The 43,570-nt window shown below is 71.4% G+C and carries 42 protein-coding genes and 1 pseudogene; 24 read left to right on the top strand and 19 right to left on the bottom strand.

Annotated elements, in window-relative coordinates; all coding sequences use genetic code 11:
• Nucleotides 1–244: 244 nt before the first annotated feature.
• The 6 genes and pseudogenes from D0D15_RS22065 (at nt 245) to D0D15_RS22090 (ending at nt 8,282) form a co-directional block, all read left to right on the top strand.
• Entirely contained in the window at nt 245–1,087 is an 843-nt protein-coding gene (locus tag D0D15_RS22065; protein ID WP_094005592.1) for an HAD family hydrolase, read from the top strand.
• Between the two features lie 522 nt (nt 1,088–1,609).
• The gene (locus tag D0D15_RS22070) at nt 1,610–3,376 is read left to right on the top strand and encodes a glycoside hydrolase family 3 protein (protein ID WP_094005591.1); all 1,767 of its coding nucleotides are present in this window, start codon (nt 1,610–1,612) and stop codon (nt 3,374–3,376) included.
• Complete coding sequence (locus tag D0D15_RS22075) at nt 3,373–4,641, top strand: exo-beta-N-acetylmuramidase NamZ family protein (RefSeq protein WP_094005670.1); 1,269 nt, start codon at nt 3,373–3,375, stop codon at nt 4,639–4,641. Before D0D15_RS22070 ends, D0D15_RS22075 begins: the two co-directional genes overlap by 4 nt.
• Before the next feature lie 7 nt (nt 4,642–4,648).
• Nucleotides 4,649–5,935, top strand: a pseudogene (locus D0D15_RS22080) (serine hydrolase domain-containing protein); the annotation flags it as partial.
• A 407-nt stretch (nt 5,936–6,342) separates the two neighbouring features.
• Complete coding sequence (locus tag D0D15_RS22085) at nt 6,343–7,335, top strand: MurR/RpiR family transcriptional regulator (protein ID WP_162830638.1); 993 nt, start codon at nt 6,343–6,345, stop codon at nt 7,333–7,335.
• A gap of 23 nt (nt 7,336–7,358) precedes the next feature.
• The gene (locus D0D15_RS22090; RefSeq protein ID WP_115944698.1) at nt 7,359–8,282 is read left to right on the top strand and encodes an N-acetylmuramic acid 6-phosphate etherase; all 924 of its coding nucleotides are present in this window, start codon (nt 7,359–7,361) and stop codon (nt 8,280–8,282) included.
• Between the two features lie 493 nt (nt 8,283–8,775).
• Here the strand turns inward: D0D15_RS22090 and D0D15_RS22095 are convergent, their stop codons facing one another.
• Both D0D15_RS22095 and D0D15_RS22100 read right to left on the bottom strand, forming a co-directional pair.
• Nucleotides 8,776–9,501 (bottom strand): oxidoreductase, encoded by a 726-nt coding sequence (locus D0D15_RS22095; protein ID WP_094005588.1) that lies wholly within the window; start codon nt 9,499–9,501, stop codon nt 8,776–8,778.
• 97 nt (nt 9,502–9,598) lie between these two features.
• On the bottom strand, nt 9,599–10,093 hold the full coding sequence (locus tag D0D15_RS22100) for a phosphoribosyltransferase (RefSeq protein WP_094005587.1): 495 nt from the start codon (nt 10,091–10,093) through the stop codon (nt 9,599–9,601).
• A gap of 112 nt (nt 10,094–10,205) precedes the next feature.
• Here D0D15_RS22100 and D0D15_RS22105 point away from each other — a divergent pair, with 112 nt between their 5' ends.
• Both D0D15_RS22105 and acs read left to right on the top strand, forming a co-directional pair.
• Nucleotides 10,206–10,784: a GNAT family N-acetyltransferase gene (locus D0D15_RS22105; protein ID WP_094005586.1), complete on the top strand. Its 579-nt coding sequence runs from the start codon at nt 10,206–10,208 to the stop codon at nt 10,782–10,784.
• 110 nt (nt 10,785–10,894) lie between these two features.
• Nucleotides 10,895–12,862, top strand: a complete 1,968-nt coding sequence (gene acs / locus D0D15_RS22110; protein ID WP_094005585.1) for an acetate--CoA ligase — start codon at nt 10,895–10,897, stop codon at nt 12,860–12,862.
• A gap of 71 nt (nt 12,863–12,933) precedes the next feature.
• Here acs and D0D15_RS22115 read toward each other — a convergent pair whose 3' ends face one another.
• A complete protein-coding gene (locus D0D15_RS22115; protein WP_233157273.1) occupies nt 12,934–13,713 on the bottom strand; it encodes a choice-of-anchor P family protein in 780 nt (259 codons plus the stop codon).
• 99 nt (nt 13,714–13,812) lie between these two features.
• Nucleotides 13,813–14,643, bottom strand: coding sequence for a L,D-transpeptidase (locus D0D15_RS22120; RefSeq protein ID WP_094005583.1), 831 nt, complete (start codon nt 14,641–14,643; stop codon nt 13,813–13,815).
• Between the two features lie 446 nt (nt 14,644–15,089).
• On the opposite strand from D0D15_RS22120, the gene D0D15_RS22125 reads away from it, so the two are divergent.
• Together D0D15_RS22125 and D0D15_RS22130 are read left to right on the top strand one after the other, a co-directional pair.
• Entirely contained in the window at nt 15,090–15,524 is a 435-nt protein-coding gene (locus tag D0D15_RS22125) for a DUF6319 family protein (RefSeq protein ID WP_115944699.1), read from the top strand.
• Between the two features lie 142 nt (nt 15,525–15,666).
• Complete coding sequence (locus D0D15_RS22130; protein WP_094005581.1) at nt 15,667–16,317, top strand: GntR family transcriptional regulator; 651 nt, start codon at nt 15,667–15,669, stop codon at nt 16,315–16,317.
• On the opposite strand, the gene D0D15_RS22135 is transcribed toward D0D15_RS22130, so the two are convergent.
• Nucleotides 16,299–17,600 (bottom strand): MFS transporter, encoded by a 1,302-nt coding sequence (locus tag D0D15_RS22135; RefSeq protein WP_115944700.1) that lies wholly within the window; start codon nt 17,598–17,600, stop codon nt 16,299–16,301. The genes D0D15_RS22130 and D0D15_RS22135 overlap by 19 nt on opposite strands.
• Nucleotides 17,601–17,714: 114 nt before the next feature.
• Here D0D15_RS22135 and D0D15_RS22140 point away from each other — a divergent pair, with 114 nt between their 5' ends.
• Nucleotides 17,715–18,386 carry a DUF2848 domain-containing protein gene (locus D0D15_RS22140; protein ID WP_094005579.1) on the top strand — a complete coding sequence of 224 codons (672 nt, stop codon included), beginning with the start codon at nt 17,715–17,717 and terminating at the stop codon, nt 18,384–18,386.
• Nucleotides 18,387–19,387: 1,001 nt separating this feature from the next.
• Here D0D15_RS22140 and D0D15_RS22145 read toward each other — a convergent pair.
• Nucleotides 19,388–20,533, bottom strand: coding sequence for an RNA polymerase sigma factor (locus D0D15_RS22145; RefSeq protein ID WP_115944701.1), 1,146 nt, complete (start codon nt 20,531–20,533; stop codon nt 19,388–19,390).
• 8 nt (nt 20,534–20,541) lie between these two features.
• Entirely contained in the window at nt 20,542–20,949 is a 408-nt protein-coding gene (locus D0D15_RS22150) for a YciI family protein (RefSeq protein ID WP_094005577.1), read from the bottom strand.
• Between the two features lie 125 nt (nt 20,950–21,074).
• Here D0D15_RS22150 and D0D15_RS22155 point away from each other — a divergent pair, with 125 nt between their 5' ends.
• Both D0D15_RS22155 and D0D15_RS22160 read left to right on the top strand, forming a co-directional pair.
• Entirely contained in the window at nt 21,075–21,425 is a 351-nt protein-coding gene (locus tag D0D15_RS22155; RefSeq protein ID WP_094005576.1) for a nuclear transport factor 2 family protein, read from the top strand.
• Between the two features lie 51 nt (nt 21,426–21,476).
• Nucleotides 21,477–22,205: a VIT1/CCC1 transporter family protein gene (locus D0D15_RS22160; protein WP_094005575.1), complete on the top strand. Its 729-nt coding sequence runs from the start codon at nt 21,477–21,479 to the stop codon at nt 22,203–22,205.
• Here D0D15_RS22160 and D0D15_RS22165 read toward each other — a convergent pair.
• A complete protein-coding gene (locus D0D15_RS22165; protein WP_094005574.1) occupies nt 22,202–23,659 on the bottom strand; it encodes a peptide MFS transporter in 1,458 nt (485 codons plus the stop codon). The genes D0D15_RS22160 and D0D15_RS22165 overlap by 4 nt on opposite strands.
• Before the next feature lie 87 nt (nt 23,660–23,746).
• On the opposite strand from D0D15_RS22165, the gene nhaA reads away from it, so the two are divergent.
• Genes nhaA through D0D15_RS22180 form a run of 3 tightly spaced genes read left to right on the top strand, consistent with a single transcriptional unit; the run spans nt 23,747 to nt 26,477 of the window.
• Nucleotides 23,747–25,000: a Na+/H+ antiporter NhaA gene (gene nhaA / locus D0D15_RS22170; RefSeq protein WP_369806798.1), complete on the top strand. Its 1,254-nt coding sequence runs from the start codon at nt 23,747–23,749 to the stop codon at nt 24,998–25,000.
• A gap of 38 nt (nt 25,001–25,038) precedes the next feature.
• Nucleotides 25,039–25,521, top strand: coding sequence for a phage holin family protein (locus tag D0D15_RS22175; RefSeq protein WP_094005572.1), 483 nt, complete (start codon nt 25,039–25,041; stop codon nt 25,519–25,521).
• A gap of 17 nt (nt 25,522–25,538) precedes the next feature.
• A complete protein-coding gene (locus D0D15_RS22180; RefSeq protein WP_094005571.1) occupies nt 25,539–26,477 on the top strand; it encodes an alpha/beta fold hydrolase in 939 nt (312 codons plus the stop codon).
• Nucleotides 26,478–26,636: 159 nt separating this feature from the next.
• On the opposite strand, the gene D0D15_RS22185 is transcribed toward D0D15_RS22180, so the two are convergent.
• From D0D15_RS22185 to nth, 4 genes are read right to left on the bottom strand one after another with little or no spacing between them, the layout of a single operon-like run.
• Nucleotides 26,637–27,833 carry a MarP family serine protease gene (locus D0D15_RS22185; RefSeq protein ID WP_094005570.1) on the bottom strand — a complete coding sequence of 399 codons (1,197 nt, stop codon included), beginning with the start codon at nt 27,831–27,833 and terminating at the stop codon, nt 26,637–26,639.
• Nucleotides 27,834–27,842: 9 nt separating this feature from the next.
• Nucleotides 27,843–28,526: an NUDIX hydrolase gene (locus D0D15_RS22190; RefSeq protein WP_094005569.1), complete on the bottom strand. Its 684-nt coding sequence runs from the start codon at nt 28,524–28,526 to the stop codon at nt 27,843–27,845.
• Nucleotides 28,523–29,113 carry a TlpA family protein disulfide reductase gene (locus D0D15_RS22195; RefSeq protein ID WP_094005568.1) on the bottom strand — a complete coding sequence of 197 codons (591 nt, stop codon included), beginning with the start codon at nt 29,111–29,113 and terminating at the stop codon, nt 28,523–28,525. Before D0D15_RS22195 ends, D0D15_RS22190 begins: the two co-directional genes overlap by 4 nt.
• Nucleotides 29,110–29,793, bottom strand: coding sequence for an endonuclease III (nth, locus tag D0D15_RS22200; protein WP_094005567.1), 684 nt, complete (start codon nt 29,791–29,793; stop codon nt 29,110–29,112). Before nth ends, D0D15_RS22195 begins: the two co-directional genes overlap by 4 nt.
• Before the next feature lie 152 nt (nt 29,794–29,945).
• Between nth and D0D15_RS22205 the strand changes: the two genes are divergently transcribed.
• From D0D15_RS22205 to D0D15_RS37175, 4 genes are all read left to right on the top strand, one after another.
• Nucleotides 29,946–30,194, top strand: a complete 249-nt coding sequence (locus tag D0D15_RS22205; protein WP_094005566.1) for a hypothetical protein — start codon at nt 29,946–29,948, stop codon at nt 30,192–30,194.
• Between the two features lie 298 nt (nt 30,195–30,492).
• Nucleotides 30,493–31,167, top strand: coding sequence for a Crp/Fnr family transcriptional regulator (locus D0D15_RS22215; RefSeq protein ID WP_017985500.1), 675 nt, complete (start codon nt 30,493–30,495; stop codon nt 31,165–31,167).
• A 328-nt stretch (nt 31,168–31,495) separates the two neighbouring features.
• Nucleotides 31,496–32,713: an MFS transporter gene (locus D0D15_RS22220; protein ID WP_094005565.1), complete on the top strand. Its 1,218-nt coding sequence runs from the start codon at nt 31,496–31,498 to the stop codon at nt 32,711–32,713.
• 174 nt (nt 32,714–32,887) lie between these two features.
• Entirely contained in the window at nt 32,888–33,040 is a 153-nt protein-coding gene (locus D0D15_RS37175; RefSeq protein WP_233157271.1) for a LysR substrate-binding domain-containing protein, read from the top strand.
• Between the two features lie 216 nt (nt 33,041–33,256).
• Here D0D15_RS37175 and D0D15_RS22230 read toward each other — a convergent pair whose 3' ends face one another.
• The 6 genes from D0D15_RS22230 to sp36 are packed head-to-tail and all read right to left on the bottom strand — an operon-like array spanning nt 33,257 to nt 37,279.
• The gene (locus tag D0D15_RS22230; RefSeq protein ID WP_094005564.1) at nt 33,257–34,027 is read right to left on the bottom strand and encodes an MBL fold metallo-hydrolase; all 771 of its coding nucleotides are present in this window, start codon (nt 34,025–34,027) and stop codon (nt 33,257–33,259) included.
• Nucleotides 34,024–34,788 carry an NUDIX hydrolase gene (locus D0D15_RS22235; RefSeq protein WP_094005563.1) on the bottom strand — a complete coding sequence of 255 codons (765 nt, stop codon included), beginning with the start codon at nt 34,786–34,788 and terminating at the stop codon, nt 34,024–34,026. Before D0D15_RS22235 ends, D0D15_RS22230 begins: the two co-directional genes overlap by 4 nt.
• A 54-nt stretch (nt 34,789–34,842) precedes the next feature.
• Complete coding sequence (locus D0D15_RS22240; protein ID WP_094005562.1) at nt 34,843–36,012, bottom strand: hypothetical protein; 1,170 nt, start codon at nt 36,010–36,012, stop codon at nt 34,843–34,845.
• 33 nt (nt 36,013–36,045) lie between these two features.
• Nucleotides 36,046–36,666 (bottom strand): hypothetical protein, encoded by a 621-nt coding sequence (locus D0D15_RS22245; RefSeq protein WP_094005561.1) that lies wholly within the window; start codon nt 36,664–36,666, stop codon nt 36,046–36,048.
• Nucleotides 36,666–37,121 (bottom strand): RidA family protein, encoded by a 456-nt coding sequence (locus D0D15_RS22250; RefSeq protein ID WP_094005560.1) that lies wholly within the window; start codon nt 37,119–37,121, stop codon nt 36,666–36,668. The genes D0D15_RS22245 and D0D15_RS22250 overlap by 1 nt, the downstream gene beginning before the upstream one ends.
• The gene (gene sp36 / locus D0D15_RS22255; protein WP_017985509.1) at nt 37,118–37,279 is read right to left on the bottom strand and encodes a Sp36 family protein; all 162 of its coding nucleotides are present in this window, start codon (nt 37,277–37,279) and stop codon (nt 37,118–37,120) included. The genes D0D15_RS22250 and sp36 overlap by 4 nt, the downstream gene beginning before the upstream one ends.
• 71 nt (nt 37,280–37,350) lie before the next feature.
• On the opposite strand from sp36, the gene bagA reads away from it, so the two are divergent.
• Nucleotides 37,351–38,355 carry an ATPase BagA gene (gene bagA, locus D0D15_RS22260; protein ID WP_094005559.1) on the top strand — a complete coding sequence of 335 codons (1,005 nt, stop codon included), beginning with the start codon at nt 37,351–37,353 and terminating at the stop codon, nt 38,353–38,355.
• Nucleotides 38,355–39,470, top strand: a complete 1,116-nt coding sequence (gene bagB / locus D0D15_RS22265; protein ID WP_094005558.1) for an ATPase BagB — start codon at nt 38,355–38,357, stop codon at nt 39,468–39,470. The genes bagA and bagB overlap by 1 nt, the downstream gene beginning before the upstream one ends.
• Here the strand turns inward: bagB and D0D15_RS22270 are convergent.
• Nucleotides 39,467–39,757, bottom strand: a complete 291-nt coding sequence (locus D0D15_RS22270) for a WhiB family transcriptional regulator (RefSeq protein WP_094005557.1) — start codon at nt 39,755–39,757, stop codon at nt 39,467–39,469. The genes bagB and D0D15_RS22270 overlap by 4 nt on opposite strands.
• A gap of 212 nt (nt 39,758–39,969) precedes the next feature.
• On the opposite strand from D0D15_RS22270, the gene D0D15_RS22275 reads away from it, so the two are divergent.
• Both D0D15_RS22275 and D0D15_RS22280 read left to right on the top strand, forming a co-directional pair.
• Nucleotides 39,970–42,132, top strand: coding sequence for a transglycosylase domain-containing protein (locus D0D15_RS22275; protein WP_094005556.1), 2,163 nt, complete (start codon nt 39,970–39,972; stop codon nt 42,130–42,132).
• Nucleotides 42,133–42,697: 565 nt separating this feature from the next.
• Nucleotides 42,698–43,570: metallophosphoesterase (locus D0D15_RS22280; RefSeq protein WP_162830639.1), on the top strand; the 873-nt coding region annotated here is incomplete at its 3' end.

Below are 43,570 nucleotides of genomic sequence, written 5' to 3' on the forward strand. Positions count from 1 at the left end.
CCCCTCCCCCCTGGCGGGGGTCGCCGAGGGTTCAGCCCCGGGGGGTTGGACTGAACCGCCGGTGGGAACACCGGATGCGCTCCACTGTAACTCCGCGAACCGGCCCGGAACTCCTCCCGCAGCGCCCACAATTCGGTAACGGCACCGGCAATCGATTTCCCGGGGGGCAACGAATTTCCGACCGGGCGACACCATTGGTGGCCACCTCACCGCCTGCCGGCCGGTCTCCTCCTATCCTGAAGCCGTGGCAGAACCTCCCACCTCGCCGCCGAGCGAACAGCGCGCCGCGACCGGAACCGGTGTCGCGGCCTTCTTCGACCTGGACAAGACGATCATCGCCTCCTCCAGCGCGCTGGCCTTCAGCAAGCCGCTGCTGCGCGAGGGGCTGATCAGCAAACGAGCGGCGCTGAAGAGCGCGTACGCGCAGTTCGTCTTCTCGCTCTCCGGCGCGGACGAGGACCGGACCGAGCGGATGCGCGCCGAGATCTCCGCGTTGTGCGCGGGCTGGGACGTCGCCCAGGTGCGGGCGATCGTCAACGAGACGCTGCACGACATCGTCGACCCGCTCGTCTACGCCGAGGCCGCCGAGCTGATCGCGTGGCACCAGTCGGAGGGCCACGACGTGATCGTGCTGTCCGCCGCCGGCGACGAGGTGGTGACCCCGATCGCGGCGATGCTCGGCGCGACCGGCAGCGTCGCGACGAGAATGGCCGTGGTGGACGGCCGCTATTCCGGCGAAATCGCGTTCTACTGCTACGGCGAACAAAAAGCGGTGGCCGCGAAACAATTGGCCGCGGAAAACGGGTACGACCTCGCCGCGTGTTACGCCTATTCCGATTCCAGCACGGACGTCCCGCTGCTGGAGACGGTCGGGAAGCCGCACGCGGTGAACCCGGACCGCCTGCTCCGCCGGACCGCGGTCGAGCGGGGCTGGGCGGTTCTGGAGTTCACCAAGCCGGTGTCGCTGCGGAGCCGCTTCCCGGCGCCGTCACCAGCGACTTTGGCGGTCGGCCTCGGCCTCGGTGCGGTCGCCGCCGCGGGTGTGACCTGGTACGGCCTGACGCGCAAACGCCGTGGGGGAGCATAGAAGTCTAGTCGCTCAGGGTGCCCGCATCACCGGATCGAGCGTCTGTACCGGTGCACCCGTCCAACCCCTTGAAGTGACGGCGGTCACTGGGTAGAAAGTGAAGTGCGGACGTCGTTCGGCCAAGGATGAGACGAAGAGAAGTCTCGTTCCTCCCCGAAGACCTCCGTGCGCGGACTCCGGGCACCCACGCGCAGCGCGCCGCGGGAGGCTTGTCGTCGAGGGACTGCGTACCGGGACGCCGGACGCCGAGTCCACGTAGGTACGACATGAGTTGCAGCTTGGTCACCCGAGCAGTCCGCGCGGGCGGGCGCCGCTAGCGATGTCGCTGCGGCGCCCGCGCATTTTTATGTCCAGGGGATTAGCCCGCCAGAGTGATAGCGGCTGAAAGACACTTTCGGGCTCCTCCGAAAGTAAGGCAGTCGTTGACCAGCTCCGGAGTGACTGAGTAGCTTCCCCCAATGCCGGCTCCATCCGCCGGTGATCATCTTCAGGGGAGGTTTCGCGATGCGCCGGAGGGTTCATGTGCTTGCCGCGATCGTCGTGGGTGTTCTCGGCGTGAGCGCGGTCAGCGCTGCCTCCGCCGCACCCGGCGGGCGGCAGGAGGGCTGGGCCGAGCAGACGCTGCGGCGGATGTCGCTCGAGGAGAAGGTGGGGCAGCTCTTCGTAGCCGACGTCTGGGGCAAGTCCGCGGACCAGGCCGCCGAGGGCAACCGCACGAAGTACGGCGTCGACACGGCCGCGGAGGTCGTCCAGCGCTTCCACCCGGGCGGCGTCATCTACTTCAACAACTCCGGCACCGACAACGTGGATGACCCGGCGCAGGTCGCGCGCTTCTCGAACGGGCTGCAGCGGGCCGCGCTCGCCTCGGGCGCGAAGGTTCCGCTGATCGTCTCGACGGACCAGGAGGGCGGCCGGGTCACGCGCATCGCCGCACCGGCCACGGAGTACCCGTCCAACATGGCCGTGGGTGCCGGACGCAGCGCCGAGGACGCGCGGACGCTGGCCACGGTGAACGGTCACGAGCTGCGGGCGATGGGCATCAACCAGGACTTCGCGCCGGACGCGGACGTCAACTCCAACCCGCTCAACCCGGTCATCGGCACCCGGTCGTTCTCCGCCGATCCGGCGCTGACCAGCGAGCTGGTGGCCGCCGAGGTCGACGGCTACCAGAACTCCGGGCCGGCGACGGAGACCGTCTCGGCGGCGGCCAAGCACTTCCCCGGCCACGGTGACGCGGCCACGGACAGCCACACCGGTCTGCCCGTCATCAACCGGACCGAGGACCAGTGGCGGCAGATCGACCTGCCGCCGTTCCGGGCGGCGATCGACGCGGGGACCGACGTGATCATGTCCGCGCACATCACCGTGCCCAGCCTCGACCCGTCCGGCGAGCCCGCGACGCTGTCCAAGCCGATCATCACCGGGATCCTCCGCGACGAGCTGCACTACGACGGGGTGGTCGCCACCGACTCGCTGCAGATGGCCGGGGTGCGGCAGCTGCACAGCGACGCGGAGATCCCGGTACTGGCCCTGGAGGCCGGGGTCGACCAGATGCTGATGCCGCCGGACCTCGGGCTGGCCGTCAACAGCGTGCTCGACGCGGTCAAGAACGGGCGGCTCACCGAGGAGCGGATCGACCAGAGCGTGCTGCGGATCCTCAAGCTCAAGGACAAGCGCGGCATCGTCGCCAGCCCGCTGGTCAACACACGGGCCGTGAAGCAGGTCGTCGGCAGCGCGGCCAACCGCGACAAGATCCAGGCCCTCACCGACCGCACGACCACGGTGCTCCGCAACGACGCCGGGCTGCTGCCCCTGCGCGATCCCGGTAAGGTCCTGGTCACCGGCTGGAACAACCCGAACTACCCCGGCTACCCGGCGGAACCGGTGCGGGCGCTGGCCGAGCGGCTCGGCGGCACGGCCGTCTCGACGGGCGCCAAGCCGACCGCGGCCAAGATCGCCGATGCGGTCGCGGCGGCCGGCGAAGCGGACACGGTCGTCGTCCTGACCAACGGCCTGCGCAGCGACACCGGCCAGGGTGACCTCGTGCGTGAACTGCTCGCGACCGGGAAACCGGTGGTCGCCGTGAGCATCCAGGAGCCGTACGACCCGGGCTACGCCGACGTACCGACCTGGGTGGCGACGTACGACTGGCGGGATGTGACGATGGCTTCGCTGGCCAAGGTGCTCAAGGGTGAGATCGCACCACAGGGCAAGCTGCCCGTCGACGTACCGGCGGGCGACGACGCCGGCCAGATCCGCTATCCCTTCGGCACAGGACTGACATGGTGAGGCTCAACCGGCGCGGGTTCCTGGTCACCGGCGCCCTCGCGACACCCCTGCTGACCGGCGGGTCCGCCCTCGCGGAACCGGTGCCCGCCATCTCGTCCGGGGCCCGTGGACCGGTGGTCACCGGCGCCGACGCCCTCGCCCGCCAGGGCTGGCGCTCGCTGGCCGGGCGCAAGGTCGGGGTGCTGTCGAACCCGACGGGTGTGCTGGAGAACGGCGATCACGTCGTCGACTCGATGATCGCCGCGGGGGTCCGGCCGGTCGCCGCGTTCGGGCCGGAACACGGGTTCCGCGGCAGCGCCCAAGCCGGCGGCTCGGAGGGCGACTACACCGATCCGCGCACCGGCATCCCGGTGTACGACGCGTACGGCGCGGACGCGGCGAAGCTGGCCGGGATGTTCACCAAGGCCGGCGTGGACACGGTGGTCTTCGACATCGCCGACGTCGGGGCCCGCTTCTACACCTACATCTGGTCCATGTACACGGCGATGGTCGCCGCCGGCCGGACCGGGGCCGCCTTCGTCGTCCTCGACCGGCCGAACCCGATCGGCGGCAAGGCCTACGGCCCGATGCTGCACCCGAAGTTCGCCTCCGGCGTCGGGCTCAAACCGATCGTGCAGCAGCACGGCATGACCGTCGGCGAGCTGGCGAAGTACTTCGCCGCCGAGTTGCTGCCCGCCGAGGGCGTGCGGCTGGCCGACCTGCAGGTGGTGCAGGCCGAGGGCTGGCGCCGGGACACGTTCTTCGCCGGCACCGGGCTGACCTGGACGCCGCCGAGTCCCAACATGCCGACCGCGGACACCGCGCTGGTCTACCCGGGCACGGGCATGTTCGAGGGCACGGTGTTCTCCGAGGGACGCGGCACGACCCGGCCCTTCGAGATCATCGGCGCGCCCGGTATCGACTGGCGGTGGCGGGACGAGCTGACGGCGCTCGGGCTCGCGGGTGTGCGGTTCCGGGAGACCTACTTCGTGCCGACGTTCAGCAAGTTCGTGAACCAGACCTGCGGCGGGGTGCAGCTGACGGTCACCGACCCGGCCGCGTTCGACGCCATCCGCACCGGGGTCGCCATGCTGGTGACGGCCAAGAAGCTGCACCCGGACATCTTCGCCTGGCGCGCGGACAACGGGATCGACAAGCTGACCGGCTCCGACCGGGTGCGGACGATGGTCGACCGCGGCGCCGGTGTGGACGAGATCGTCGGGTCGTGGCAGGCCGAGCTCGACGAGTTCACCGCCCGCCGCCGGCCCCATCTGCTCTACTGGTGAGGCCGGCATGCGAACGGGCAAACTACTGGTCGCGGCGGTGCTGACCGTTTCCGCCCTGACCGTTCCCGGAGCGAGTACCACCATCACCGAGCAGGCCTACACCGGGCGGATCGACCGCCCGCAGTACGAGTTCGCACCGCCCGACACGGTGCTGCGTCCGGGGCTGCCCGGCGACGTCGGGCTCGATTCCGGGCCCCTGCGGGCCGCCGAGCAGTTCCTGGCCGACTGGACCAAGCCGGACCCGGCCACCGGACACCCGCACTTCTCCGGCGCGGCCGGGATCCTCGGGCACAACGGGGTGGTCGTCGCCGAGACCGCGGCCGGCGGGGCGCTCCGGTACACCGACGCCGCGGGCACGGAACTGCCGCCCGAACAGCAGGTCCCGATGCGCGCCGACACGATCTTCGACATGGCCTCGATCACGAAGCTGTTCACCTCGCTCGCGGTGATGCAGCTCGTCGAGGACGGCAAGGTCACGCTGGACCGGCCGGTCGCCGAGTACCTGCCCGAGTTCGCGGCGAACGGCAAAGAGTCCGTCACCGTGCGGCAGCTTCTCACCCACACCTCGGGCTTGGCGGCCGACCCGCGCCCGTCGCTGTGGCAGGGCTACCCGGACATCCCGTCCCGGCGGAAGGCCGTGCTCGACAGCCCGCTGAAGAACCAGCCAGGGTCGACGTACCTCTACTCGGACATCAACCTGATGACGCTCGGTTTCCTCGTCGAGCGGATCAGCGGGCAACCGCTCGACGCCGTGGTGCGGGACCGGCTCACACAGCCGCTCGGGATGACCGATACGACGTTCAACCCGCCCGCCGAGAAGCTCGACCGGATCGCGGCCACCGAGTTCCAGGCGGATCCGCCGCGGGGCGTGGTCCGTGGCCAGGTCCACGACGAGAACGCGTGGGCGCTCGGCGGAGTCTCCGGTCACGCCGGCATCTTCTCGACGGCGCCGGACATGGCGGTGCTCGCGCAGGCCATCCTCAACGGCGGCGCCTACCGCGGCGCCCGGGTCCTGCGCCCGGAAACGGTGCGGGACATGCTGACCGACTACAACCAGGCGTTCCCCGGTCACGCTCACGGCCTCGGGTTCGAGCTGGACCAGCGGTTCTACATGGGTGCACTGTCATCGCCCACCACCGCGGGCCACACCGGCTTCACCGGCACGTCGCTGGTCATCGACCCGGTGTCGCGATCGTTCGCCATCCTGCTGACCAACCGCGTTCACCCGACGCGGAACTGGGGTTCGATCAACCCGGCCCGAGAGAAGTGGGCGAGCGCGCTGGCCGAAGCGATGTAGCGCCGGCTGTAGGGAGATTTACCCGCGGCCGGACAGGTGATCTTCCGGCCGGCGACGCGCCACGCATAGCCGAGCGGTGGGCGAGTAACCAGCACGAACGAATTTCGGACACCAGCGTCCGTCACGCAGAGCTACCTATCGGCTGCTCCATTGGTAGTGAAAGTGGGCAGACTCGCGTCATACCATCGAGGCGGGCAAGTCCCTATCACTGAGACGCAAGCGGGAGCCACCGACGATCGCCGGCTGTTTCGGGAACCACAGGAAGTTGCCAAGTCGTTAACTTGATGACGTTAACAACCACGACGTAGTTGGCGACTTTCCGGGCAACTGAGTCACCGCAGCTCGGCCGTGCAGGGGCGGACGAGTTGCGATCATCCCTAAGGATGTGGGTAACCTTGTCTCAAATGCCTACGGTTAGTAACTTTCCCACGGATCTGGATACCGATTCCGTAACCGAGCAGGCACCGAACGAGATCGGTTCGGCCGCTCGCGAGTCCGAAACCAGTCCTCTGGTCCGGATCCGTTCGCTGCTGCCCGGCCTGGCCCGAGCTGAACAGCGCGTAGCCAAGGTCGTCCTCGATGACCCGTCCGCAGTAGCGCGCCGCTCGATCACCGAGGTCGCCCTGGCCGCGAGCACCAGCGAGACCACGGTGACCCGGTTCTGCAAGGCCGTGGGCGTAGGCGGATACCCGCAGCTGCGCATCGCGCTGGCCGCTGACACCGCCCGCTCCGAGGCGCGGTCCACCCGCAACCTGGGCGGCGAGATCGCCGTGGACGACGACCTGGCCGCGGTGGTGGGCAAGGTCAGCTTCGCCGACGCGCGCGCCGTCGAGGAAACCGCTGAGCAGCTCGACATCGCGACCCTGCAGCGCGTGATCGACCTGCTCGCCGACGCCGGCCGGACCGACGTCTACGGCGTGGGCGCGAGCGCTTTCGTCGCCGCCGACCTGCAGCAGAAGCTGCACCGCATCGGCCGCGTGTGCTTCGCCTGGTCGGACACCCACATCATGCTGACCTCGGCCGCGGTGCTGGGCGCCGGCGACGTCGCCATCGGCGTCTCGCACACCGGCGCGACCACCGACACCGTCGAGGCGCTGCAGGTGGTCCGCGAGCACGGCGCGACCACCGTGGCGCTGACCAACTTCCCGCGCTCGCCCATCACCGAGGTCGCCGACTACGTCCTGACCACCGCCGCCCGCGAGACGACCTTCCGCTCGGGCGCGACGGCGAGCCGGATCGCCCAGCTCACGGTCATCGACTGCCTGTTCATCGGGGTTGCCCAGCGCCACATGGACAGCGCGTCCGCCGCGCTGGAAGCCACTCGCGACGCCGTCGGCGGCCACCGCCTCGGCGTGCGACCGGACGGCCGGAGGCGTCCGCGAGAGACCGGAAAGTGAGCACGAAGGAAACGGTGAGACGCATGATGACGGTGCCCAGTCAGGTGGTCCACGTCGATTCCCCGACCGAGCAGCGCAACCCCCGCACCACCGAGATCGACCGGATGTCGACGCTCGGCATCCTGACCACGATCAACGACGAGGACCGCCGGGTCCCCGACGCGGTCGCCAAGGTCCTGCCCCAGCTGGCGGACGCGGTCGATCTCGCGGTGGAGGCGTTGCGCACCGGCCATCGTGTGCACTACGTCGGCGCGGGCACGTCCGGCCGGCTGGCGACGCTGGATGCCGCTGAGCTGGTGCCGACGTTCAACGTGCCTGCCGACTGGTTCGTCGCGCACCACGCGGGCGGCGACCGGGCGCTGCGCGAGGCGGTCGAAAACGCCGAGGACGACGCTGCGGCGGGCGCCGCGGAAATGGCGGCTTCGGTCCGGGCGGGCGACTTCGTGCTGGGCCTGACCGCGTCCGGTCGCACCCCGTTCGTGCTGGGCGCGCTGCACCGGGCCGGCCGGCTCGGCGCGTCGACCGGGCTGGTGTCGGGCAACGCGCGTGCGGTGCGGCCGGCCGGGGTCGACGTGTTCATCGCGGTGGACACCGGGCCGGAGGTCATCGCGGGGTCGACGCGGATGAAGGCGGGCTCGGCGCAGAAGATCCTGCTGACCGCGTTCTCCACGGCCACGATGATCAAGCTCGGCCGGACGTACTCGAACCTGATGGTCAGCCTGCGGGCGACGAACGCGAAGCTGCGCGGCCGGACCCTGCGGATCCTGATGGAGGCGACGGGCGCGGACGAGCGGGAGGCCGCCGAAGCCCTCGCCGAGGCCGACGGTGACCTGAAGGTCGCGCTGGTGCACCTGCTGTGCGGTGTCGACGCGGCGACGGCGGCCGCGATGCTGGCCGCGAACGGCGGGCACGTGCGGGAGGCGCTGCTCGCCTGCGCGACGACCTGAGGTCGCGCGGTCCCGGGGAGGTGCGCTGGGAGCGTCGCACGTCCCCGGAATCACGCGACTGCGCCCGTGGGTGAGGCTGGCTGGGGCGTGGCCGGCAGCTGTTCGGCCACGCGTGCCGGCTCCGTGGATCGGCCAGTGCCGATGGCCTGCGGCATTGCGGGGGCCGGTGGGCCGCGGAACAGCAGCCTCCGCCGGTGGGCAGCCACCGGCACCGGCTCGCGCACGGCGCGGCAGAGACGTCGGCAGCCCGCGGCCAGGACACCCTGGACAGGCCGGCGGCCAACCGCGCGCACCGAGCAGGCCGGCGCCTCTACAGTCGCAGCCAGATCAGCCGACATCTGGGGCAGGCCAACGGCCCCGGCCCGCGCACCGAACAGCCCACCACCCCGGAAACCACGGCCAGGCAAGCCACCAGCCGGGGCGGGCCGACGACCAGCCAACCGCCCCGGTCCCCGCGTCGAACAGCCCGCCGCCGCGGCAACCGCGGTCAGGGTCAGCCGGCGGCGTCGGCGATGCTCTTGGCCTCTCGGGCGCCTGCTTCGAGCGCTTCGCAGCTGAAGAGGAGCCACTCGCGGACTCCGGTGGGCCTTCCGGTCGCGAAGGCGGCCGCCGCCTCCTCGTACCGGGCCGCTCGGCGGAAGAACGCCACCTCGGGCACGCTCAGGCCCTTCGGATCGACGCCGGTCGCCGTCATGGTCAGGCGGGCGGCGGCGCGGGCCAGCACGCCGTCCGCCGTGCCGAACGGGCGCAGGCTCAGCAACTCACCGTGCACGACGGCCGTCAGCACCGCGCCCGGCACCGATGTCACGCCGGTGACCAGCTGCGTCAGCAGGTCCAGGCGGGCCCCGGCAGCCGGACCGGGACGGCCCAGCGCGTTCTGGTCGCCCACCAGATCAGCGGCCGCCAGGACGTGCATCCGCGCCAGTGCCTGTCGCGGGGCGCGGCGCCACGTCGGCAGCAGCGACTCACTCGCCGAGGCGACCCGCAGCGCGCCCGCCAGGATCGGGTCCTTCACCTCGGCGTCCGCCGGGATCTCCGGGTCCGCGCCGTCCAGTGCGGCGGACGCGCGGGCGGCCCGGACGGACGCCTCGGCCGCCGTGGCGGAGCCGCCGCGCAGGTTCACCGGGAGCCGGTGCACCGCGAAGACCGCGTCCTGCGCCTTCTTCGCCGCTTCGGCCACGCCCTCCAGCTCGAGCAGGGGCGCCAGTGGGTCGCTCATGCCGCCGGCACCTCCCGCGCCGCTTCGGCGGCACCATCCAGCCCCGGCACCACACGACCAGCATCCGCCGCCCCGGCGACACCATCCAACCAGCCACTCACGCGTCCAGCACCTGCCCCTCGCGGTGGATTACCGGTGGCTGTTTCGACCAGGCGAAGTTGATCCACCGGTCCGTGCGGCGCCACACGTACTCGCACTTCACCTCTGACCAGGGCTTTTCGTACACCACCGCGCAGCGCACGTCCGCGACGTGGTCGGCGCAGAAGTCGCGCACCAGCTTGAGCGTCGCACCCGTGTCGGCGACGTCGTCGGCCACCAGGACCTTCGCGCCGGTCAGGTCCACGGCGTTGGGCACCGGCGGCAGCATCACCGGCAGCTCCAGCCGCTCGCCGACGCCGGTGTAGAACTCGACGTTCATGACGTGCAGGTTCTTCACGTCGAGCGCGTAGCCGAGCGCGCCGGCGACGAACAGCCCACCGCGGGCGATGGACAGGACCACGTCCGGCTCGTAACCGCTGTCCGCGACCTGCTGGGCGAGCTCCCGGCTGGCCGAACCGAACAACTCCCAGGTGAGCTCTTCCCGCTCAGCCACTCGGACCTCCTTCGACGCGTACCGGGAGCATATGAGGCGACCGAGTGGACCTTGAAAGCAAGCCAGCACTGGCACTAGCAGACGTCCAATCGGGAGACGTAGCGTCCCCGGCATGACCTGGCATGACCGGCCCGCCCTGCACGGCAAGCACGTCCACCTCGAACCGCTCGGCCCGGAACACGCCGAGGGCCTGCACGAAGCCGGTCGCGACCCCGAGGTCTGGCGCTGGCTCAGCCTCCGCCAACCCGTCACCCTCGACGCCACCAAGGCCATGATCGACGACATCCTCGCCGAGCCCGGCCGCCTCGCCTGGGCCCAGGTCGACGCCACGACCGGCCGCGTCGCCGGCACGACCTCCTACTACGAGATCGTCCCGCGCCACCGCGCCCTCGCCATCGGCTACACCTGGATCGGCAGGCCGTGGCAACGCACGGCGCTGAACACCGAAGCCAAACTCCTGCTGCTGGAACGCGCTTTCGACGTGCTCGGCGCGCAGCGGGTCACCTGGCACACCGACCACCGCAACGAGCAGTCACAGCGCGCCATCGAACGGCTCGGCGCCAGCCGGGAGGGCGTGTTGCGCGCGCACCGCATCCGCCCGGACGGCAGCCGCCGCGACACGGTCGTCTACTCACTGCTCGCGGAGGAGTGGCCCACGACACAGCGGAAACTGCTCGATCGCGTGCGGTGACGGCCACGAGACCTGCCGTGAGGTGCTGCGCTCTTTCGTCACGGGGGCTAACGTCGCTACCGTGCATCCGGCGTCAGCCAGAGATGAGTGACTTCAGGAGGCCGTGCACCATGACAGAGCAGTCCCCCGCGCTGGACAACCTGCTCACCGAGAACCGGACGTTCCCCCCGGGCGACGAGTTCGCGGCGCAGGCCAACGCGAAGGCCGATTGGTACGAGAAGGCGGACGCCGACCGCGAAGCGTTCTGGGCCGAGCAGGCGGAGCGGCTGCACTGGGACACCAAGTGGTCGCAGGTACTGGACTGGTCGAACGCGCCCTTCGCGAAGTGGTTCGTCGGCGGCAAGCTCAACGTGGCCTACAACTGCGTCGACCGGCACGTCGAGTCCGGGCACGGTGAGCAGGTCGCCATCCACTGGGTCGGCGAGCCGGGCGACACCCGCGACATCACCTACGCCCAGCTGAAGGACGAGGTCTCGAAGGCCGCCAACGCGCTGGCCTCCCTCGGCGTCACCTCCGGCGACCGGGTCGCGATCCAGCTGCCGATGATCCCCGAGGCGATCGTCTCGATGCTGGCCTGCGCGCGGCTGGGCGCGATGCACTCCGTGGTCTTCGGCGGGTTCTCCCCGGCCGCGCTGCGCTCGCGCGTGGACGACGCCGAAGCCAAGGTCGTGATCACCTCCGACGGGCAGTACCGCCGCGGCAAGGCCGCCCCGATGAAGACCAACGTGGACGAGGCCCTCGACGGCGCCCAGTCGGTCGAGAAGGTCATCGTCGTGCGCCGCACCGGCGAAGACGTTCCCATGAGCGAGCGGGACGTGTGGTGGCACGACCTGGTCGACGGCCAGTCCGCCGAGCACACCCCGGAGGCCTTCGACTCCGAACACCCGCTGTTCATCCTCTACACCAGCGGTACCACCGGGAAGCCCAAGGGCATCCTGCACACCTCCGGCGGCTACCTGACCCAGGTCGCCTACACCCACCACGTCGTCTTCGACCACAAGCCGGGCGAGGACGTCTACTGGTGCACCGCCGACATCGGCTGGGTGACCGGCCACTCCTACATCGTCTACGGCCCGCTGGCCAACCGCGCGACCCAGGTGGTCTACGAGGGCACCCCGAACACCCCGCACGAGGGCAGGCACTGGGAGATCATCCAGAACCACAAGGTCTCCATCTACTACACCGCGCCCACGCTGATCCGCACGTTCATGAAGTGGGGCGAGGACATCCCGGCGAAGTACGACCTGTCCAGCCTCCGCGTGCTGGGCAGCGTCGGCGAGCCGATCAACCCCGAGGCGTGGATGTGGTACCGCGAGCACATCGGCGCGAGCAAGGCGCCCATCGTGGACACCTGGTGGCAGACCGAGACCGGCGCGATCATGATCTCCCCGCTGCCGGGCGTCACCTCGACCAAGCCCGGCTCGGCGCAGCGCCCGCTGCCCGGCATATCGGCGAAGGTCGTGGACGACACCGCGACCGAGGTCGGCAAGGGCGGCGGCGGTTACCTGGTGCTGGACAAGCCGTGGCCGTCGATGCTGCGCGGCATCTGGGGCGACGACGAGCGCTTCCGCGACACCTACTGGTCGCGGTTCGCCGACCAGGGCTACTACTTCGCCGGTGACGGCGCCAAGTACGACAACGACGGTGACATCTGGCTGCTCGGCCGGGTCGACGACGTCATGAACGTCTCCGGTCACCGCATCTCCACCACCGAGGTCGAGTCGGCGCTGGTCTCGCACCCGACCGTGGCCGAGGCGGCGGTGGTCGGCGCGTCCGACCCGACGACCGGGCAGGGCATCGTCGCGTTCGTGATCCTGCGCGGCTCGGCCGCCGAGGGCGGGGACGAGGCCGTGCAGGAGCTGCGCAACCACGTCGCCAAGGAGATCGGCCCGATCGCCAAGCCGCGGCAGATCATGGTCGTGCCCGAGCTGCCGAAGACCCGCTCCGGCAAGATCATGCGGCGCCTGCTGCGGGACGTGGCCGAGAACCGCCAGATCGGCGACGTCACCACGCTGGCCGACTCCAGCGTGATGGAGCTGATCTCCAGCGGCCTGCAGTCCGGCAAGTCGGAGGACTGACGCATAAACAAGGGGCCTGCACCGGTTGCCGGTGCAGGCCCCTTGTCGTGGGAACCCGAGGAAGAGCCGGATCAGCCGGTGACGTCCAGGTGGGCCTTCACCGGGGTCGGCCGCGGGGCCTTGCCGTTGGCGTCGGGCTTGTCGCCCGCACCCGAGCCGGCGCCGCCACCGGAGCTGGTCTTCGTCGAGGTCGGGGTGCTGGTGCCCGGCTTCGAGGTGCTGGTCTTGGTCGGCGCGGTGGTCGGGGTCTCGCCGCCGTTGTCGTCGTCGCCCGGCGCGCAGGTGACCGACGCGATGTCCAGCGTCTGCAGGTTGTCGATCTTGATCGAGATCGCGGTGACGGTGATCGAGCCGTCGTCCTTCTTGGTCTGCTTGTTCAGCACGACCGAGAGCAGGCCCGGCACGGCGACCGTGGTGTTGGTCGGCGCGTTGACGTCGAGGGTGACGTCACCGAGCTTCGCCTTGGCGAGCGAGGAGTTGCCCTTGCCGGCCTCGCACTCCGCCTCGATGGCGGTCGCGGTCAGCAGCGGCTTGCCGACGCCGAGACCGACGTTGACGTCGGCGACGCTGGCGCGCGCCTGGCCGGCACCGGCTGACGCGTTGAGCAGCTTCACCTGCGCCAGGCCCGGCACGTTCAGCGTGGCGAGCGACTTCTGCTCGAAGCCCTTCTCGTCGGTGACGTACGGGCTGGGGTCGATGCCGAGGAGGCCCTTGGCGGCGATCGCGTAGGCGGAGTTGACGCCGTCCGCGGTGGTGGTGGTCGCCCCAGCGGCGGGCGCGAGCAGCACCGAGGTGGCGAGCGCGGTCGCGAGCACGCCGACGCCGCCGGCCACAGCCTTCTTTCTGGACAAGGAATTCCCTTTCGTGAAATGGAAATGCGGGATGAATTCGCCGGTGGCCCCCCGTGACGGATTCCGGCCACCGGCGAGGTGGCGAAGAAGCTCAGGCCGTCACGTGATGTTCACGATCGTGCCGAGCGGCAGTTTGACCAGTTCGTCGAGCGCCTCCGAGGGGACCCGGATGCAGCCGTCACTGTTCGCCTGGCCGGCGAAGCTGTTGTTGGGCCAGGTGTGCAGGCCCACCGTGCCCGGGCCGCCGCCGAAGGTCTCCAGCGAATCGGAGTGGTAGCTCAGCGGCAGGACGATAGGGCTGTAGGTGTTCTTCGTTTCCTCGATCGAGGCGATGATGTAAGCACGCCCCGCCGGGGTCGGGTGTTCGGGCTTGCCGATGCCGATCGTCCACTTGCCGATCGACTTGCCGCTCTCCAGGATCTCCAGGCTGAACGCCGCACGGTCCACGTTGACCACGTAGTCGTTCTGGGCGGATTCGGCGGCGCCGTCGCTGAGGTGGACCCAGCCGGACGCGGCGTTGGGCCGGGTGGGCAGCAGGATCTGCGCCCAGTCGCCCTGCTCCGCGATCACCGGTACCCAGGTCGGCGATCCCATTTGGATGGACGGCAGCTTCGCGATCGCTTTGCCGCCAACGGAGTCGTACACGACCATGTCGGCCTTGGGGTGGATTACGCGGCCCGCCGTCGCGCCGCCGGAGGGCTGCGGGTCGAGCGGGGCGTTCGCGACCGTGGCGAACGTGGTCGCCTCCGGCAGCTGGGTCAGATCTTCCTGGCTCACGGCGGCCGGCTTCACGCCGCCCTCGTCGCCACTGGAGCAAGCTCCGGTCAGCAGAGCCAGGGTCGAGACTCCGGCCACGGCGAGGAGCCGGACCGGGAGCCGGCCGCGGCGCGCAGATCCGTTCTGCACGCGCGAGCTGCACGTCATGGGCATTACCACAATCCTTGAGGACCTACATCGGACAAGAATTCACCAAGGCGGTCTCCCCCGAAGACATGCGGCACCGCAACTGCGCCTTGGGCCTTATTGCTATCAGGACCCCCCTAGGTGATCAAACCTCCGGGTGACGGGGGCGAACTAGGGAGAGCAGGGCAAATGTTGCGTTTGCCGAGGTCGCGCGAAAAACGAGATACACCCGATCGGGTAGAGATACGTAACGCCCACGTCAGCAAGCCCCTATCGAGCGACATCGCTTCCTCACCCTGCTGGGTGAGGATCGCAGAGTATCGACACCCGTTGCGGCGCGACGCCCCGGGGTACCCCGGCGCAGGCAGCGCGGGACAATCCAGGGGCACGACCCCAGCGAGCGGCTATCGAACGCCTGTTCTACAATTCGGGCCGACGTAGCCGGACCCCACGAGAGGGAGACCGCAGCACCGATGAGCTTGGACACCACGACCACCCCGCAGGAGCAGGAAACTCCCGTCGCGCCGGCTCCGGTCGCGGACGACTCCGCGGCCGCTCCCGCTCCCGCCTCCGCGTCCACCGAGACGGAGGAGGCCAAGCCCAAGCGCGGCCGCCCGAAGGGCACCGCGGCGAAGAAGACCCGCACCGTCGAGCTCACGCTCACCGTCACCGGCGCCGCCGACGGCGAGTGGCAGGCCGAGCTCAAGCACGGCTCCAAGTGGGTCGCACAGGGACTGAAGATCCCGGCCTCGGCCGTGTCCCGCGCGGCCAAGGAACTGCACGAGGACCTGTCCATCCCGATCGACGAGGTGATCAACGCCGCCGTCGAGCAGCAGAAGGCCAAGGTCGCCGCGCTCGAGGCCGAGCTGGAGCAGGCCAAGCAGGCACTGGCCGAACTCGACGGCTGACCTCGGCCGTTCCCGCGGTCGCCCGCGGCGACCAGGACTCGCCGGGGCGGATGTCATCGATCAGGCATCCGCCCCGGCGTTCTTTTCGGTCCGGCCACTTTCCGCGTACCATCTGTATACAACGTGTATGGAGGGAGCCCGGATGCCGGCGACGAGCAAGCCCGCCCTGTCCGGGCGGGCCAAGGCCTACGACTACCTGAAGAACACCGTGCTGGCCGACCCCGACGCCGAGGGCACGTTCATCAGCGAACAGGAGATCGCCGAGCACGTCGGCGTCTCACGCACGCCGGTGCGGGAGGCGCTGCTGCAGCTCGCGGCCGAGGAGATGGTGCAGCTCGTGCCCAACCGGGGCGCCTACATCGCCCCGCTGACCGGGCGCGACCTGCGGGACCTCGTCGAGCTGCGCGGGCTGCTCGAACGGTTCGCGGCCGAGCGGGTGATGGCGGCCGGGACCGTGCCGTGGCGGGCCATGCAGAAGGTCCTCGAGCAGCAGGAGCGCTGTGACGACCCGGCGTCGGCCAAGGAGTTCATCGAACTCGACACGCACTTCCACACCCTGCTCGTCGAGGCGGCCGGCAACGCGATGCTGAGCCGGACCTACACCGCGCTGCGAGCCCGGCAGGTCCGTGCCGGGCTCGTCGCGCTGCGGCGGTCGGGGACCCGGCACGCGGAGGTCTGCCGCGAGCATCAGGCCATCGTGACCGCACTGGCCAACCGCGAGGTCGAGGCGGCGCTGGCGGCCATCGACGACCACCACGCCCGGACCCTGAAGCATCAGCTGACGACCACCTGAGTCTCGTCGCGGGCCGCCCGCGCCAGCGCAAGACCGATGATGGTGACGACCGCGGTCACCACCACGTACAGCGCGAGCGCCAGCCAGCTGTCGAAACCGGCCAGCAGCGAGGTGAACAGCAGCGCCGCGACGGCCCCGCCGATCACCCCGGCGAGCGTGTAGGCCAGCGAGCTGCCGGTGTAGCGCAGGCGCTCGGAGAACTGCTCGGTGATCAGCGCGGCCTGCGGGCCGTACAGCGCGGCGTGGATGACGAGCGCGATCACGATCCCGACCAGCAGCAGGCCGAACGAGCGGCCGGAGACCAGCGGGAAGAACACGAACGGCCAGATCGCCGCGGCGATGGTCGCGAAGAGGTAGAGCTTGCGGCGGTTCACCCGGTCCGACAGCGCGCCGAAGGCCGGCATCAGGACGAGCTGGCCAGCGGAACCGATCATGACCGCGGTCAGGCCCTGGCTGCGGGACATGCCCAGCTCCTGGGTCATGTAGGTCAGGACGAAGACGGTGAACAACGCGTACAGCACGTCCGGGCAGACGCGGACGAAGATCGCGGCCACCAGGGCGCGGCGCTCGTGCTTGAAGACCTCGGAGATCGGCGCGCTGGGCCGCTCGCCGCTCTCCGCGATGCGCTTGAAGACCGGGGTCTCCTCCAGCTTGAGCCGGATCCACAGGCCGAACGCGACGAGCACGGCGGAGAGCAGGAACGCCACGCGCCAGCCCCACGAGTCGAACTGCGCCTCGGTCAGCAGCAGGGCGAGCAGGGCCAGGACACCGTTGGCGAGCAGGTTGCCCGCGGGTGGTCCGACCTGGGCCGCCGACGCCCAGAACCCGCGCTTCTTCGGATCGCCGAACTCGCTGGACAGCAGCACCGCGCCGCCCCATTCGCCGCCGATGCCGACACCCTGGGCGAAGCGCAGCAGCACCAGCAGGACCGCGGCGGTGCCACCGATCGAGGCGTGGGTGGGGAGGACACCGATGAGGAAGGTGGCGATGCCGGTGAGCAGCAGGGTGATCACCAGCACGCGCTTGCGGCCGAGCACGTCACCGAGGCGGCCGAAGACGAAGCCGCCGAGGGGGCGGGAGAGGTAGCCGACGGCGTAGGTGGAGAACGCGGCCATCGTGCTGACCAGCGGATCGCCTGCCGGGAAGAACTGGTGGCCGAACACGGTGGCGGCGGCGACCGAGTAGGCCGCGAAGTCGTACCACTCCAGCGAGGTGCCGGACAGGCTCGCCAGGAAGGCACGCCGCAGCGATGCCCTGTCCACGGTCGGCGTTACCGAGGTCATTGCTCACATCCCGATCTCTTGGGTGCCACGTTGCGGTAATACTCGTTGTATACAACCTGCATGCGCAAGCCCCCGCAGGTAAGAACTGGGTTACCCGACTTTACGGAGGACGACATGCCGACGCTGAGCTTCGACCTGCCCGACGGCACGACGGTGACCACGCCGGTCACGACGCTGCTCAACGCCGGGTACGCGGGCCGCGACCAGGCCGACGTCGCGGCGCACGTCGCGGAGCTGGCGGAGCTGGGCGTCCCGGCGCCGAAGGTCACGCCGGCGCTGTACCCGGTCGCCCCGTACCTGGCCGCCCAGACCGACGAGGTGCCCGTCCAGCACGACCGCACCTCGGGGGAGGCGGAGTGGGCGCTGGTGATCACCGCGGAGGGGGTGCTGCTCACGGTGGCCTGCGACCACACCGACCGGGAGCTGGAGGTGCACGGTGTGGCGTGGAGCAAGAACGCGGCGCCGGACGTGCTGGGCCGCAAGGCGTGGCGGCTGGACGACGTGGCGGACCGGCTGGACTCGCTGACGCTGCGCGGATGGGCCGACGGACAGCTGATCCAGGACGGCACGCTCGCGGAGCTGCTGACGCCGCAGCACTGGCTGGACGTGCTGCGGGAGCGCGGGCTGTACGAGCCGGGGGTCGTGCTGATCTCCGGGACCATCCCGATGGTGCCGGGGGTGAACCAGTTCGCCGCCGAGTGGCGGGTGGAGCTGGGCGACCCGGCGACCGGAAACACCATCGAGGCCGGTTACCAGGTGCGCCGACTGCCCGAGGCGATCGGCTGAATCGAGTGGGGCTGTGGGCGCAGGGCCAGGGCTGGGGTACCGGCGCCCAGCGCGGGTGGAGGCACGGCAGTCGCCGAAGGCAACCACCCGGCAGGGGCTGCAGCGCTTGCACGGCCGGGATGGCCGGGGGGCCGGGCAGGTCCCGGCGTGGGTAGAGGCGCGGGATTACCGGAGGCCATCGCCCGGCAGGCCCTGCTGCGCCCGCGTAGCGGGCATGCCCGGGGCGTGACTGGAGGCCTGGCACCCGGCGCGGGTAGAGGCCGCAGGGTGCCGGAGGCCATGACCCGGCAGAGGCTGCTATGCCCGCGAAGCGGGCACGCCCGGGGCGCAACTGGAGGCCTGACACCCGGCGAAGGTAGAGGCCGCAGGGTGCCGCAGGCCATGACCCGGCAGAGGCTGCTATGCCCGCGAAGCGGGCACGCCCGGGGCGCAACTGGAGGCCTGACACCCGGCGCGGGTAGAGGCCGCAGGGTGCCGCAGGCCATGACCCGGCAGAGGCTGCTGCGCCCGCGAAGCGGGCACGCCCGGGGCGCAACTGGAGGCCTGACACCCGGCGCGGGTAGAGGCCGCAGGGTGCCGCAGGCCATGACCCGGCAGAGGCTGCTGCGCCCGCGAAGCGGGCACGCCCGGGGCGCAACTGGAGGCCTGACACCCGGCGCGGGTAGAGGCCGCAGGGTGCCGCAGGCCATGACCCGGCAGAGGCTGCTGCGCCCGCGAAGCGGGCACGCCCGGGGCGCAACTGGAGGCCTGACACCCGGCGCGGGTAGAAGCCGCAGGGTGCCGCAGGCCACGACCCGGCAGAGGCTGCTGCGCCCGCGAAGCGGGCACGCCCGGGGCGCAACTGGAGGCCTGACACCCGGCGCGGGTAGAAGCCGCAGGGTGCCGCAGGCCACGACCCGGCAGAGGCTGCTGCGCCCGCGAAGCGGGCACGCTCAGAGAGCATGGGCGAGCCAGGTCCCAGCGCGTCCCGGCGCGGGTAGGGGCGCGCCGGGGCGTCGGGGTCACCCTCGCAGCTGGGCGTTGATTCGTGCGGCTTGTCGTGTGAGGTGGTCTCGCTCGGCGAGGTTTGATGCCTTCGCCGCGGCCTCGGCGTACAAGTGGGCCGCCGTCGCCAGGTCGCCGTTGCGTTCGTGCAGGTGGGCGGCCACCGCGGCGTACCTGGGCAGGCCCGAGTCGAGCGTCTCGAGTTCCGCCAGCCCCGCGCGGGGGCCGTCCGCCTCGCCCACTGCCACCGCTCGGTTCAGGCGTACCACCGGGCTGTCGGTCAGCCGCACGAGCTCGTCGTACCACTCGACGATCTGCGGCCAGTCCGTCTCCTCCGCGGTGCGCGCGTCGGCGTGCAGGGCCGCGGCCGCGGCCTGCGCCTGGAACTCACCGAGCTGGTCGCGGGCCAGCGCCGCCTGCAGGATCTCGACCCCCTCCGCGATCGACCGCGTGTCCCACCGGCTCCGGTCCTGCTCGGCGAGCGGCACCAGGCTGCCGTCGGGCGCGGTCCGGCTCGCGCGGCGGGCGTGGTGGATCAGCATGAGCGCCAGCAGCCCCGCCACCTCGGGGTGGTCGATCGCCGCCGCGAGCCGGCGGGTCAGCCGGATCGCCTCGGCCGCCAGGTCGACGTCTCCGGAATACCCCTCGTTGAACACCAGGTACAGCACGCGCAACACGGTGCCGACGTCGCCGGGCCGGTCGAACCGCACACCGGACACCGTGCGCTTGGCGCGGCTGATGCGCTGCGCCATCGTCGCCTCCGGCACCAGGTAGGCCTGGGCGATCTGCCGCGTGGTCAGCCCGCCCACCGCCCGCAACGTGAGCGCCACCGCGGACGACGGCGTCAGCGACGGGTGCGCGCACAGGAAGTAGAGCTGAAGGGTGTCGTCCACCGCGGGCGCCGGCCCGGGCTCGGGTTCCTCGTCGACGAGCTCCTCCCGGCGGCGGCGGGCGGCGTCCGCGCGGGTGGCGTCGAGGAACTTGCGCCAGGCCACCGTGACCAGCCAGCCCTGCGGATCCCGCGGCGGGTCGGACGGCCACACCCGGACCGCCTCGACCAGCGCCTCCTGCACGGCGTCCTCGGCCGCCGCGAAACCGGCTCCGCGGCGGACGAGGATCCCGAGCACCTTCGGGGTGAGGCTCCGCAGCAGCGCCTCGTCCATCGGTGCGGTCACTCCGTCACAGTCGGCTGGTTCCCGAGGAACGGGCGCACCTCCAGCCACTCGTGGATCGGCTTCCCGCCCGCCCCCGGCGCCGCCGACAGCTCACCGGCCAGCTCGACCGCCCGCTCGTAGCTGTCCACGTCGACCACCATCCACCCGGCGATCAGGTCCTTCGTCTCGGGGAACGGACCATCGGTCACCGGCGGCCGCCCCTCCCCGTCGTACCGCGCCCAGGTGCCCTCCGGGGCCAGCGCCTGGCTGTCGACGTACTCGCCGGTCTCCTCCAGCCGCTTGGCGAAATCGTTCATGTACCGCACGTGCGCCGAGATCTCCTCCGGCGTCCACTGCGCCATCGGCACGTCGTTCACCGAAGCCGGAGCGCCGCGGTAGTGCTTGAGAAAGAGGTACTTCGCCATCGTCCACTCCTCGCTGTGATGCGACCCATTCTGGCCGCGTTCGCACCGGGGACGGAGCCGTTCACCGGATCTCGACACCGGCGGCCGGACTTTTCCTCCGCGTGCGCACCTGCCAAGATCCACAGGTGACCGATCTCCTGTCCGCGCTGGACACGCACGTGCGGGCGTTCAACGAACGCGACCTCGCCGCCCTGCTCGCCGGGTTCACCGACGACGCCACCTGGATCACCGGCACCACGACCGTCCGCGGCAGCGCGGAACTGGCCGACCTGTTCGAGGGCGCGATGCGCGGGCTCCTGCCGACGCTGACGATCGACAACGTCATCGCTTCGGGTGACCAGGCCGCGGCGCAGCTCACCGAGACGCTCACCGCCGACGGCACCGAGCACACCTTCGCGATCGCCGGTTTCTACCGTTTCCGCGACGGGCGGATCGCGGCCGCGAAGATTTACCGCGAGGGTTCCGCGGAGATTTAGGTAAGTCTCAGCTAATGCGGGAAATTCGCCGCGGGATGCTTCAATAATGACGTGACCGAGACGAAGGACGCCGCTGCGGCCCACGCGCACGAACCCCACCACGAGAGCCTGGGCAGCCGGCTGAACTGGCTGCGCGCCGGGGTTCTCGGGGCCAACGACGGGATCGTGTCCGTCGCCGGGCTCGTCGTCGGGGTCGCCGGGGCGACCACCGACCACGGCGCCATTCTGATGGCCGGAATAGCCGGACTGGTCGCCGGCGCGCTTTCCATGGCCGGCGGGGAATACGTTTCGGTGAGCACCCAGCGCGATACCGAACAGGCCGCGCTCAAGCTCGAGAAACAAGAACTGAAGACCATGCCGGAGGCCGAGGAACGGGAACTCGCCGACATCTACGAGGACAAGGGCCTGTCCCGCGAACTGGCCGAGCGGGTGGCCCGCGAACTGTCGGAGAAGGACGCCCTCGCGGCCCACGCCGAAGCCGAACTCGGCATCGACCCGGATGACCTGACCAGCCCGTGGCAGGCCGCGTGGGCGTCGTTCGTGTCGTTCTCCCTCGGCGCGCTCATCCCGCTGCTGGCGATCGCGCTGCCGCCGACCTCCTGGCGGGTGTGGACGTGCGCCATCGCCGTCGTCGTGGGCCTGGCGCTGACCGGATACACCAGCGCCCGCCTCGGCAACGCCGGGGTGCGCCGCGCGGTGATCCGCAACGTGGGGGTCGGCGCGCTGACGATGCTGGTCACCTACTACGTCGGCGCACTGTTCGGCATCACCGCGGGCTAGCGCACGCCGGACATCAGCTTCCGCACGAAGGGGCTGATCAGCGCCAGCACCACACCGATCGCGATGGCCGCTCCGCCGACGACGCCGAAGTACGCGGCCTCGTGGTCGGTGCCGTAGTACTCGGCCAGCGAGCCGGACAGCGCGGTGCCCAGCGAGACCGACAGGAAGTTCAGCGCGACCATCTGCGTGCGGAACGCGTCCGGCGCCAGCTTCGTCGACAGGGACAGCCCCACCGGGGACAGCATCAGCTCCGCGACCGTGAACACCACCAGGATCCCGGCCAGCGCGAGCAGCGGCGTGCTGTTCCCGGTGCCGCCGGCGAAGAACAGGAACAGCAGGAACGCCGCCCCCATCACCGACGTGCCGAGCGCGAACTTGATCGGCGTCGACGGCTGGCGCTCGCCCAGCTTGATCCAGATCGCGGCCATCACCGGCGCGAGCAGCAGGATGAACACCGGGTTGATCGACTGCACCCAGCTCACCGGCATCTCCCAGCCGAACAGGTCGCGGTCCAGCCGCTGGTCCGAGTACACCGCGACCACGGTGAACTGCTGCTGGTACAGCGACCAGAACGCGGCGCTCGCGATGAACATCGGGATGAACGCCAGCACCCGCCGCCGCTCGATGGCGGTGATCTTGCGGCTGGTCAGGATCACCGCGAAGTACCCCACCGACGCGATGCCGACGATCCACACGACCACGTCGGACAGGTTCGCCGCGGTGACGATCCCGGTCAGCACGGCCAGCACGATGACGCCGACCAGCACCACCAGCACGCCGCCGACCGCGGGCCGCCGCCGCGCCGGCAGCGGGTTCGGGACCTCGCGGGCGGTGTCGGGCAGGTTGCGCCGGAAGATCGTGTACTGGGTCAGGCCGATGGCCATGCCGATCGCGGCCAGGCCGAACCCGAGGTGGAACCCGACCTCGCTCTGCGCGAGCCCGGTGAGCAGCGGGCCGATGAACGCGCCCAGGTTGACGCCCATGTAGAAGATCGTGAAGCCGGAGTCGCGCCGCGGGTCCTGCTCGCCGTAGAGCGTGCCGACGACCGCGGTCGCGTTGCCCTTCAGCCCGCCGCTGCCGACCGCGACGCAGGCCAGGCCGACGCCGATCCCGAGGAAACCGGGCAGCAGCGCCAGGCTGATGTGGCCGATCATGATGAGCACCGCGCTGTAGAACAGCGTGCGCTCGGAGCTCAGCAGGCGGTCGGCGACCCACGCGCCCACGATCGTGGACAGGTACACCAGACCGCCGTAGGCCCCGACGATGCTGGTGGCGGTGGCCTCCGGCATCGCGAGGCCGCCCTCGGCGACCGAGTAGTAGAGGTAGATCGGCAGGATGCCGAGCATCCCGTAGTACGAGAAGCGTTCCCACATCTCGACGCCGAACAGGTTCGCGAGACCGATCGGGTGCCCGAAGAACCGCGCGTCGCGCTTCGCCTCGGTAGAGGTCGTCACTGCCGCCGCCCTTGAGGTCTAGACAACGTTGGCGAGTGACATGCTACGACGCTTTCCCGGGATGTTGTTACCGGCCCGTAAGGTATGATGTTGACGGTGCGCCGGGAAGTCTGGTCGGCAACAGCCCGATCGATCCCGGAGGAGTCATTCGTGGGCCAGCCGCGCCAAGCCGCCGCCGAGTTCGTGCGTTACCTGCGCACCGAGACCACCGGCGGCATGATCCTGCTCGCCGCCACCGCCATCGCCCTGCTCTGGGCCAACTCCCCGCTCGGCGAGTCCTACCGGGTGGTGCGGGACTTCCACATCGGACCGCACCTGCTGCACCTGGACCTGTCCGTCGGCGACTGGGCCAAGGACGGCCTGCTGGCCCTGTTCTTCTTCGTCGCCGGGCTGGAGCTCAAGCGGGAACTGGTGGTCGGCGAGTTGTCGCAGCTCAAGAAGGCCGTGCTGCCGATCGTGGCCGCCGTCGGCGGGATGGTCGTGCCCGCCGCGGTCGCCCTGGTCGTCGGTGGCGGCGCGGAGGGCATGGACCGGGCGTGGGCGATCCCGACCGCGACCGACATCGCGTTCGCCCTCGGTGTCCTGGCGCTCACCGCGTCCAACCTGCCCAGCAGCGCACGGGTCTTCCTGTTGTCGCTGGCCGTGGTCGACGACCTGGGTGCGATCTTCCTCATCGCCGTGTTGTTCACCACGTCGTTCAACCTGGTGGCCGCGCTGGTCGCGGTGGTGTCGCTCGCGCTGTACGCGTTCCTGCAGTACAAGCGCGTGCGCACGGCGTGGATCTACGTGCCGCTCGCGATCGTCGTGTGGGTCGCGGTGCACTCGGCGGGCGTGCACGCCACCATCGCCGGGGTCGCGCTGGGCCTGCTCACGCGGGTGCGCCCGGACCAGGGCGAGGAGGAGGCGCCGGCGATCCGGCTGGAGCACCGGTTGCAGCCGTGGTCGGCGGCGGTGGCCGTGCCGGTGTTCGCGTTGTTCGCCGCCGGGATCGCGGTCAGCGGCGAATCGCTCGGCCGCGTGTTCACCGAGGCCGTGCCGCTGGCGGTGTTTCTCGGGCTGGTGGTGGGCAAGGCGGTCGGCATCTTCGGGGCCTGCTTCGCGGCGGTGAAGCTGCGGCTCGCGGAGAAGCCGAACGGGGTCGGCTGGCGGGACATCGCGGCGTTGTCGCTGCTCGGCGGCGTCGGGTTCACGGTGTCGCTGCTGATCGCCGACCTCGCGCTGGAGGGCGAGGCGAGCGAACTGGCCCGCACCGCGGTGCTGCTGGCCTCCGCGGTGTGCTCGCTGGCCGGGGCGGCGATGCTGGTGCGGCGGAACAAGGTACACGCCGCTGCGGAGGACTAACCGAGCCCCGGGTGGGGTCTTCTGGCACGATGACCCCCGTGAGCAGCCAGGAGCACGAACGCAACGGTCGGGATGCCCACGGGGCCGTGCCCTACATCCCGCTGAGCCCGGAGGCCGAGTCCTCCGCCGACGGCCAGTCGATCGGGAGCCTCGTCAGCCAGGCGACCCAGCACCTGTCCACCCTGGTCAGGGCCGAGGTCGAGCTGGCCAGGTCCGAGGTCGTGGGCGAGGTCAAGAAGGGCGTCAAGGGCAGCGTCTTCTTCATCGTCGCCGGGGTGATCGGGCTCTACAGCTCGTTCTTCTTCTTTTTCTTCCTCGGCGAGCTGCTGTCCGAGTGGCTCAAGCGCTGGGCCGCGTTCGGCATCGTGTTCCTGCTGATGCTGCTGGTCGCCGGCCTGTTCGGCCTGCTCGGCTGGCGCAAGGTCAAGAAGATCCGGGCGCCGGAGCGCACGATCACCAGCGTCAAGGACACCGCCGCGGCCCTCAAGCCGCGCCGGGACACCGTCCCCGAACACAGCTGAACCGCTCAGTCGCGACCGTGACGCCGCCCGACCCGTCCATCGTCCGGATCGACGGGCCCTGGGCGCACCGCGACGTGTCCGCGAACGGCATCCGGCTGCACGTCGCCGAGGCCGGGCACGGGCCGCTGGTGTTGTTCCTGCACGGCTTCGGGCAGTTCTGGTGGACCTGGCGGCACCAGCTCACCGCCCTGGCCGACGCGGGTTACCACGCGGTGGCGGCCGATCTGCGTGGTTACGGCGATTCGGACAAACCCCCGCGCGGCTACGACGCCTGGACCCTGGCCGGTGACGTCGCCGGCCTGGTCCGCGCGCTCGGCGAACGGCAGGCGCACCTGGTCGGGCACGCGTGGGGCGGGCTGCTGGCCTGGACCGCGGCCGCGATGCACCCGCGGGTGGTCGCGTCGGTGACGGTGCTGGGTGGGGCCCACCCGCTGGCCCTGCGCAGCGCGCTCGCCCGCACCGCGTTCCGCCGCAAGCGGTCCAACCAGACGCGGGCGCTGGCGCACCTGTTCCGGTTCCAGGTGCCGATGGCGCCGGAGCGGTGGCTCACCGAGGACGACGGGGCCAACCTGGAGACCCTGCTGCGCGCCTGGTCCGGTCCGCGGTGGACGGCCACCGCCGACTTCGACACCAGCGCCGCGATGTTCCGCGAGGCGGTGCGGATCCCGGGCGTGGCGCACAGCGCGCTGGAGTACTACCGGTGGGCGTTCCGGGCCCAGTTCCGCGGCGAAGGACGCCGGTTCGCGGACGCGGTCGGCACCCGGGTGGCGGCGCCGGTGCTGCAGATCCACGGCGCCGCGGACCCGTGCGTGCTACCGGAGACCGCCCGGGCGTCCGCGCCGTGGCGGGGGCCGCACTCGGCGCTGGAGGAGCTGGCGGACGTCGGCCACTTCCCGCAGCTCGAAGCACCCGCCGAGACGACCAAGACGCTGCTGGACTTCCTGGCGAAGGCCTGACGGCGCCAGACGGCGGGCGGAACTCACGCGGCTGAACGTGGAACTCGCGGGCGCGAGCGTGGGACTCGCCGCCCGGAGCGTGGAACTCGCGGCCGCGAACGCAGAACTCGCGCGCCTGAGCGTGGGACTCGCGGACGGGAGCGTGGGACTCGCGGGGGGTCAGGCGGCGCAGGCGCCGGTGGAGACCCGCGCGCTCAGGGACGGCGCCGATTCGATCACCGGGCGCACCTGGTTGCCGGTCAGCGTGAAGCCGGTGTCGGAGTCCTCCACCGAGGCCCCGAACACCACGCCGACGACCTGCCCCTGCGGATCCACCAGCGGGCCGCCCGAGTTGCCGCTGCGCACCTGCGCCCGCACGGTGTAGACGTCCCGCCGCACGGTGCGCGAATCGTAGATGTCCGGGCCCTGCAGCGTGATCTCGCTGCGGATGCGGGCGGGCGTGGCGCGGTAGGGGCCGTCCAGCGGGTAGCCGAGGACGATCGCGCTGTCACCCGCCTTCGCCGGCTCGGGCGCGAGGCTCAGCGGCGCCGCCTCCAGGCGGGGCACCGCGAGCACCGCGACGTCGACCTCCGGGTCGAAGTACACGACCCGCGCGGGCAGCCGGCCGGCCGAGGTCTCCACCGCCGTCGTCTCCGTGCCCGCCACCACGTGCGCGTTCGTCATCACCCGCTGCGGCGCGATCACGAACCCGCTGCCCTCCAGCGTGCGCGAGCACGACTCGGCGGTGCCGCGGATCTTCAGCACGCTCCCGCGCAGCTGCTGCACCACGGCGCTGTCCTGCAGCGTCGTGTCCGGCGGCGCGGTGTCGTTGATCTGCGTCTTCTGAAACGGGTCCACAATGGACGGGAATCCGGAGACGTCGAGCAGCTTCCGCAGTTCGCTGGGCAGACCCTCGGCGGCCGGCGGCATCGCCTTGTCGACCGTGCCCAGCACCGTCGAGTTGTTGATCGCGCGCGCCAGGCCGGGCAGCGCCGCGACCCCGGTCAGCGGCACCGCGATCAGCCACGCCACCACGAACACCACGACGGCCTGCACGATCGCGCCGAGCGTCTGGTCGATGCCGGTCAGCTTGTCGGTGTTGACCCGCCGCTTGACCGCGTACTTGAACCGCCGCCCCAGCCACACGCCGAGCGTCTCGCCGAGCGCGACCAGGAACACGACCGTCGCGACGGCGAAGGCGACCTTGGCGGCCGGGTTCTCGAACAGCTCGACGACCCACGGCGCGATGCGGATGCCGAGGATCGCACCGCCGATCACGCCCACCAGCGCGGGCAACGCGATCACGACGCCCTGACGCGCGCCGGAGACCGCCGCCACCAGCGCCAGCAGAATGACCAGGACGTCGACCCAGTTCACCGCGTCTCCTCAGTCGGTCGCGAGCAGATGATCGCGCAACGCTACGTCAAGATCCCGGACGTCGCCGCGATCCCACTCACGTGCCCAGCCGCCCAGTTCGAGCAGGACGGTCAGCAGTCCCGCGGTGAAGCCCCACACGAACAAACCGTTCACGGTGAACGCCGGCCCCTGGTACGTGGTGCCGGACCGGCGCACCTGGAACCGGTTGGCCGGATCGGCCAGGTCGGCCAGCGGCACCCGGGCCACCGCCGCGGTCTCCGCCGGGTCGACGGCGTGCACCGGCGAGGGCGCGTGCCAGTGGGCGAGCACCGGCGTCACGGCGAACCGGGACACCGGGATGAACAGCTCCGGCAGCACCGCGACCGGCCGCACCCCGGACGGGTCGACCCCGGTCTCCTCCTCGGCCTCGCGCAGCGCGGTGGCGACCGCGTCGGCGTCCTCGGGATCGGCGCCGCCGCCGGGGAAAGCCACCTGGCCGGCGTGCGAGCCGAGCGTGTCGGCGCGGCGCAGCAGCAGGACGTCCGGTCCGCGCTCGCCGTGGCCGAACAGGATCAGCACCGACGCGGCGCGGGTGAACTCGTCCTCGGGCGGGGTGAACCGGGTGAACGCGGTCGAGTCGAGGTCACCGCTGATCTCGACCAGCGGGCGCAGCCAGTCCGGCACCGACGCCGGTTCGACGAGCGGTCCGTTCACGACAGCCTCCGCACGACCTCACGCACCTGCTCAGGATCGGTGAAGGTGCGTGGGCTTTCGATGAGGCGGACCTGGCCGTCCGCGGTGACCAGGTAGGACGTGGGCAACGCGGGCGGCACCTTCAGCGCGCCGCGCACCGGGCCGGTCCCGCCGTCGCCGTCGAACACGGTCGGCAGGCGCACCCCGAGTTCGGCGAGCAGCGCCAGCCCGTCGTCCGGCTTGCTCTGGACCTGCACCGTGAGCACCCGCGCCGCGCCCGGCTCGTCCGCGTACCGCTGGAGCACGGGCAGCTCGGTCCGGCACGGCTCGCACCAGGTGGCCCAGACGTTGACCAGCGTCACCTGGCCGGCCAGCGCGCTGCCCAGGTCGACGGTGGACCCGTCGCCGAGGCACTCCGCGCGCACGCCCGCCAGCTGGGCCACCTCGCCGGTGCCGGACGGGCACGGCGCCAGCGCGGCGGCGGCCCGGGCGGCGGTCAGGTCCGGGCCCGTGGGCGTGTCGTCCGACCGCACCTGCGGCAGCACCGCGATGATCACCGCGAGCACCAGCAGCCCCACGGCGAGCGCCCACCTGGTCGCCGTCGTCACCGCTGGGTCACCATCGCGAGCAGGTGGTCCCGCTCCGGGCCCTTGACCAGCTTCGCGGCCTCCTCGAACTCGATCGGGCCGGTGCCGAAGGAGGGGCAGTCGCGGGCCAGCGGGCACGCGCCGCAGGCCGGTTTGCGGGCGTGGCAGACGCGGCGGCCGTGGAAGATCACCCGGTGCGAGAGCATCGTCCACTCCTTGCGGGGGATCAGCTCGCCGATCGCGTGCTCGACCTTGACCGGGTCCTCCTCCGCGGTCCAGCCCCAGCGGCGCACCAGGCGGCCGAAGTGCGTGTCGACCGTGATCCCGGGCACGTCGAAGGCGTTGCCGAGCACGACGTTCGCGGTCTTGCGGCCGACGCCGGGCAACGTGACCAGGTCGTCCAGCTTGCGCGGCACCTCGCCGCCGAACCGCTCGACCAGCGCCGCGCCCAGCCCCATCAGCGAGTTGGCCTTGGCCCGGTAGAAGCCGGTGGGCCGGATCAGCTCCTCCAGCTCGGTGCGGTTCGCGCCGGCGTAATCGGCCGCGGTGCGGTAGCGGGCGAACAGGGCGGGAGTCACCTCGTTGACCCGCACGTCCGTGGTCTGCGCCGACAGCACGACCGCGATCAGCAGCTCCAGCGGCGTGGTGAAGTCCAGCTCACAGTGTGCGTCCGGATACGCCTCGGTCAGGCAACGGAGCATGCGGCGTGCGCGTCTCACGAGCGCGAGGCGGCTCTCTTCCCCCTTGGCGGGGCTAACACGAGACGCATTCGGCACGCCGCTAGCCTACGGAAGCCGACACGCCGGACCCCGGACACCACCCCCGAACCCGTGATGAGCGAGGATCAGAACCGATGACTGTCTGGTTCGTAGTAGCGGTGCCACTCGTGATGATGTTCTTCGCGCTGGCGATGGAGCGAGTTGAGCACCGGCTGCGCCACGTCGCGGTCCAGGAGGAAGAGGTCGAGGAGTTCCTGGAGCAGGCCCGGCCCAACGAGGTCAGGGCGCTCTACGGGCACGGCATCGGTCGCGCGCTGGAGCTGTTCCGGCTGCGCCGCCTGGGTGGTCGCGCGGCCAAGTTGCGCCCCCGGAAGACCCGCTGACCTCAACCGATTCAGCGACGGTTACTCCCGCCCGTCGCCCACCACCACCCTCAGCGGACGCGCTTCGCGCGACAGTTAGTCCCGCCCGTCGCCCACCACCACCCTCAGCGGACGCGCTTCGCGCGACAGTTAGGCTGTTCCCTCGGAGCGAGATCGCCCTCGCCCGGCCGGGCGGTGATCGGTCTGTCCTCGGCGTGCCCTGAGGCGATCTCGTCCGAACGGCCTAGACTGCACGCAAGTGATCGGCGACACGCCCCGGTTCGCGGGAACACGGTCGCCACCGACGAGGAGGCACGAGGTGGACGAGACCCTGGCCCGGGCGGGCATCTTCCAGGGGGTGGAGCCGGCCGCGGCTGAGGCGCTCGCCCAGACCCTGGAAACTGTGGAGTTCCCGCGGGGTCATGTGATCTTCTCCGAGGGCGAGCCCGGCGACAAGCTGTACATCATCCTGTCCGGCAAGGTGAAGATCGGCCGCAAGTCGGCCGACGGCCGGGAGAACCTGCTGTGGATCGCCGGTCCCTCGGACATGTTCGGCGAGCTGTCCATCTTCGACCCCGGCCCGCGCACCTCGACCGCGACGACGGTCACCGAGGTGCGGGCGGTGTCGATGGACCGGCCGTCGCTGCGCAAGTGGATCGCGAACCGGCCGGAGATCGCCGAGCAGCTGCTGCGGGTCATCGCCCGCAGGCTGCGCCGGACGAACAACATGGTCGCCGAGCTGATCTTCACCGACGTCCCGGGCCGCGTGGCGCGGGCGCTGCTGCAGCTGGCGCAGCGGTTCGGCAGCCAGGAGGCCGGCATCCTGCGGGTCACGCACGACCTGACGCAGGAGGAGATCGCCCAGTACGTCGGCGCCTCGCGGGAGACCGTGAACAAGGCGCTGGCGGACTTCGCGCACCGCGGCTGGCTGCGGCTCGAGGGCAAGTCAGTGCTGATCCTGGACCCGGAGCGGCTGGCCCGCCGCGCCCGCTGACCCAGCGCCACACCAGCAAAAACAAAGGAACCGGGCGCCACCCCCGACGTGGCGCACCGGTTCCTTTGCATTTCGCGCGGGCCATCCCCCGACAGACCGCGCTCCCCGCCCTCCGGTTCTGGCCCCGACCCTTCGCCGGAGGGAGCTATATCTATTTGTCAACCTTGCCACGGCCAGTACCCCGAAGTTCAAGGCCGTTCACCCTCACAGACGCGCCCGTTGCGGGTTCGTTGCGTCGGTCCGGCGAAAAAGTCCCGCCGTTACCGAACCGAGACCTGAGCGGTAATCAACTGGTACCGGCGTACCAGTCTGAGGCATACTGGTACGCGTGTCCCAGACTTCCCTCGCCGACTACCGTGCTGCCCTGACCACGCCGGGCGCGACCCGTCCGGTGATCGCGTCCATCCTCGCGCGCCTGCCGATCGCGATGATCGGCCTGTCCGCGCTGCTCTACGTGCAGCAGGAGATGGGGTCGTTCGCCGTCGCCGGGCTGGTGTCGGCCAGCTCGCTCGTCGGCGTCGCGGTGGGGTCGGTCGTGCAGGGCAGGCTCATCGACCGCTTCGGCCCGACGCGCCCGCTGCTGTCCACCGCGGCGATGTTCGCGGTGATCCTGGTGACACTCTCGCTCGCGATCGAGGCCCACGCGGCGACCCCGGTGCTCGTCGCGCTCGCGTTCGGGATCGGCATCACGGAGCCGATGGTCGGTTCGGCCTCGCGGGCGCTGTGGGGACGGCTGGTGCCCGCCGAGGCGACGCGCAACGCGGCCTACGCCTACGAGGCGATCAGCATGGAGGTGTTCTTCATCCTCGGCCCCGGCCTGGCCGGTCTGCTGGTCGCCGCGCCGTGGCCGGGCACCGGGATGGTGGCCGGCGGCGCGTGCATGGTGGTCGGCGCGACCCTGTTCGCGCTGAGCCCGGCCGTGCGGGCGTGGGGACCGGCCGGCCGGACGCACCGGTCGCTGCTGGGCGCGCTGAGCAGCCCGGGCATGCGCACCCTCGCCCTGGCCGCACTCGGGTTCGGTGTGGTGATCGGGTTCGTCGAGGTCGCCGTGCCCGCCGCGGCCACCGAGGCCGGGGAACCGACGCTCGGCGGGGTGCTGCTGTCGGTGTGGTCGGTCAGCTCGGTCGCGTTCGGCGTGGCCTACAGCCTGCGGCCGTGGCCGCGGGAGATGTCGCTGCGCCTGCCGGTGCTGCTGGCCGGGTTCGGGGTGCTCGTGGCGCTGCTGGCCTGGCCGTCGACGCTGTGGGGCCTCGCGATCGCGATGCTCGCCGCCGGTGCGCTGATCACCCCGCAGTCGGCCACGCACTCGGCCGCGATCGAACTGGTCGCGCCGAAGGGCACCGCGGCCGAGGCCTTCGGCTGGGTGCTGACCGCGGTGACGCTGGGACTGGCGTTCGGGCAGTCGGTCAGCGGCTACCTGGTCGAGCACTCGGGCCCGTCGACGGCGTTCCTCGCCGCGACGGCGTCGGCGCTGGTGATCGCCGCGGTGGTGTACCTGCTGCGCGGCACGGTGAAGGCACCGCGCGAGCAGGTCCTGGTGCCCTAGACGGCCGTCGAGCGGCTGACGCCTTCCGCGAGCGCGACCCAGACGTCCGGCCGCGCACCGAGGACACCTCGGTCTCCTCCCTCGTCGCGGGGCTGCGCGACGGCCACTACGACGCCGCGTTCAGCCGCCCGTCGCTGGTCGACGGGCTCGCCGCGCGCGCTGGCGGTCGAGCAGGTGTGCGCCGTCCTGCCGGAAGGGCACCCGCTCGCCAGCCTGGACGAGCTGACGCTGGCCGACCTCGCGGACGAACCCTGGGTGCTGGCCGAGCGCGGCTCGTGGCCGCCGTGGCACCGCGAGTACGACGAGGACTTCCGGCGGGCCGACTGAAGATCGTCCAGCGTGCCGAGCCTGCTCGGGCTGGTGGCCGCCGGGGTCGGGATCTTCCAGCTGGCCCGTTCGACGCACAGCCTGCGCCGCTCGGGCGTGGTGTTCGTGCCGCTGGCCGGCGAGCCGGCGCGCACGGCGGGTCCTGTGGCTGCCGGACGCGGACACACCGGCCCTGCACAACCTGCGCTACGACCGCGCCGCCCGCGCGGAGCGGCCTCACCCAGGCCGGTGGGACCGCAGGTACGCCAGCTGCGCGTTGACGCTGTGTTCGGCGGGCGCCCACAGCGCCCGGTCCACGTCCGCGTACACCAGCTCCACCACCTGGCGCGCGGTGGCGTCCGCGCCCAGCTTCTCCAGCGCCGCCCGCACCTGGGCCAGCCGCTGCTCGCGGTGGTCCAGGTACTCCTGCGCGACCGCCCGCAGGTCGGCCATCTCCGGGCCGTGCCCGGGCAGCGCCGGCAGCCCGGACGGCAGCTCGATCAGCCGCCGCAGGGAGTCCAGGTACGCGCCGAGGTCGGTGAGCACCGTGGTGCCGCGGCCGAGGATCGTGTCACCGGTCAGCACCTGGTCGCCGACGCGCAGGCACACCGAGTCGCCGGTGTGGCCGGGCGTGTGCAGGACCTCGATGTCCAAACCCCCGGCGGAGATCACGTCACCGTCGGCGAACGGGCCCGCGTCCCGGCACAGCGCCGCGTCGAAGGCCCGCACCGGCGCCTGCACCCGCTCGGCCAGCCACGGCGCGCCCTCGACGTGGTCGGGGTGGTGGTGGGTGAGCAGGATCACCGCCACCGGCCCCTGCTCGGCGAGCAGCGACAGGTGATCGAGGTCCTGGTAGCCGGGGTCGACGATGACGCACTCGGCCGAGCCGGGCGCCCGCAGCACCCACGTGTTCGTGCCCTCCAGCGTCATCGTGGACGGGTTGTTCTCCAGCACGACCGCGGCGGAAGGCGAGACCTCGCGGCGCACGCCGTACGCGGGGTGGCTCATTCCGCGACCACCCGGATCACGTCGCCCTCGCGGATCAGCTTCGGGATGATCGCCTCGACCGTGCGCTCGCTGGCCAGCGCCTCCGCGGCCGTGCCGAACTCCGCCAGCTCGCTCAGGGTGTACCAGGTCGGCGGCATCAGCGTGCTGCGACCCGCCTCCGCGTCGGCCAGCGCGTCGGCCGGGCGCCACCAGCCGGACGACTCGGCCTCGGTGGTCTTGCCGTCGGCCTCCTGGCCGGCGGGCAGGATCGCGGCGAAGAACCGGGTGTCGTAGCGGCGCTTCTCCTGCGCCGGCGTGATCCAGTGCGCCCACGGGCGCAGCAGGTCGGAACGCAGCGTCAGCCCTTCGCGCGCCAGGAAGTCGGCCAGCGACAGTTCCCGCGACACCAGCGCCTCCCGCGCCCCGGCGTACTCCGCGGTGTCGGTGACCACCTCGTCGGCCGTGCCGGCGAGCAGCACCCCGGACTCCTCGAACGTCTCCCGCACCGCCGCGCACACCAGGGCCCGCGCGACCTGCTCGGTCCCGTTGAACCAGCTCGCCCAGTCGGTGGCGGGCGGCCCGGCCCACGCGATCGTCGCGTCGGCGTCGCGCTGGTCCACCCCGCCGCCGGGGAAGACCGTCATGCCGGCGGCGAACGCCATCGCGTTCACCCGCCGCTGGAGGAAGACTTCGAGACCGTCGTCGCCGTCCCGCAGCAACAGCACCGTCGCCGCGTCGCGGGGCACGGCCGGTTCGGCCGGCACCGCGTCGGAGAAGTTCATGCTCCCCGGGATCCGGAAATCAAGTTGCACCACACGAGGCAACTTACGGGGTAATCAGGAACCGGAGAAGCCGTCGACCCAGCGCGGGTCGTCCTCGGGCCGCCCGGAACCGTTGGCCCGCACCTTGGCGGCCTCGGCGCGTTCCCGCTCGGCGAGCTCGGCGTGCAGCTCACGCAGGAGCTGGCGGTCGCGCTCGGACAGCTGCGGGTCGTTGAGGTCGAGTTCCGGGATTTCGATCACTTCACCCGGGCCGATCGTCGCCGAAGCCACGGCTCTGGGCTTCTCGCCGTCCTCCGCCGCCAGCTGCGCCCGCAGCTGCGCGACCTCCTCGGACGTCATGTCCATGGTGTTCTCCACGCGGCTGGGCTCGGGGCCCTCCTCGCGCGGCTTGAACATGTGGCCCGGCCCGCCCGGGGACCGGACGACCTCGGTCGTCTCGGTCTCGGCGGCCACTTCGGTGGTGGTGGTCTCCGGCGCGGCCGGAGGTTCGGGCTCCTCGGGCTCGTCCCCGGCGGCGACCGTGGCGTGCGCCACATGCCGGCCGGAGCCCTGGCGCTGCGCCGGCGCCGTGGGAGCGGACGACGGGACGGCCCCGCCGGAGAGCCAGACGGCGGTGGCCGCGGTGAGCGCCTGCTCGTGGTAGCGGGAGCGCTCGGTGGACGGCCCGGTGACCTCGACGACCGACCGGATCCCGGCGCGCCGCAGGGCGGCGTCGATGCGGTACGCGGCGGCCGGCGGGTTGCCCTCCGGGCCGATCTCGACGAGCACCACGCGCTGCGGCAGCGGGCCCGGCACGCTGCCGGCCGGGGTGTTGCGCCACACCGCGTGCACCGACCGCAGGTCCGGCAGCACCTGGAGGGTGCGGTCGAGCGCGTCGGCGATGCCCTGCTCGGGCTGGTCGTCGCCGGTGAAGCGGTGCACGACGCCGGTCTCGGCCTCCGGGTCGTTCACCACCAGCTGGTCGGCGAGCGTCGCGTCCGACCGCGTCAGCTCCAGGACCAGCGCCAGCTCGTGCCGCTCCGCCTCGCGGACCGGCAGGCGGCCCGCGATCAGCGCGCCCGTGGTCAGCTCGGCGGCCTCGTCGAGGCGCGCTCGCGCGACCAGCTCACGCGCCTCCGACAGCAGGCTGTCGTCCAGGCGGCCTGCCAGCCCCAGCAACAGGTTGTGCAGCCGCAACGGCACCGCGAACCCGTCGCCCGCGATCCCGTCGTGGACGTCCACCATCTAGCTTCTCCCTCCAGCTCGGCAGGAGTGCCGTTACGCGGCGACGAGCCGGTTCCCGGTGTCCACCGCACCGACGCAGACGAGCTCGGAGCTCGCCAGTGCGGCCTGGTGGTACTCCGGCAGCTCGAACCGCGGCGGCATCACCTCGACGCTGGGTTCCTCGTCCCCCAGCACCCGCAGGACCCGCTGCAGCTCCCCGGTCAGCCTCGGCAGTCCCGACAGGGCCGTGATCAGCAGCACGCGCTTGGATTCCTCCCCCGTGCGCTGACGCCAGCTCTGCCGCACCTCGCCGACGTCCGGCCGGCCCCGCAGGGTGGCGTGGACGAGCGCGGACACCGAGTCAACCGAGTTCACCTGATCGGGTGCACTCGGGGTGAATGTGTACCGGTTCTCGCCGACCTCGTCCACCCCCAGGGTCGAACTCACCTGGTGCCAGTCCGCGCCGTGCGGCACGAGACCCGCCACGAGCAGGCGGTATTCCGGCTGGTCGAGATCGATGTTGTGCTTGAGCAGCGTGCGCGGCAAGGTTCGAGCCAAGGTCGACATCGCGCCCTCGCCCAGCCAGTCCCGGTAACGCCAGAGCAGGCGGTCGGGCATGCGGCCGGCCAGCCGCAGCAACAGCTCATGACACGAGGCTTCGATATCCGGGTCCATCAGCTCACCTCGACAATCAGTTCGACCTCGACCGGTGCCCCCAGCGGCAGCTCGGCCACACCCACCGCCGAGCGGGCGTGCGCGCCCGCGTCGCCGAAGATCTCGCCGAAGAGCTCGGACGCGCCGTTGATCACAGCCGGCTGGCCGGTGAACCCCTCCGCGGACGCGACGAACCCGACGATCTTCACGATCCGGACGATCGATTCGAGACCGACGAGCGCGTCCACCGCCGCGAGCGCGTTCAGCGCCGCCGTCCGCGCGTAGCGCTTGGCCTCCTCCGGGCTCACCTCGGCCCCGACCTTGCCGGTCGCCTGCAGCTTGCCCTCGACGAACGGCACCTGACCCGAGGTGTAGACCTGCGACCCGCTGCGGACAGCCGGCACGTAGGCAGCCACCGGCGCGGGGACGCTCGGCAGCTCGATCCCCAGTTCGGCCAGACGCTCGCCCCAGCTCATGCCTTGGCCCGCTTCAGGTAGGCGACGTGCTGCTCCCCGCTCGGGTTCGGCAGCACCGTGACCAGCTCCCAGCCGTCCTCACCCCACTGGTCGAGGATCTGCTTGGTCGCGTGGATCAGCAACGGAACCGTGGCGTACTCCCACTTCGTGGCGCTCATGGGGTCAATCTAGTGGTGGTGTGAAGCTCTCCTCGCGGCGGCGGCGTGATCGCTGGCTTACGCTGGATCGTGTGAGCACACCCCTGGCCGGATGGACCGACGAGCTCGCCCGCGCCCGGTTGCACTTCGTCACCGGCAAGGGCGGCACCGGCAAGACGACCATGGCCGCGGCACTCGGGATCGCGCTGGCCAGCCACGGGCGGCGCGTGCTGCTGGTCGAGGTCGAGGGCAGGCAGGGGTTCGCCCAGCTCTTCGACACCGAGCCGCTGCCGTACGCCGAGCAGCGGATCGCGGCGGTGCCCGGCGGCGGTGAGCTGCGGGCCCTGCACATCGACGTGGAAGCGGCGCTGCTCGAGTACTTCGAGATGTTCTACAACCTGGGCTTCGCGGGCCGGACGCTGCGGCGGATGGGCGCGATCGAGTTCGCCACCACGCTCGCGCCGGGCCTGCGGGACGTGCTGCTCACCGGCAAGATCAAGGAGTGCGTCGGGCGGACCGGCCCGGACGGCAGGCATGTCTACGACGCCGTCGTGGTCGACGCGCCGCCGACCGGCCGCGTGGTCAAGTTCCTCGACGTCACCAAGGCCCTGACCGACCTGGCGAAGGCCGGCCCGATCCGCGGCCAGGCCGAGGGCGTGGTGCGGCTGCTGCACTCCGAGGAGACGGTCGTGCACCTGGTGACCCTCCTGGAGGAGATGCCGGTGCGCGAGACCGTGGAGGCGGTGGCCGAGCTGGACGGAGCCGACCTCCGGCCGGGCGCGGTGCTGGTCAACCGGGTGCGGCCGCCGCGGCTGCCCGCCCGGTCGGTGACCCCGGCCGCGGACGGGCGGGTGGACGCCTCCCGGGTGCGCAGCGGGCTGGCCTCGGCCGGGCTCGACCTGCCGGACGCCACGATGGACGCCCTGGTCGCGGAGACCGTCGAGCACGCCATCCGGGTCGCCGCCGAGCAGCGGGCGCGGGAGCAGCTCGCCGAGGCGGACCTGCCGACGCTGGAGGTGCCGGAGGAGTCCGGCGGCATCGACCTCGCCGCGCTCTACGACCTCGCCGAGTCGTTGACCGACCAGGGGGTGCGCTGATGACCGAGCGGCTCGACGTCGACGCCCTGATCGACGACCCGAAGACGCGGATCGTCGTGTGCTGCGGCTCGGGCGGGGTGGGCAAGACCACCACCGCCGCCGCGCTCGCGCTGCGCGCCGCCGAACGCGGACGCCAGACGGTGGTGCTCACCATCGACCCGGCGCGGCGGCTCGCGCAGGCGCTCGGGCTGCGGGAGCTGGGCAACCACCCGCGGCAGGTGTCGGTCGCCGGGTTCGAGCCCAAGGGCGAGCTGTGGGCGATGATGCTCGACATGCGGCGCACCTTCGACGACATGGTGCGCACCCACGCCGGGCCGGAACGCGCCGAGGCGCTGCTCGCGAACCCCTTCTACCAGACCATTTCCACGTCGTTCTCCGGCACGCAGGAGTACATGGCGATGGAGAAGCTGGGCCAGCTCGCGGCCACCGACGAGTGGGACCTGATCGTCGTCGACACCCCGCCGAGCCGGTCCGCGCTGGACTTCCTGGACGCGCCGAACCGGCTGTCCAGCGCCCTGGACGGGCGCATGATCCGGCTGCTCACCGGCCCGGCGAAGGCCGGCGGCTGGGGTATCCGCAAGGTGGTCAGCACCGGGTTCTCGATCTTCGCGAAGGCCGTGTCGACGATCATCGGCGGGCAGCTGCTGGCCGACGCGTCCGCGTTCATGCAGGCCTTCGACAGCATGTTCGGCGGGTTCCGGGAACGCGCCCGCAAGACCGCCGAGCTGCTGCGCTCGGAGGGCACGTCGTTCCTGGTGGTGGCCGCGCCGGAGCCGGACGCCCTGCGCGAGGCGAGCTACTTCGTGGAACGGCTGGGCGGTGAGAACATGCCGCTGGCCGGGCTGGTCGCGAACCGCACCCACCCGGTGCTGGCGGACCTGTCGGCCACGGCGGCGCTGTCCGCGGCCGAGAAACTGGAGTCGACCGCCCCGCTGGCCACCGCGGTGCTGCAGCTGCACGCCGACCGGGTGGCCCTGGCCGACCGCGAGAAGCGGCTGCTGGCGCGCTTCACGCGCGCGCATCCCGGAGTCCCCCTGGTCGAGGTGCCCGCGCTCCCCAGCGACGTGCACGACCTCGGCGGACTCCGGGAGATCGGCGACCGCTTGGCGTCCTAGGACGCCGCTTCGGCGAAGTCCTTCCGAGCCGAATCCAGCAGCTCCGACCACGATTCGACCTCGGGACGGCGGCGCAGCAGCGCGCGCCGCTCCCGTTCGGTCATCCCGCCCCAGATGCCGAAGCTGATGCGGTTGTCCAGCGCCTCGGCCAGGCATTCCGTGCGCACCGGGCACCCCATGCAGACCAGTTTGGCCCGGTTCTGGTCCGCTCCCCGCACGAACAGCTCATCCGGATCCGCGTCCCGGCAGAGGGCGCGGACGCGCCAGCTCTGTGGTGTGGATTCCATCCCCCAAGCTCCCCTCGTGATGTGCCTGCTCACCCGGAGCCTCCCCGGCTCCGCACTACGTGAGACGTTGACGGACTGTAGAGGCCGACGGTTCCCGCCGCCAAGAGCCCGATGGAAATTCGTTACCGGAATACGTCGCGGACCCGGCGTTCCCGTGGTATTCAGCGGACGCGGCCCGGCGGGGGAACGCCGGTTCCCACTACGCTGGTGATGTGCGCAAGACGGATGGTCTGTTCAAACTGCTCGGCCTGTGCCTGCTCGCGGGAATCCTCGTCGCCGGGGTGCTGTTCCCCGTGGTCGGCGCCGCCGGGGTCGCGTCGAACAGGGCGAGCGAGACGGTCGACAGCATGTCCGCCGAACTCGCGAACGTGCCACCGCCGCTGGTCACCACCATCACGGATTCGGCAGGCAACCAAATCGCCACGCTGTACGACCAGTACCGCATCCCGACGGCCGGTGATCAGATCAACGAGGCCATGAAATGGGCGCTGGTCTCCACCGAGGACCGGCGTTTCTACGAGCACCACGGCGTGGACTGGAAGGGCACGCTGCGCGCCGCGCTGAGCAACAGCGCCGGTGGCGACACCCAGGGCGCGTCGACGCTCACCCAGCAGTACGTCAAGAACTACCTCATCAACGTCATCTACCGGGACGACGAGGTGGGCCAGCAGAAGGCCCAGGAGCAGTCGATCGCCCGCAAGCTGAAGGAAGCGCGGATCGCGATCCAGCTCGAGAACCAGATGAGCAAGGACCAGATCCTCACCAGCTACCTCAACGTCGTCGAGTTCTCGCGCAAGATCTACGGCGTCGGGGCGGCCGCGCAGGCCTACTTCAACACCACCGCGGACAAGCTGTCGGTCACCCAGGCCGCGCTGCTCGCCGGCATGGTCAACAACCCGCCGTTCTACGACCCGTGGAGCCACCCGGACCGCGCCACCGAGCGCCGCAACCTGGTGCTGGACCGCATGGTCGACAACCTGAAGCTGTCGAAGGCCGACGCCGAGCGGATGAAGACCGAGCCGCTGGGCGTGGTGCCGGGCGGGCCGTCCAAGCCGGCCGCCAACTGCGTCGGCGCCGGGCCGGAGAACGGGTTCTTCTGCCAGTACGTCGAGGACTACCTGCTCTCGCACGGCATGGACAAGGACGACCTCTACACCGGCGGCTACACCATCCGCACGACGATGGACCAGCGCGCCAACCACGAGGCGAAGATGTCCGCACAGACCCAGGTCAGCAAGACGCAGAAGAACGTCGCGAACGTGCTGTCGCTGGTGCGGCCCGGCAAGAACCGGCACGAGGTGGTGGCGCTGGCCGCGAACCGCGACTACGGCACGGACGCCAGCGCCGGGCAGACGACCTACGCGTTGCCGTCGGGCGTCTACAACACCGGCGGTGCCGGGTCGAGCTACAAGATCTTCACCTCGGCGGCGGCGATCCAGAACCGGGTGATGGGCATCTACGACACCATCGAGGTGCCGAACTTCTACGTGTCCAACGTGTTCACCGGTGGCGCCCGGGGGCGGTGCCCGCTCGTGGCGCAAGGGACTTATGCGTACTGCCTGGGCAACGCCACCGACTACGAGGGCGGCACCCGGACCATGACGCTGCAGCAGGCGCTGCAGACCTCGCCCAACACCGCGTTCGTCATCCTCGAGGAGCGCACCGGGATGGCCCCGATCGTCGACATGGCGAGCAAGCTCGGCCTGCGCGAGACGATGACCCGCAACATCGGTGGCGGCGAGGTGAAGCCGGAGTCGAAGAACCAGGGTGAGAACAAGACCCAGACCGCGTACTTCGGGCCCACCGACAAATCGCCCGGGCAGGGTTCGTTCACGCTCGGGGTGTCGGCAACCAGCAACCTGGAGATGGCCAACGTCGCGGCGACCATCCTCAGCGGCGGCGTGTGGTGCCCGCCCACACCGATCGCCCAGGTGCAGGACCGCGACGGCAAGCCGATCCCGATCAACGAGCAGCCGTGCGAGCAGGTGATGGACGAGGCCGCCGCCAACAGCCTCGCGCAGGGCATGAGCAAGGACGACCTGCCCGGCGGAACCGCGGCCGCGGCGGCCGGCCAGGTCGGCTGGAACCGGCCGATGATCGGCAAGACCGGTACCACGCAGAGCAACGGCTCGGCGGCTTTCGTCGGCGGCACGCCGCAGCTCGCGGGCGCCGCGATGGTCTTCCGGCCGGAGGGCGGCAGCGGCGGCCTGTGCGATGGCGGCCCCGGCAACGTCTACACCTGTTCCGAAGGCAACATGTTCGGTGGCAAGACGCCCGCGCGGACCTGGTTCGGCGCGGTGAGCAAGATCCTCGGGCCCAACGACCCGATCCTGCCGCTCCCACCGTCCGACCCACGCTACGAACGGGTGCGCTGAGGAGCGCTCCCGGGGAGTTGAGCCCACCGGGAGCGGTGGGTTCGGCCGCCCGGGGCCAGACGCCCCGGGCGGCTCTGGGCCCGGCCCGGCCAGCGTGGTTCACCGGGCCGAGCTCGCCCAGGTCCGACCCGCCGCACCGTGGCCCGGCACGGGCACGGGGCCGGGCCACCCGCCGCCGTGGCCGGTTCACCGGGCCCGCCCGCCCGGCCGCCGCGCGTTTTGCGCAAGAGAACGGGCCGCCCGTCACCGGTTCCGATCGGGCTCACCCGCCGCCGTGGCCGGTTCACCGGGCCGAACCCGCCGAGGCCGGGCCCGCCACGCAGCGCGAGCTCGGCCCGCCCGGCCGCCGTGCGCGTACTGCGCGGAGGTCTCGGCCGCGTGTCACCGTTTCCGACCGGGCCCACCCGCCGCCGTGCCCAGTTCACCGGGCCGAACCCGCCGAGGCGCCCGGCCGCCGTGCGCGTCGCAGAGGTCTGGGCCTCCTGTCACCGGTTCCGCCCCCACCCGCCGCCGGGGTCGCTTCGCCGGCGGCCGGGAGTCGCTACCGACCCGTATCCTGGGCTTCGTGAGCACGGTCCGTGACAGCCACCAGCTGACAGCCAAACGCCTCGCCGCCGGGACGGTCGCTCTCGGGGCCGCCGCCGTCGGGTACGCCTCCGGCATCGAGCGGCGGCACTACGTGCTCCGCACCGCCGAACTGCCCGTCCTCGCGCCCGGCGCGCGACCCATGCGCGTCCTGCACGTCTCCGACCTGCACATGCTGCCCGGGCAACAGGCCAAGCAACGCTGGGTCGCCGCGCTCGACCGGCTCGAACCCGACCTCGTCGTCAACACCGGCGACAACCTCGCCCACCCCAAGGCCGTCCCCGCCGTCCTGCGCGCCCTCGGCCCCCTCCTGGAGCGGCCCGGCCTGTTCGTCTTCGGCAGCAACGACTACTACGCGCCCAAACCCAAGAACCCCGCCCGCTACCTCATGCCCCGCGGCAAGAAGAAGCGCATCCACGGCAAGAAACTCCCGTGGCGCGACCTCCGCGCGGCCTTCATCGAACACGGCTGGCACGACCTCACCCACGTCCGGCGCACCCTCACCGTCGCCGGGCAGACGGTGTTCGCCGCCGGCCTCGACGACCCCCACCTGCGCCGCGACCGCTACGGCGAGATCGCCGGCCCCGCCGAAGCCGCCACCCTGCGCCTCGGCGTCACCCACTCGCCCGAACCACGCATCCTGGACCCCTTCGCCGCCGACGGCTACGACCTCGTCCTCGCCGGCCACACCCACGGCGGCCAGCTCCGCATCCCCGGCATCGGCGCCCTCGTCACCAACTGTGAGCTGGACCGCAGCCGCGCCCGCGGAGCCTCCCGCTGGCGCGCCCACCTGTCGCCCCACGTGTCGGCCGGGCTGGGCCCCTCCCCCTACCTGTCTCCTATACACTTCCGA

The organism is Amycolatopsis thermalba (genome assembly GCF_003385215.1).
Taxonomy (GTDB): Bacteria; Actinomycetota; Actinomycetes; order Mycobacteriales; family Pseudonocardiaceae; genus Amycolatopsis_E; species Amycolatopsis_E thermalba.

What these genes read in the sequence shown, in the direction of transcription:
- D0D15_RS22085 (WP_162830638.1), top strand. Translation starts at nt 6,343, where the DNA reads ATGCCTACGGTTAGTAACTTTCCCACGGATCTGGATACCGATTCCGTA.
- D0D15_RS22090 (WP_115944698.1), top strand. Translation starts at nt 7,359, where the DNA reads ATGATGACGGTGCCCAGTCAGGTGGTCCACGTCGATTCCCCGACCGAG.
- D0D15_RS22095 (WP_094005588.1), bottom strand. Translation starts at nt 9,501, where the DNA reads ATGAGCGACCCACTGGCGCCCCTGCTCGAGCTGGAGGGCGTGGCCGAA.
- D0D15_RS22105 (WP_094005586.1), top strand. Translation starts at nt 10,206, where the DNA reads ATGACCTGGCATGACCGGCCCGCCCTGCACGGCAAGCACGTCCACCTC.
- acs (WP_094005585.1), top strand. Translation starts at nt 10,895, where the DNA reads ATGACAGAGCAGTCCCCCGCGCTGGACAACCTGCTCACCGAGAACCGG.
- D0D15_RS22120 (WP_094005583.1), bottom strand. Translation starts at nt 14,643, where the DNA reads ATGCCCATGACGTGCAGCTCGCGCGTGCAGAACGGATCTGCGCGCCGC.
- D0D15_RS22125 (WP_115944699.1), top strand. Translation starts at nt 15,090, where the DNA reads ATGAGCTTGGACACCACGACCACCCCGCAGGAGCAGGAAACTCCCGTC.
- D0D15_RS22130 (WP_094005581.1), top strand. Translation starts at nt 15,667, where the DNA reads ATGCCGGCGACGAGCAAGCCCGCCCTGTCCGGGCGGGCCAAGGCCTAC.
- D0D15_RS22135 (WP_115944700.1), bottom strand. Translation starts at nt 17,600, where the DNA reads ATGACCTCGGTAACGCCGACCGTGGACAGGGCATCGCTGCGGCGTGCC.
- D0D15_RS22140 (WP_094005579.1), top strand. Translation starts at nt 17,715, where the DNA reads ATGCCGACGCTGAGCTTCGACCTGCCCGACGGCACGACGGTGACCACG.
- D0D15_RS22145 (WP_115944701.1), bottom strand. Translation starts at nt 20,533, where the DNA reads ATGGACGAGGCGCTGCTGCGGAGCCTCACCCCGAAGGTGCTCGGGATC.
- D0D15_RS22150 (WP_094005577.1), bottom strand. Translation starts at nt 20,949, where the DNA reads ATGGCGAAGTACCTCTTTCTCAAGCACTACCGCGGCGCTCCGGCTTCG.
- nhaA (WP_369806798.1), top strand. Translation starts at nt 23,747, where the DNA reads ATGTTGACGGTGCGCCGGGAAGTCTGGTCGGCAACAGCCCGATCGATC.
- nth (WP_094005567.1), bottom strand. Translation starts at nt 29,793, where the DNA reads ATGCTCCGTTGCCTGACCGAGGCGTATCCGGACGCACACTGTGAGCTG.
- D0D15_RS22205 (WP_094005566.1), top strand. Translation starts at nt 29,946, where the DNA reads ATGACTGTCTGGTTCGTAGTAGCGGTGCCACTCGTGATGATGTTCTTC.
- D0D15_RS22230 (WP_094005564.1), bottom strand. Translation starts at nt 34,027, where the DNA reads ATGAGCCACCCCGCGTACGGCGTGCGCCGCGAGGTCTCGCCTTCCGCC.
- D0D15_RS22235 (WP_094005563.1), bottom strand. Translation starts at nt 34,788, where the DNA reads ATGAACTTCTCCGACGCGGTGCCGGCCGAACCGGCCGTGCCCCGCGAC.
- D0D15_RS22240 (WP_094005562.1), bottom strand. Translation starts at nt 36,012, where the DNA reads ATGGTGGACGTCCACGACGGGATCGCGGGCGACGGGTTCGCGGTGCCG.
- D0D15_RS22245 (WP_094005561.1), bottom strand. Translation starts at nt 36,666, where the DNA reads ATGGACCCGGATATCGAAGCCTCGTGTCATGAGCTGTTGCTGCGGCTG.
- D0D15_RS22250 (WP_094005560.1), bottom strand. Translation starts at nt 37,121, where the DNA reads ATGAGCTGGGGCGAGCGTCTGGCCGAACTGGGGATCGAGCTGCCGAGC.
- sp36 (WP_017985509.1), bottom strand. Translation starts at nt 37,279, where the DNA reads ATGAGCGCCACGAAGTGGGAGTACGCCACGGTTCCGTTGCTGATCCAC.
- bagB (WP_094005558.1), top strand. Translation starts at nt 38,355, where the DNA reads ATGACCGAGCGGCTCGACGTCGACGCCCTGATCGACGACCCGAAGACG.
- D0D15_RS22270 (WP_094005557.1), bottom strand. Translation starts at nt 39,757, where the DNA reads ATGGAATCCACACCACAGAGCTGGCGCGTCCGCGCCCTCTGCCGGGAC.